Consider the following 45548-nt stretch of genomic DNA (forward strand, 5'->3'; position numbering starts at 1 on the left):
CTTGAACCGCAAGAATCCGAAACATGATCCAAGGGTTCTGCTAAACCATGTCAGACGATACTGACAAAGAGAGCAAAACCGAGGAAGCAACTGAGAAGAAAATCAGTGATGCGGTCGAGAAGGGTAATCTTCCCGTTTCGCGCGAGGCGCCCATCCTTGCTTCCATCGTCGCCTTCCTCGTCATCATGGTCTTCGTTGCCGTTCCAAGCGGCTCCAAACTGGTTTCATTCCTCTCGGCGCTTCTCGACAAACCGGAAGAATGGCTCCTGAACAGCGCGCAGGATGCCCGGCAATTGTTCAGCATTGTCGGCATAGCTGTTGGCGCTGCCCTGCTCCCTGTGTTCATCATCATTCCCACAGCCGGCATTCTCGCATCGGTTTTGCAGAATGCACCGCGACTGGTCTTTGACCGTATCCAGCCGCAGTTCTCACGCGTATCGATTGTGAAAGGCTGGTCACGTATTTTCGGCGCTGCCGGGCGGGTGGAGTTCCTGAAGTCGGTGTTTAAATTCGCGGCGGCCAGCATCATCGTTTTCATGATGTTCTTTCGCAGCAGCCATTTCTTTGTCGATACCATCATCACCGAACCAAGCCAGCTGCCGGAACTTATCCGCTCCAATATCACCCACCTTCTGGCTTCTGTGACTATTGCCGTCACCGCGCTTGCAGCCTTCGATCTTGCCTGGTCGCGCATTCACTGGCGCAATGAACTGCGCATGACCAAGCAGGAAATCAAGGACGAGCACAAACAGGCCGAAGGTGATCCGCTGCTCAAAGCGCGGCTGCGGTCACTCGGTCGCGACCGGGCGCGCCAGCGTATGATTGCATCGGTTCCAACAGCCACGCTGATCGTCGCAAATCCGACACACTTCTCCATTGCTCTGCGCTACAGTCCGGCGAAAGATCCAGCCCCTATTGTTGTCGCCAAGGGGCAGGATCTGATTGCTTTGAAGATCAGGGAGATCGCGGAAGCCAATGACATACCGGTTTTCGAGAATGTGCAACTAGCGCGTGCATTGTACAAGCAAGTACAAGTTAACAATGCAATTGCACCGGAGTTTTACAAAGCAGTGGCAGAATTGATCCAATTTGTTAATGTACGTCGTAAATAAAAATTCGTTTCCAATCGGATAAGCAGCAGATGAAGAGAACGCAATATTCGGTTGCCCGGGTCGATATCATTTCAAGACATCTGACGGAGGTCATTGATGACCTTCGTCTTGTCGATGTTGCTGACTATATTGCCTTTATACGATGTGAGCTGTTCGGCAACATTGCTGATATTGTCAACTCGGCGACGGAGCTGACATTCTATCCGGATACGCTGACGTTTGGTCTTGGCGGAGAATATGCGCTGGACTGGGATGCGCCACCGCGCGTGATGCTCGACCTTGAATTCAGCAATATGGGGGTCAATGCCTACTTCCGGCTGACGCTGTCTTCCGAAAGCGCTGATATCGACCTGCACCATGTGCGATTTGCCGAAACGGGCCATACCCCTGCACAGAATACGGCATTGCTGGCCCAAGCATTTGAAAACGCACGCCTGCCGCAGCTATCAGCCTCGGCACAGGCATAGCAGTCGCTTAAAGATAGGCTTTGGCAACTGTCGGTATATCGATGACGCCAAGGGCAAGCGCCGTTGCCACGGTCGACGTCCTGTTGGAGCAACCAAGCTTGTTCTTGGCGTTCTGCAGATAGGTTACCACCGTCCAACGCGCGATATTGAGAATCTCACCGATCTCGCCATCGGTCTTGCCGTTTGCCGCCCAGAACAGACAGTCAATCTCACGCCTGGTCAAAAGGTTGGCGATGATCGCCGCCAGCGATGGATTACGCGTGCCGTGCAGCGCATTGTGAATGCGCGCCGACGCCGCAGCCAATTGCTTGCGCTTGCGATCGATGAATGAGGCCTGCTCTGCCTCTTCCACGTCAAAGGTCAGGAGCGTGATCCCGCGAAACCCGAAAGCATTTGTCGCACAGATGGCCAGATGGAGATTGCCCAGCCCGCGCCGTTCGGCATCCTTGAAATAGCGCCTTACGGGCAGCGGCAAGGTTGTATCGGCGGTCAGATTGCGGATTGTGCCCGGTGCATCGGCGCGCGGCTGAAACAGGCTCATACCCTGCATGATAGGATCGATCTTGAGAAAGTCCTTGGCAAAATAGCGCAGCAACCAGCTGATCGGATAGGTCATGAGAAGCGGTACATTCTCATCAACCACATCACTGCCCGGCCGTGGCTCGGAATGACCGACATGGGTAATATAGCGGCAGCCAATCTGCTGCTTGACCTCAAGAAGCATCGCAAGCGTGTCCGTAGCGACTGCGTCCTTGAACAAACCTTTTTGGAAATCGGGAAAATGAGCCAGTTCGAGCGACATCGGATACAAGTCATTCCTCTTTGCCTGCAGATTGCTGGCTTGCGCAACGGTATTCTTCTGGATTTCAGATAGCTTTTAATTACAGCGAATTAAACAGCGTGTTCATGCTCGCACGAGACTGGCGGTCAGACAAGATCATGAACAATTGTATTTGCACTTTTTCACATATTTGCTGAAAAAAACAATTTTTAGTTGTCCCATCGAGGCTCAATCCTGCCCGCAATCTGTGATTACCCCCATCAACAGCAACAAATTGCGCGCTAAACATCGCTGCTCAAAGTAAATTAATTCAAATTTCGGTCATTTTACCTCAGAAACCAGTCACACCTGTGAGTCGCAGAGATCGCTCCGCGTGGGAACACAACCTGCGCGCGCATGACCTCTCATGCACACGTTCCTGTGAGGCTTATTCACTCTCCCGTCGCCTCAATCGGGGCAATGTGCTAATTCCTTTGCATGGGTGCCAATTCAAACGACGGCTTCTTTGATACACTTCCGGTCTTCGTTGAGTTCGAAGGCGTAGCGGATGCGCATAATTATAAGCCGCTTCCCGATGACTGGCTGCTGGCTGTCGCGGATATTGTCGGCTCGACCAAGGCTATCGAAGAAGGGCGCTACAAGGCGGTGAACATGGCTGGCGCCAGTGTCATCTCTGCCCTGCTCAATGCACTGGGCAAAAGGGATTACCCCTTTGTTTTCGGCGGCGATGGCGCGCTGGTGGCAATTCCCGCTTCCGCCGCTGGGCAGGCACGTCAGGCCCTCGCCTCCGTCCAGGCCTGGGTGAAGGATGATCTGCAGCTGACTTTGCGCACAGCGCTTGTGCCGATGACTGACATCAAAGCCCAGGGGCTTGAGGTGCGCGTTGCGCGCTTCAGCGCCAGTACAGATGTCTTCTACGCCATGTTTACAGGCGGTGGCAGCAGCTGGGCCGAAGCGCAAATGAAAGCCGGCAAATATGCCGTCGAAGCGGCCCCATCAGGCGCCCGGCCTGATCTGACTGGCCTCTCCTGCCGCTGGAACCCAATTCAGGCGCGTAACGGCGAAATCCTGTCGATTATTGCCATTCCGGGCGATGCGGGCGCAACCGCGCCGTTCCAGCGCCTTGTGGCAGAAATTATTGCCATTGCTGCGGAACAAAGTCGCGGTTCCCACCCGCTGCCGGAAGAAGGACCGCCCATCGCGTTCAATACAAGCGGTCTTGAAACTGAAGCACGCGCCACCGCCCCCAAGGGAAAGCGCTTCCTGCGCAAGATTGCAATCCTCGCCCAGATCGCCCTCACCGTAAGCCTTGACCGGCTCGGCCTGACATTCGGGAATTTTGATCCCAGACAATATAAGCGCGACGTGGCGCAGAATTCGGATTTCCGCAAATTCGACGATGGCCTGAAAATGACCATCGATATTGATGCTGCAAGATTACAGCGCATTGAAACGCTTCTGGAGAAAGCCGCGCAATCGGGCATCGCGCGTTTTGGCCTGCACAAACAGGATTCCGCATTGATGACCTGTTTTGTGCCGACGCCCATGTCACGCAACCATGTGCATTTCATCGACGGCGCATCGGGCGGCTATGCCATGGCCGCAAGCAATCTCAAGGCAAAGCTGTCCTGAGTATTCCCGTAGCTTTATCTCGCCCGCCACACTTGCGTCAGAGGCGAAAGTGATTCGTTTTTGATAGCCAATCGCGCCGTCATTTTGCGCGCAATGAAGATTGCAATTTTGTGTGCTCTCAACCCTCGGATGCGCCAAACGAGATTAGCCTCTTCTCCTTACCCTAAAGTCTTACGGAAAATACAAAATTTTGTACAATTTCAAAGCCTTATAGGTGGCATTGCTGATTTGATTCCACCTATATCTGACTCATAAAGCCTTGGACCCGTGGGCATCATTAAATGCCATCCAAACTGCGTGGTCACTGGCGGAGTGACCCGTTGAGCAGAACAAAGATCATTATCTCGATCCTCACCGCGGCGGCTATTGGCTGGTCAGGACCGGCTTATGCGGACCCGAAACCAAAATCTAAGCAGAGTTTCTTGGGGAAATTCATCAATGGTTATGAAATTGAAAAGAAAGGTGGTGCAAAAGCAGGCTCGGGACCGAGTATCGATAAGCCCACGCCCAATGCCGATAAAAAGATCGATATCGAGGATGAATGGGGGCTGATCAGGGCGTATGACGACGGGCCGATCTTGTTGGATCACCCTGATGAGGATACCACGTCGCATGCCGGTAGTGTGGATATTAAGCTAACGATCACCAATGACTGCATCGTCAATAATGCTGACAGTACCAAAGTGGGTAATGCCATGCTGGATTTCGGCTCCCGAATGAGTGTGACGAAATTGATTGAAACGAACACGAGTACAAATGTCAGTGCTATTCAGATCACATGCACCAGAGGGACAGCATTCAATATCGCCCTCGGTAAAGGTCTGTACCATGACGGCACGTCACGCAGAATGGGTGGCGGCACTGGCTCTTATATCAGCTACGATCTGTATCGTAGTGCGAGTGACACGGTTCCTTGGGGCACAACCAAGGGCACAGATACCTTGGCTGTGACAACGGTGAAGGACGACGAACCTCAGCCATTGACGATCTATGGCCGTGTTCCAGCGTCGACAACCAAGCCAGCACCTGGCGTCTATAAAGACACGGTCGCCATCAGCGTCGTTTTCTAACCTCTCGCCCAAGGACGTAACGCCATGCGCTCATATCTCGCGCGTCTGGCGGTCGTCTCAGGGTTGATAATCGCGCAGGAAGGGCGGGCGGCATCCGGATCAACCGCAATTTCAGCCTCCGCCGCGATCTGGTCACCCTCCGGTTCCCAGCCTGTCGGGCACGTCATCCGTGCCCTCGACACTTGATCTTTACCTGAACAGCATCAAAGTTTTCTCGGGCGAAGTCCCCGCCGCACCCTTCGATGTGACAAATCTTCCCCTCATGGACGGTGGCGACGATGCCCGCATTGTCATGAAGGATGCGCTTGGGCTTCTATGCCATGGCCGCAAGCAATCTCAAGGCAAAGCTGTCCTGAGCATTCCCCTAGCTTTATCCAGCCCGCCACACCTTCGTTAGAGGTGAAAGTGATTCGCTTTTATAGCCAATCGAGGCGCCATTTTGCGCCCAATGAAGATTGCAATTGTCTTTGCTCTCAACCCCAAGATGAGCCAACCGAAATAAACTCTTGCTTGTCACTCTAAAGTCTTACGAAAAAGATAAATTTTCCTACAATTTCAAAGAGTTATAGGTGATGTTACTGATTTCATTCCGGGTATATTTGACTCATAAAACCCCGGACCCGTGAGCATTCACAAAATACCATCCAAACAGCGGGTCCCCGACCGTACGATCCATTGAACAATATGAAGCAATTGAGAACCAAACAATTTTTGAAAGAGAAGAGACAATGAACAGAACGAAAATCATTATCCCGATCCTCGCCGCGGCTGCGATTGGCTGGTCAGGGGCGGCTTATGCGGGGACCGACCCAGCAGCAACGAAGAACGACACAGCAACGAAGGAGCCACTACCACCAACGAAGGCCGGTAATTTGGATGTTCAGTTAACGATCACCAATGACTGCATCGTCAATAATGCTGACAGTACCAAAGTGGGTAATGCCATGCTGGATTTCGGCTCCCGAATGAGTCTGACGAAATTGATTGAAACGAACACAAGCACAAATGTCAGTGCTATTCAGATCACATGCACCAGAGGGACAGCATTCAATATCGCCCTCGGTAAAGGTCTGTACCATGACGGCACGTCACGCAGAATGGGCGGCGGCACTGGCTCGTTTATCCACTATGATCTGTATCGTAGTGCGGGTGACACGGTTCCTTGGGGTACCGACAAGACAAAGGATACCTTGGCTGTGACAACGGCGAAGGACGACGAACCTCAGCCATTGACGATCTACGGCCGTGTTCCAGCGTCGACGGCAGCCAAGCCAGCACCTGGCGTCTATAAAGACACGGTCGCCATCAGCGTCGTTTTCTAACCTCTCTCCCAAGGATGTAACGCCATGCGCTCATATCTCGCGTTTCTGGCGGTCGTCTCCGGGTTGATAATCGCGCAGGAAGGGCGGGCGGCATCCCTACAGGTGTCGCCCATCTCTGTCGACCTGACTGCGCCAGCTCGAGCCTCGTCCGTCAATCTCCGCAACACGGGTAGCCGCCCTGTCAACGTGCAGGTTCGCGTGTTCAAATGGACCCAGATTGGCGGGAAGGACCAATTGGTTCCCGCTCAGGATGTGGTCGCCAGTCCACCTGCTGCCTCGTTGCAGCCAGACGCCGCCTATACGATCAGGATTGCCCGCAACGGCGGCGCACCGCTTGCCGCTGGCGAGGGCGCATACCGGCTGCTCATCGACGAACTTCCCGAGGTGAACCTTCGCCGGTCGAACACAGGCGTCGGTTTTGTCGTGCAATATTCCATTCCGGTGTTCTTCGGCACCCGGTCCGCCAGCGCGGAGCTGCATTGGAATATCAGCCGCGACAAAGGCAATCTTGTGCTTGAGGTCACCAATACAGGCAACCGCCACGCCAAAATTGCCAATCTGAAGGTCGCATCATCCGTGGGACCGCTGTCGTTTGGCGATGGTCTGAACGGGTATGTCCTGCCCGGCAGCACCATGCGCTGGACCGCTCCGGTCGGCGCACGTCGCATCCAGTCCGGCACCAGCGTCAACATCACGGCGAGCGGAGATGATTATGCTGTTAACGAGTCAGCGACCGTCACAGGCCACTAAGGCGTATCTTGCCACATGCATGATCCTCGCGGTTGGGTTGATTGGTGAAACACAGGCTATGGCTCAGGATGTCTCGCTTACCAGTCAGGATATTCTGCTCAGTCAGGACATACTGTCCGGCCAGAAAATGCAGCCCAGTCAGGACCTGCTGCTTGGCGTCACTGTCAATGATTATCCAACCGGTGCACTGGTCACATTCAAAAGGCTTCCCGGCGGCAAGCTCGCCGCGAAGCCGGAAGATTTGCGCGCTGCCGGTATCAAACCGGATCGTGGCATCATCGGTGCCGATGGGTTGATCCCGCTCGACAATCTGCGGCCAGTCACATGGATTTATGACGAACCCCGGCAAATCGTTATCTTCACCGCACCTGATGATGCCCGCGTGCCCGCCAGCGTCGATGTGGGGTCCAGCCGCAGTCCGGTGGACCTGTCGGCGGTTCGCTCTGATTTTGGTTCAGTGCTCAACTATACGCTTTACGGCACCTATGGCGCGCCTTGGCGTCATTGGAACAAGCAGCGCAATACCGGCTCATTGAGCGGCAGGTTTGAATCACGGATACTGACGCCGTTTGGTACCTTCACCAATACGGCCCTTGCCCGGATGAATGCCTTTACCACCTTCAACCATCCCGACAATGGCTTTACCCGCCTCGACAGCAACTGGCGCTACACGGACCCGAAACATTCGCTGGTCTATCAAGTCGGCGACTCCATCTCCAGCGCGTCATCATCAGGCTCGTCCTATCGCTTCGGCGGCATCCAGATCAACCGCAATTTCAGCCTCCGCCGGGATCTGGTCACCAGCCCGGTTCCCAGCCTGTCGGGCACATCCTCCGTGCCCTCGACGCTTGATCTTTACCTGAACAATATCAAAGTCTTCTCCGGCGAAGTCCCCGCCGGTCCCTTCGATGTGACAAATCTTCCCGTCATGGGCGGCGGCGGCGATGCCCGCATTGTCATGAAGGATGCGCTTGGGCGGGACGTTGTCACGCAGCAATCCTATTTTTTCGCCCCCGGCATGCTGGGTCCGGGCTATGTCGATTTCTCAGCCGAACTCGGTTTCCCCCGCATCGGATATGGCAATGACACTTTCAGTTATGATCGCCATCTCGCCGGTTCCGCCAGCGTGCGTTACGGCCTGACCAACTGGCTGACGCTGGAAGGTCATGGCGAAAGCACGCGCGGCCTGATCAATGGCAGCGCTGGATTTGTCACCAGTCTCGGTCCCTTTGGCTCCATCAATGCCTCCTATTCCGGCAGCAAATATGGCGACGAGACCGGTGGCAAGGCATCAGCCTTCTATCAGGTCTCGCACAGGGGCTATTCCTTCTATATGGGCGCGGATCGCTCGTTTGGCAGTTACAACGATGTCAGTCTCGTGGTTGATCGCAGCCGCAGCGCATATGTGCCGCTGGCTTCCCGCGCCAGAGAAGTCGACCGGATCGGCATATCCTTTCCGCTCGGCTTTGATCCATCGTCGCTCAGCCTTGGCTATTCCCGCATTGGCGGCGCTGGCAAGGACGGCGATTCCAGCATTCTCACCGCGTCCTGGTCGCGAACCGTGTTTGATAAAGCCTCTGTCTATCTCTCCGCCTATGCCGATTTGAGCAGCAGCAGCAAATCCGGCATTTATGGCGGCATTTCCTTTCCGCTGGGTGATAACATGCACGCATCAGCCAATCTCTCGCGGAGCGGTGACCACATCGGCATTGACACCAGCCTGTCGAAATCGGCGTCGCAAACGGAAGGTTCGGTTGGCTGGTCGCTGCATGATCATGAGACACCCGGTGGCACCGGCAGCCGCTCCGCCTCTGGCAGTTACCGCACCCGAACAGCCAATCTTTCCGGCTCGCTCGACCAGTCGGGCGATCAGGGCCGCATCACCGGCACCGTCGAAGGTTCGATTGTTGCGGCAGGCGGCGATATCTTCTTCGCCAACCGCATCGATGATGCTTTTGCCGTGGTCAAGGCTGGCGGCCCCGATGTTGATGTTTCCGTCAACAACCGCCGCGTCGGCACCACCAATTCGCACGGCCGCGCGCTTGTCCCCTATCTCAGATCCTATGATAACAATACTGTCGCCATCGACCCGACCAATCTTCCCCTCGATCTGCAGCCGGAGTCAACGCAAGTCGTGGTTGTCCCGGCTGATCGCTCCGGCACCGTGGTTGATTTTGGCGTGAAGAAGACAGACGCCGCCCTCGTCAGCCTGACCGGACCCGATGGCCAGCCGCTGAAACTCGGCGCTGCGGTTCAGCTTGATGGCACCGACCAGACGACAATTGCCGGTTATGAGGGGCTGACATGGCTCACCGGCCTCTCGCACCACAACAGCCTCACCGTGACCTTGCCCGAAGCCGCGGGCACCTGCCACGCCAGTTTTGACTATGAATCGGTAGCGGGCACACAACCAACGATTGGTCCTGTTCCATGCCGATAAGACAGGGTGTTCCTGAAGCCTCCCGAATAATTGGGTCTCTCTTGACCACATGCCCCGTAACCACGCGGCAACCTCCGCGTCGCACCTTTTAATCGATGAGATTAGCCATGAAGATCAAAATTGCGCTGAGTTTATTGTTTTCCCTCATCCCCGCTCTGGTGTTTCCACTCATGCTTACTTTGGGGACGTTCAGCTTTGTCCAACCGTCATTTGCAAAGAATTGCTACTTAACGTCGCCGGCTGGCATCAGCACGAGCATAGATGTATTCGAGGGCAGTCTAAAGCCTATAGTCATTCCAGATATGGAATTTAAATGCGAACGTGATATACCAACAAAACAGTGGAAGGATGACTTCGTATACTTTTGTTTTCGTATTGAGCCTAGTGCCACTCAAAGACGAGATAACCACAGCTTCAATCTAGTGATGAAAGACAACACTTTCGTCGAGCTTGGCTTCCAATTACAAAATCGTTATCGTGAAGACGAATATATATCGACAAATGACACCTCGCTCAAAACCTACGGTATTGCGCCCGGCTTAAAAAACTTCTTAGGTGGTTTTTTTCCTGAGGAGGCGGCAGCAAAAGCTCACTTGAGCAACATTGAACTAAAACCTCTTTTAAAGGGCAGTCAGTTTTTGAATCAAGCGGGCACCTTCGCTGGATATAGTTTAAATGACAATCAGACTTTGCTTCAAGCGGGCACCTACGCTGGCAGCTATAGACTCTGGGTATATCAGCTGGACGATATTTATTTTTCGAATAGCGCTAGACCGCATGGTTGCGAAACCTTAAATTTTACCAGTAGGAGCATGCTCGGTACGATAGATATCTCGATTACTGTCAAAAAGAACTGCCTGCTTGAGAACAAAACAGATATCAATTTTGGAGCCATGGCATCGTCTGTCGCGATGAACCAACCGGAGGCCGAGGGGAGTATAATCGATCCGCTGCACCGTCGGGACACCCTATTCTATCGCCTTTAACCAAGGCCAATACAGTGTGGATGGAAAACGCCAGATGAAGAGCGCCGACGGGAAGAATTTTGTTCCCTACGAGCTATGCAGCGACCGAGGCTGTAAGACTGTCTGGACGACCCCCCCGATCCAGATTGCTCAGGGCAAGCCAACGCATGACGCCGTGACTACCCCAATTTATGCCAAAATCCCAAAACTTGCTGCCGCGCCACCAGCCGGTGTCTACAGGGACACTGTTATTTATACAGTTACTTATTAAGGCTCCAGCCGCGCCTTTCTTGCGGCTGTCAAACCAACCCCGCTGATGCTCAACACGTTACGGTGGAGATACGCTTCTACGACTTCACAATATGCTCGGCGCTCAGGCCCAGCAAAAATATTGCGGGTGTCGACAAATCAGCGGGACCGTTTCCCCACGCTCCAATTCCCGCGCAGCCTCTCCCAGTTGATGAGAACACTGATGAAGATCAAAATTGCGCTAAGTTTATTGTTTTCGCTCATACCCGCTCTGGTGTTTCCACTCATCCTTGCTCTGGGAATGTTCAGCTTTGTCCAACCGTCATTTGCAAAGAATTGCCACCTCACGTCGCCGCTTGGCATCAGTACCAGTATAGATTTATTCGCGAGCCCTCCAACGCCTGTAACCATTCCCAAAACGTATTGGACATGCGAGCGTGATATACCGCTAAAACAGTGGACTTCGGGCCGCACAAATGTTTGTTATCGTATTGAGCCTGTTGGCTCTCAAATAAGAGATAATTACAGCTTCAATCTAACGATGAAAGATAAGCCCAATGTCGTGCTTGGCTTCAAATTATCTAACAGTGATTATGGTTTTACTGACTATGTATCGACAAATAACCCCTCGCTCGACACCTTCGGTTATGGGATTTTAAGAGACTTATCCCAAAGTCTTATACTTAACGATGAGGCATCACGCCATCACATACCCGACCTTCAAGTGAAGCTTCTTTTGGATGGCAGTCAGGATTTGATTCAAGCAGGCACCTACGCTGGCAGCTATAGAGTCTGGATATATCAGGAGGACAATTATCAATCGAATACAGGACCTAGTTGCATCAACAGGTCGCTTGTCAGTAAGAGCATGCTTGGTATGATGGACATCTCGATTACTGTCGAAAAGAACTGCCTGCTTGGGAACCAGACAGATATCAATTTCGGTACCATAGCATCGTCTGTCGCGATGAAACGACCGGAGGCCGAGGGGAATATATCAATCCGCTGCACCACCGGGACACCGTATTCTATCGCCCTTGACCAAGGCCGGTACAGTGTGGACGGGAAACAACGCCAGATGAAGAGCGCCGACGGGAAGAGTTTTGTTGCCTATGAACTATGTGCCGACCGTGGCTGCAACACTCCCTGGACAAGCACCCCGATCCAGATTGGTCAGGGCGAGCCAATGAGCACAACCAAAACCACGCCGATTTACGCCAGACTGCCGAAACTGCCCGCCGCGCCGCCAGCCGGTGTCTACAGGGACACCGTTGTCTACACGGTCACGTTTTGAAACCGCAACTGCTTTTCGAAGGTCCGTCACACGACTGCCCTCTGGCAACACCTCGCAGAAATACGCTTCTACGACTTCACAATATGCTCGGCGCTTAGTCCCAGCTTGGCAAAAATATTGCGGGTGTCGACAATCAGCGGTGACCATTTGGCCAGGGCCGCATAGTCGACGCCATCATGATCAGTTGAAACCAGAATGGCATCGTAGGATTTCACTGTCTTCTCATCCAGCGGCACGGAGGCAAGGCCCTTCAGCGCTATATATTCGCGGGTTGAGGGTATCTCGGCAACGAACGGATCATGATAATCCGCATGGCCGCCGCGTTCCTTGATGATCTCGATCAGCCGCAGCGACGGGCTTTCGCGGATATCAGGCACGTTCTTCTTATAGGCGAGGCCAAGCACCAGCACGCGTGAGCGGCTGAGTGCCTTGCCGAGCCTGACATCCAGCGCTTCGGCAAGCTTGCCGACGACATAGCGCGGCATAGCCGAATTGATCTCGCCCGCCAGCTCGATAAAGCGGGTCGGCAGCTCATATTCCCGTGATTTCCATGTGAGATAAAACGGGTCAATCGGGATACAGTGGCCGCCAAGCCCGGGACCCGGATAAAACGGCATATAGCCAAACGGCTTTGTCTTTGCCGCTTCGATCACTTCCCAGATATCGATGCCCATCGCCGCATAAACGGTCTTCAACTCGTTCACCAGCGCGATATTGACGGCGCGGAAAATGTTCTCCGTCAGCTTCACCGCTTCCGCCGTTGCATTGGAGGAAACAGGCACGACTGTTTTAACCGCAGCGCCGTAGAAAGCCTGCATCAACAGGCTGGCTTCCTCACCATCACCGGCGACGATTTTCGGGATGGTCGAGGTCTGGAAATCGCGATTGCCGGGGTCTTCCCTTTCTGGCGAAAAGCCAAGGAAGAAATCCACACCTGACTTGAGACCAGTCTTTTCCAGAATGGTTTTGACCACATCATCAGTGGTGCCGGGATAGGTGGTCGATTCAAGCACGATCAACTGCCCCGGCCGCAATGTCCTGGCGATGGCGTGCGAGGTTGCTTCGACATAGGACAGATCAGGATCGCGATGCTTGGTCAGTGGTGTCGGCACGCAGATGATGATCACATCACACCCGGCAAGCCCGGCAAAATCAGTTGTCGAGCGAAACCTGTTCTTCGATGTTTCCGCGCCAAGAGCCGCATCCGAAACCGCTTCAATATAGGAGCGGCCCGCATCCAGAGCGGTGATTTTGTTCGGATCAATGTCAAAACCCGTCACGGAAAACCCGCTATGGGCAAGGGTGATTGCCAAAGGCAGCCCGACATAGCCAAGCCCGATCACACCCGCATGGGCACCACGCGCATCGATCTTGCTGGAAAGGTCGGTGAAGGGAGAGGAGGAAACGGCCAAGGCGATCTCTTCTTTGCGGGAGTTGTGGGCACATGGGAGGCCCGGAATTCTTGCCGTTTAGATGGCGGCTATGCACGCGGCTGTCAAGCAAGGGGCGGCGCGCCGTAGCTGTCACAAACAGTTGATGACGCCGAAACCCTCCATCGCACCAATGCTGACAGGAGGTTGTCAGGAGACCAGCCTTTATCCATGGGATATCCCGTGCTTCTCTATTGTTTCAGATACGTGACATGCCCATTTCAATGGGAGAACGAGAATCAAAATTGATAGAGGACCACCCGCCAGCATCCGTTTGAGCCGCACCGGACAGGCAATTGAGGCTGGAGCCTCTGCTGTCGGCGTTGACACCAATGCCCGGTTCGCTCATCCTGTTCCCGTATCTGCTTGTTTTGGGTATGATTTTCATTCCCGGTCGATCGCGGAACAGTGTCTGGAAGCTGGGCGTGGTCCGCAAGGACAGGGACGAGTGATGAGCACGCAAACTGACGTATCCGCCATACTTCTCGAAAAAGTCGCTGACTGGCTCACACGTTCTTCTCTTGCCGGCGAGAATCTTGAGACAATTGTACGAGGGTTTTGTGAACGTATCGCCGCAGCTGGCCTGCCGATCGCACGCGTCCACCTGACATTCTCCATGCTGCATCCGCTCTATGACGCGCTCGGTTTTACCTGGCAGCGTTCAAGCGGTCTTGTGGTGGAAGGTTACAGACACACGCCGGGCGAAAAGCCTGAAAGGTTTTTGCTGAGCCCCTATTACTATCTTCTGTGCAACAATCTTGAGCATGTGCGCCGCCGCCTCGTTGCCGATAGCCCCAATGAGTTTCCGATATTCGAAGAGCTGAAAAAGGAAGGCATAACTGACTATCTTGCCTTCGTGCAGCCGTTCAGCGGCGAGTCGGCACAGGGCATGATGGGCTCGTGGTCGACGGATAGCAGCGCCGGTTTCAGCGAAAGCATGATCGGCGCCCTACTGAAACTGCAGAATCATTTGGCTGTTGCCGCCAAAATGGCAGTTCTCGGCAAGCTCGCCGATAATATGCTGTCCACCTATCTCGGCGGCAATGCGGGCAAGCGCGTTCTCAACGGCCAGATTCGCCGCGGTGATGGCGAAACAATCCGCGCTGCACTGGTGATGGGTGATATGCGCCAGTCGACCATGCTGGCCGAAAAAGAAGGTCGTCAGGCCTATATCGATACGCTCAACCATTTCTTTGACGCGATTGCCGCGCCATTCAACCGTGGCGGCGGTGAAATCCTTAGTTTCATGGGCGATGGTTTCCTCGCCGTTTATCCCTGCGGGCGGCACAAGGACCCATCCAAGGTTGCCTGTCAGGCCGCGCTGTCAGCTGTCTTCAAGGCGCAGACCCGTGTGGCAGAGCTTAACCGCGAACGGCGCAAAGATGGCCTCAGCGATATCCGCTATGGCATCGGCCTGCATGTCGGCAATGTCATGTTCGGCAATGTTGGCCTGAAAGACCGCCTGACCTTTTCCGCCTTCGGGTCTGCGGTCAACGAAGTCCAGCGGCTGCAGGGCCTGACCAAGAAATATTCGCGCGAAGTTGTCGCCAGCCAGGCATTTGCCACCTATTGTGGCGGCGAATGGACGACATTGGGTGAAGAAAAACTGCGCGGCGTCGGGCAAAAAGTCACTGTTCTTCTACCAAAACAATCGGCTACAGTTGCCCCTGAAGATGCATTCGACGAAGTAGCCTATGATGGGCTGTCAGAGGCAGAACAGGTCATGCTGTTGCATCGCGACGCAAAAATTCAGGATCAGAGGCCCCTTCTGGAGAAGTTCATGCAATGAAGCGAAAGACCGTCCTGATGGCTGCCCTGGTTGCGAGTGTGAACCTATCATCCCATGCCAGCGCAGAGCCAAAGAGCGATGTGCTCGTGGACGGCTTTGACGGCAAGGATTTTTCGCCGACAGGCGGGCTCTATTACCGCAAAAATTTTGAACAGAGTGCAGGGACCGTCGAATTTCAATCGGAAGTGACGCGAAATGGCGGCGGCGCGCTGAAGCTCAGCGTCAAACCCTTATGTCCGGGTACAAAGCACAATTGCAGCGAGCGCGCGGAGATCTGGGAAAAGACCGACAAGCGCGTGCCTTATAATCAGGGCGTCTGGTACGGTTTTGCGGTCAAGTTTGCCGATCCCATTCCGACAGATGATCACCGCTATCTTATTGCTCAATGGAAACGTGAAATCGGCCCGAAGGCCGTTGGTGATTTCAGTCCTTTTCTGGCTTTGCGCCTCAACAAAGGCAAATTGTTTGCCACCATTGAGACCAATTATATTGCACCGGCAAAGGCACAGGGCACGACGACTGTCAGCGCCTGCGGCGAGGGACAGACGCCGGTCTGGTTGCGCCCTGATACCAATCAGATGCGCGCATTGGTGGCCGCAGATTCAAGCTGGACACCGCAGGATGGCAAGCAGTTCAACACCTGCACCAATGCTATTACACTGACGGATCGCGGCAATAAACTGCCGACACCCGATTCAGGCTGGATCGATTTTGCCATCTATACCAAGCCGGGACCTGACGGGTCCGGCCATGTCGAGATATTTGCCAACAACAAATGGATCGTAACGATCAAGGGCCATATCGGCCATGCCGACAAGGGGCTCGGCAAGAATCAGTATTTCAAGTTCGGTCCCTATCGCGCCGCAGACGACAAGGAATGGGCACTCTATTACGATGATTTCCGCCGGTCGCCCCGGTGTGAAGACGTGATGGATGCGCAGTTCTGCCCGGTTTTGTAAGCTTCAAGTGACACAAAATATCCCTGAAACGCTAGCACGATGTCATCGTGATGTGACCCAACTAGACTCACTGTTTGTCGTGCGATAGTCTGGCCTGAATGGGCGACAATAAAAACGCTTTGGGGAATAAAAAACTGGCATGACGTCGGGGTCTGATCTTTTACGAATCGAGAATCTCGGCATATCGTTTTCGATGCTGGGCGGGCGTATGCATGTCGTGAAGGGCGCGAATCTGCGCATCCTTCCGGGCAAGGTGACCGCGCTGGTGGGTGAATCCGGTTCGGGAAAATCCGTTATCAGCCAATCGGTTATGGGTATCCTGCCCAATACTGCCGCTGTGACGGGTAAAATCCTGTTCACTGATCCGGTTGACGGCAAAACCACAGACATTTTACAGCTGGAGCGCGATGGCCCTGAGATAAGAGCCCTGCGCGGCAGTCGTATGGCCAAGATATTTCAGGAGCCTATGACCTCTTTGTCGCCGCTGCACACGGTTGGCAATCAGATCAGCGAAGTTCTGGCCATTCATACGCAGGCGACCAAATCCGAGCGCCGTACCCAGACCGAGGAAATGCTTGGGCTGGTCGGGTTTTCCAATCCGAAGCGCACCTATGACATGTACCCGTTTGAGTTGTCAGGCGGTATGCGGCAGCGCGCAATGATTGCGATGGCCCTGATCTGCCGCCCCGCCTTGCTCATCGCTGACGAGCCGACAACAGCCCTTGATGTGACCATTCAGGCGCAAATTCTCGAATTGCTGCGCAATCTCCAGCACAAGCTCAATATGGCCATGCTGCTGATCACCCACGATCTGGGCGTGGTTGCCAATATGGCTGACGAGGTCGTTGTCATCTATCACGGCGAGATTATGGAAGCTGGGCCTGTCGATGCGATTTTCCGCAACCCGCAGCACACCTATCTCAAGGGTCTGATGGCGGCCATACCGCATTTTGACATGAAACCGGGCGAGCGTCTGAAGGCGCTGCGCGAAGTTCCTGTCAATTCCGGCGTCCTGTGGGGCAAGAAAAAGCAAGAGGAAGCCGCCCCCGAGGTGCTTCTCTCGGTGCGAAATCTCGTAAAAACCTACGGAATTCGAAAATCCGGGCTTTTCGGCAAACAGGATCAAACCCGTATCCGCGCTGTCGATGGTGTCAGTTTCGATATCCGGCGCGGCGAATGCCTCGGCCTTGTCGGCGAAAGTGGTTCAGGCAAGACCACGGTCAGCAAGATATTAATGCGGGCCATCACCCCCGACAGTGGCTCCATCACCTTTGACGATGGCAAGGGCAAGCTGGATGTTCTCGCAGCACAGGGGCCAAAGCTTCTGGAATTGCGCACCAAAATCCAGATGGTTTTTCAAGATCCTGTTTCATCGCTGTCGCCGCGCATGACAGTGCAGAACATTCTGAGCGAGCCGCTGGAAATTCACGGACGCGGTGACAGGGCGTCGCGCCTTGAGAAAGTGCGCGCGCTGATGCAGGCCATTGGTCTCGACCAGCGATACCTTAATCGTTATCCGCATAGTTTCTCAGGCGGGCAACGCCAGCGCATCGGCATTGCGCGGGCTCTGGCGCTCGGGCCGCAATTGCTGATCTGCGACGAGCCCGTCTCGGCGCTCGATGTTTCTGTTCAGGCGCAGATTCTCAATCTTCTGAAAGATTTGCAGAAGGAACTCGGCCTGACATATCTGTTCATTTCACACAACCTTGCGGTCGTTGACTACATGGCAGACCGCATCGCCGTGATGTGTGCCGGACGGATCGTCGAAATAGCGCCACGCGAAATCATCCTGCGTGATCCTGTTCATCCCTATACAAAGGCGCTTCTGGCGGCGATACCCTTTCCGGATCTCGACCGCCCGCTTGATTTCAAGACGCTCAGGGCCAGCGGTGCGTCCGACCAGCGGCTTTGGGGACCGCAATTCTCCAGCGGAGAGGAAGAAGACCCGCTTTCACCAGCCGATCTTGGCAATGGTCATCTGGTGCTGGCACGGCGCAATGTCGATGTTAAGGAACTACGCTCTTGGTAACGCGGCGGACTGTATTGGGTGCACTTGCCTCTGCGATGGTTCCGGTCACGGCCAAAGCAGCCGATCGTGAACGCGAGCCGGAATTTCTGGAAGACCGGCTGCGTGCCACAAGCCTGCCTCCCCTTGCCCAGCGCATACCAAAGCGGCCAAGGATCATCAATCTGAAAGCAATGGGGCGTGTACCCGGACAATATGGCGGCACGCTGCGTACCATTATCGGTAGCCAGAAAGACATCCGGTTCATGACCATCTATGGCTATGCCCGGCTGGTCGGATATGACGAACATCTCGTCCTGCAACCGGATGTGCTGGAGTCTTTCCAGTCGGAAAATGATACTGTTTTCACTTTCACGATCCGCGAGGGTCACAAATGGTCAGATGGGTCGCTGCTGACAGCTGACGATTTCAGCTATTGGTGGAACGACGTTCTTCTGAATGCCGACCTGACGCCCGGCGGGGGTGCTCTGGAACTGCGCATCGATGGCAAGCTGCCGCGCTTCGAGGTTCTCGATCCATTGACGGTCCGCTATTCGTGGGAGTCTCCTAATCCGTTTTTTCTGCCAAGCCTTGCAGCCCCGCAAGCGCTGGCCATTGTCGGCCCATCGGTCTACCTGAAGAAATTCCACAAGGATTATCAGGACAAATTCCGGCTAGCCGCACTGATGAAGGAAAACCGGGTCAAGAAGTGGGCTGATCTTCACATCAAGATGGCGCGGCAATATCGCCCTGAGAATCCGGAATTGCCGGTGCTTGATCCCTGGCGGAACATGACAGCGCCACCCGCCGAACAGTTCGTTTTCGAGCGCAATCCCTTCTTCCATCGGGTTGACGAGAATGGCAGGCAGTTGCCTTATGTCGACCGTTTCATCCTGAATGTCAGTTCGCCAACAATTATTCCCGCAAAAACCGGTGCGGGCGAAAGCGATTTGCAGGCCACCGGTGTTGATTTTGCAGATTATACCTTCCTTAAGGAGGCAGAAAAACGTTATCCGATCAAAGTCGACCTATGGAAGACGATCCGTGGCTCGCGCATTGCCATACTTCCCAATCTGAACTGCCTGGATGATAGTTGGCGGGCGCTGTTTCGCGAGGTGCGATTCCGTCGTGCACTTTCTCTGGCAATCGACAGGCATGAGATCAATATGGCCGTATTCTATGGCCTTGGGACACCAAGCGCGGACACGGTCCTGCCGGAAAGTCCGCTTTATAAGCCGGAATATGCAAAAGCCTGGATTGATTTTGACCCCGCCAAAGCCAATGCGTTGCTCGACGAAGTGGGCATGCAAAACCGTAACGATGATGGCATCCGTCTTTTACCCGATGGTCGCCCCGCGGAAATCACAGTCGAGACACCGGGCGAGAGCACGCTGGATGTCGATGTGCTCGAACTTGTAACCGACCACTGGCGCAAGGTTGGGCTTGCGCTTTATACCCGAACCTCCCAGCGCGATATTTTCCGCAGCCGCGCTCAGGGAGGCCGTATCATGATGTCGATCGGGCTTGGCATTCCCAATGGGGTGGCGACCGCTGACATGAATCCGGGGCAATTGGCCCCGACAGCCGATGATCAGTACCAATGGCCCGTATGGGGCAGGCATTACCTCTCCGTCGGACAGAATGGACAGGCGCCCGATCTGCCCGAAGCACAGGAGCTTCTTGACCTACAGAACAGCTGGCGTAAATCGGCCCATATGCCTGAAAGAACTGAGATATGGCACAAGATGCTGTCTCTCTACACGGATCAGGTGTTTTCCATAGGGCTGGTCAACGGCACATTGCAGCCTATCTTGCGCTCGTCGCGCTTGCAAAATGTTCCTGATAAAGGGCTCTACGGTTTTGATCCCACCTGCTACCTCGGAATATACATGCCTGACACCTTCTGGCTCAGCGGGGAGAAATAGCCATGTTGCGATATATTCTTTGGCGTATCGCGGCAATGGTCCCCACCTTGCTGATCATTTCAGCGCTGGTGTTCGTCATCATTGAACTACCGCCGGGCAATTTCCTTGAAAGCCAGATCGCCGAAATGCAGGCGCAAGGCGAAACCGTCAATCTTCAGGATATGGAAGAGTTGCGTCACCAATACGGTTTCGACCAACCTCCGGTTTTGCGTTATTTCCATTGGCTCGGGGGCATGCTGCAGGGAGATTTCGGTTACTCGTTCGAATATCAACTCCCCGTCAGTGATGTGGTAGGTGATCGGCTGTGGCTGACAGTGCTGGTGTCCTTCGTTACCATTCTCTTCACGTGGCTGCTTGCCTTTCCCATCGGCATGTACTCGGCGACCCACCAATATAGCTGGAGCGACTACGGTCTGACGCTGTTCGGCCTGTTGGGAATAGCCATTCCTAACTTCATGCTGGCACTGATCCTGATGTATTTTGCCAATATCTGGTTTGGCACATCTATCGGCCATCTCATGGACCAGAAATATCTGAGCGAACCTATGAGCTGGGAGAAAACACGATCAATCCTCTCCCATCTGTGGATTCCGGTCATCATCGTCGGCACGGCGGGCACGGCGGGGATGATCCGACGCTTGCGCGCCAATCTGCTCGATGAATTGCAGAAGCAATATGTCATGACAGCAAGGGCCAAGGGGCTGCACCCCTTCCGAACATTGGTCAAATACCCATTGCGTATGGCACTGAACTTCTTCGTCGCTGATATCGGCTCGATCCTGCCAGCCATTATATCGGGCGCTGAAATCACAGCAATTGTACTTTCGTTGGAGACAACCGGGCCAATGCTGATCAAAGCATTGCAAAGTCAGGATATGTATCTGGCCGGATCGTTCCTGATGTTTCTGGCGTTTCTGACGGTTATTGGCGTGCTCATATCCGATATTGCACTGGCCTTCCTTGATCCGCGTATCCGCTTGCAGGGCAGGAGCACAAAGTGACATCTCAGCTCCCCCTACCCGGCGCACCCTTGCAGCACTACGTCTCGACGGCGCCGTTCGATCCCATGTCGGTCGAGGCTATGACTGATGCTCAGGCCAAGGTTCATCTTGCCTCGCAAACGCGGCTCATGTGGTGGAAGTTCAAACGCCACCGGCTTGCGCTCGCCTCGGGGATTTTTCTGCTCGCGCTCTACAGCATGATCATCATTGCTGAGTTTCTGGCGCCCTATAACCTGCATACACGAAATGTTGATTTCATTCACTCCCCGCCACAGCGGGTCCGGCTGTTTCATGACGGAAAGTTAATTGGACCATACGTGTATGGTCGTGAAATGAAATTGGATATGGAATCGCTGAAACGCGTATACACCGACAACAGAAACGATGTGCAGCCCCTGCGCTTTTTCTGCCGTGGCGATGATTACCGTTTCTGGGGCGTCGTGGCGACGAATGTTCATCTGGTCTGTCCGGCCAAGGGTGGACAGATGTTCCTGCTGGGAACCGACCGGCTGGGACGCGATGTGCTCTCACGTATTATCTATGGTGCGCGTATTTCGCTGACCATTGGCCTTATCGGCATAACCATCAGTTTCGTTCTCGGCATCATTATCGGCGGACTTGCAGGCTATCATGGTGGCTGGTTCGATCTGCTGGTTCAACGCGTCATCGAAGTGTTGCAATCGCTGCCTAGTCTGCCGTTGTGGATGGCACTGGCCGCCATCATGCCCGTGACGTGGAGTCCCATCCTCATCTACTTTGGTATAACCATCATTCTCGGCATGCTGGATTGGACCGGTCTTGCCCGCGCTGTGCGTTCGAAGATTCTAGCGCTGCGTGAAGAGGATTATGTTCTCGCTGCCCAGTTGATGGGAGCAAAAAGCGGACGTATTATTGGCCGTCATCTGGTTCCTGGCTTCATGTCACATCTGATTGCCACGGCGACCATATCCATTCCGGGCATGATTCTGGGTGAGACAGCACTGAGCTTTCTTGGCCTTGGTCTTCGCCCGCCGATCACCAGTTGGGGAATTCTTTTGACTGAAGCCCGCAGTGTCAGTGTGATCGCATTCTATCCGTGGCTTTTATTTCCAATGATTCCAGTCATTCTGGTTATTTTGGCGTTCAATTTTCTGGGAGATGGGTTGCGCGATGCCGCCGACCCCTACAGATAGAGGAAAGTTGACAGACCAATGAATGTGCATTCTCCCAGCCGTCCCGAATGTGCTGCGCAGGTGAAACTGCCGCAGCAATTCGTCTCCAAGAGGTTTTGACCATGATGCGGCGTTTCGAAGATGCTCGGATCTTGATGTATAGCCATGACACGTTTGGCCTCGGCCATCTCAGACGTTGCAGGACCATCGCCCACTCGCTCGTTGAGGATTATCGCGGGCTCAACATTCTCATCATCTCCGGTGCAACCATCGCCGGGGCGTTTGACTATCGCGCACGGGTTGATTTCGTAAAAGTGCCAAGCGTGATCAAGCTGCGCAATGGCGAATATACTTCGCTCGCCCGCCACATCGATCTGCACGAAACGCTAAAAATGCGCCAGTCGATCATCAGGCATACCGCTGAAACGTTTCAACCGGATATTTTCATCGTCGACAAGGAGCCGATGGGGCTGAAAGGCGAGGTCGAAGAGACCTTGGCCTATCTCAAGTCACGCGGCACTACGCTTGTGCTTGGCCTGCGCGAAGTCATGGATGCGCCGCATCTGCTCGAAGCCGAGTGGAAAAAGGCCAATGTGATGCAGAAGATCGATCAGTATTACGACAATGTGTGGGTCTATGGCCCGCCGGATTTCTATGACCCTCTGGTCGATCTCGATGTGCCTGCCGGTGTGCGCAACAAGATGGAATTTGTCGGATTTCTTCAGCGCAGCCTGTCCCATGACAAGGCCTCTGTGCATGTGCCTGAAGGTGACTACATTCTGGTGACGACGGGCGGTGGCGGCGATGGTGCAGACCTCGTCCACAACGTCATCCATGCCTATCAGCAGGATCCGACACTGACGCACAAGGCCTTTATTGTGCTTGGACCCTATATGCCCGCCAAACAGCGGGCCAAGCTAGTGAAAAAAGGCAGTAAAATCCCTTATATCGAAGTCATCGAATTCGATAACCGCATGGAAGAACTGATTGCCGGGGCAAAGGCTGTGGTGGCCATGGGCGGCTACAACACCTATTGCGAGATATTGTCGTTCGACAAGCCTGCGCTGATTGTTCCGCGCATCCAACCGCGTGAAGAGCAGCTGATCCGCGCGCAACGTGCTTCAGAGCTTGGGCTTGTCGACATGCTCCTGCCTGAAGAAGCCGAAGACCCCTTGCGGCTTGCCGAAGCACTCAAGCGTCTGCCGGATCGTGCACCACCATCCAAGAGCGGCGAAGACATGCGTCTGGAAGGCCTCGTTCATATTTCGAAGATCGTCGGCGACTGGCTGGATGAGCGCCAGCAGCAGCAACCGCTGGCCGTTGCCGAATAAAGAGATCACTTTGCCCATACGCCGTAAAACACTGGTGGTGCTGAAGGGTTATCCACGCCTGTCGGAAACCTTTATTGCGCAGGAACTGCTTGGGCTGGAGCGTGCAGGGTTCGACCTGACGCTCATCTCCATGCGCAAACCGACCGACAAGAAGCGGCATCCGATCCACGATGAGATCAAGGCGCGGGTGGTCTATCTGCCTGAATATCTGCACGACGAGCCGCTACGGGTGCTGCGCGCGCTGTTTGCAGGCTGGTCAAAGCCGGGTTTCAAACCGCTCCTGCGCCGGTTCTGGGCTGATTTGCGCCGTGACCTCACCCGCAACAGGTTCCGTCGCCTCGGGCAGGCGCTTGTGCTTGCGCATGAATGGCCCGATGCCGGTGAATGGCTGCATGCGCATTTCATCCACACGCCTGCCTCGGTGACCGCCTATACAAGCATCATGACCGGCGTGCCGTGGACCTGTTCTGCCCATGCCAAGGACATCTGGACCTCGCCGGACTGGGAACTGACGGAGAAACTGGCCGAGGCCCGCTGGAGCGTCACCTGCACGCGCAGCGGCTTTGACCATATGCGCGAGCTGACGGACCGCAAGGATGAAGTGCATCTGAGCTATCATGGCCTTGATCTGGCGCGGTTCGGACATTTCAACGAAGCGCGATCCAACCGGAATGGTTCCGGTATCGCCGATCCCGTACAGATTTTGAGTGTTGGCCGGGCCGTGGAAAAGAAGGGCTACGATGTCCTGCTGCGCGCTTTCGCCTTGCTGCCTGCTGACCTCAACTGGAGGTTCGTGCATATTGGCGGTGGCGACCAGCTGGCGAAATTGAAGCCTCTGGCGCAAGAACTTGGCATTGCCGATCGCATCATCTGGAAAGGCGCACTTGCGCAGGAAGAAGTGCTGCAACACTATCGCAACGCCGATATATTCGCGCTGGCGTGCCGGATTGCGGCGGATGGTGACCGCGATGGTCTGCCGAACGTTCTCGTCGAAGCCTCAAGTCAAAACCTCGTCTGTATCTCGACCAACATATCAGGTGTTCCAGAACTGTTGACGGACGGGCAGAATGGCCTTGTTGTGCCGCCGGAGGACCCGCAATCCCTTGCCAATGCGCTGGAGGAGGCAATTCGCCGACCGGAACTGCGCCATCGTCTGGGTAAAGCCGCCGAACAAAGAGTGCGCGAACACTTCGATCACAATTCCAGCATCCGGCAATTGACCAGCCTGTTTGAAACCGAGTGGCAGAAGACCAGATGAGCGCACCCCGCGTCTTCTTTTATGTTCAACATCTTCTCGGTATCGGTCATCTCGCCCGCGCCAGCCGCATTGCTTCGGCTCTGGCCAAGGACGGGTTTGAAGTGACTGTTGTTACTGGTGGACTGCCCGTCCCGGGCTTTCCCGGTCCTGATGTTAAATCAGTCGCCCTCCCCGCCGTGGTGGCAAGCAATGCTGGCTTCTCCGGACTGGCAGACGAGCATGGCAAGCCTGTTGACGAGGATTTTCTGCACCAGCGCCGTGATTTGTTGCTGCAGGCATTCCATACGGCCCGGCCTGATATTGTCATCGTCGAAGCCTTTCCATTCGGTCGCCGCCAAATGCGCTTTGAACTGCTGCCCTTGCTCGATGCCATAGCAACCGCGTCGCCCCGGCCCAAACTGCTCACATCCGTGCGGGATATCCTGCAGGAACGCACCAAACCCGGTCGCGACGAGGAAACCGTAGGGCTGATCAAGACGCATTTCGATCATGTGCTTGTGCATGGCGACCCGGATTTCGTCACCTTGCCGAAAACATTTCCGCTGGCTGCCGAAATTGCCGACAAGATCATTTACACTGGCTTGGTTGCAGCACCTGTTCCGGCTTCGCCAACGGACGTTTTCGATATTGTTGTTTCGGCTGGCGGGGGTGCCGTCGGCCTCGATCTCGTGCGCTCGGCGCTTGAAGCAGCCAGAGCCTCAAGCGACCGGGGTCGTTGGTGCCTGATCACCGGGCCAAATCTGCCGGAAGAGGATTTTGCCGGTCTCTCGAACCAGACAGCTGAGAATGTCACTCTCGTGCGGTTTCGCAAGGATTTTCCGTCTCTGCTTCGCGGTGCAGAGCTTTCCATATCGCAAGCGGGATATAATACCGTCTGCGACGTACTCCAAGCGCAATGCCGTTCCATTCTGGTGCCCTTCACCGCAGGAGGGGAAACCGAGCAGACTGTGCGTGCAATGCGCCTTGAAGAACTTGGACTGGCTGTAGCCCTGCCGGAAAGCGGTTTGAATGCCGCCGTTCTGGGCGATGCCATAGAGCTTTCACTCTCCCGGCCCAAACCCGGCGGTCACACGCTTGACCTTAATGGCGCGAAACGCACAGCTGAGATATTGCGGTCTCTGCTTTAAAGACGACTTGCCATTGGAACAGAAACCGCACTCCATCGTTTCAGACGATTGTGGGAGTATTCGCCATGGCGCCGCATACTTTTTGGAAGGGCTATCTGAAGTTGTCACTGGTGACATGTCCTGTGATCATGACACCGGCTACAACGGACAATGAGAAAGTGCGCTTCCACACCCTGAACCGGGCAACCGGCAATCGCGTCGTCAGCGAATACATCGATTCAGTCAGCGGAAAACCCGTTGACCATGACGATCAGGTCAAGGGGTACGAACGCGGCGAAGACGAATATATCATGCTCGAAGATGACGAGTTGCAGGCCGTTGCTCTGGAAAGCACGCGTACCATCGACATCAATGTATTCGTTCCACACGATAGCATTGAATGGATCTGGTATGACAAACCCCATTATCTCCTGCCGGATGATCCTGTCGGTGAAGAAGCTTTCTCCGTCATAAGGGATGCCATGGCGGCTACGAAGACTGTCGGGATTGCGCGTCTTGTGCTCTATCGCCGGGAACGCGCTGTCATGCTGGAAGCACGGGATAAGGGGATTATTGTGTGGACCCTTCGCTATGGCGACGAAGTACGCAACGAAAATGAGTATTTCGCCGACATCAAAACCGCAAAACCCGAAGCAAAATCACTTGATCTTATGACTGACCTGATCAAGGAGCGCACCAAGCCTTGGGATACATCCATGCTTGGTGATCCGGTGCAGGAGCGCCTGCTGGATATTATCAGCGCGCGGAAGAAGGGCCGCAAGAAGCCCCCAAAAGCCGAAGCACAGCCCGAACGTCCAAGCAATGTCGTCAACATTATGGATGCGCTGAAGAAAAGTCTTGCCGCCGAAGGCAAGGGCTCGAAGAAGCGCTGAAGAATCCATCATCCCTTCTTGCTTGCTGACTTCGTCGACGGCAGTGGCTTCGCCGCTTTGCGGAAATCCTGCCAGGGATCGCTTGCCAATGCGTCTATGCGTGTCATCGCATTGCTGACAGTGAAGTAGGCTGGGCCGATGGAAAGATCGAGTTCATCCCAGGCGAGCGGCATGGAAACAGGTGCACCTGAACGCGCGCGGGTCGAATAAGGCGCAACGGCCGTCGAACCCCTTTGATTACGCAGATAATCGATCAGGATTTTTCCCTGCCGCTTCGACTTGGTCACCGTCGCGACATAGCGGTCCGGATCATCAGCAGCCATGGCGTCGGCAATCGCTTTGGTGAATGCTTTGACAGCTGGCCATGTGGCCTTCGGCTGCAGCGGCGCGACCACATGCAGTCCCTTTCCGCCCGATGTCTTGACGAAAGACTCCAAGCCGACCTGTTTCAGCCTGTCCCGGGTTTCCAGTGCCGCATCAATAACGGCCTGCCATCCCACATCAGGGCCCGGATCAAGATCCATGATGATCATATCAGGGCGTTCCCAATCCTTGAGTGTCGAGCCCCACGGATGGATTTCCAGCACAGCCGATTGAACGAGCGCCATGAGCCCATCAAGATCATTGATGCTGATCAGTGGTTCGCCCGCCTTGTCTTGCGGGTCGCTGACAAGATCGATATTCGCGTTCAAGCCTTTCCATGTATGCTTCTGGAAAAACAGCTGACCATCAATGCCGGAAGGACCGCGTAACAATGCCAGTGGCCTGCCTACGATAAATGGTTCGATATAGCGCCATATCTCCGTGTAGTAATCGGCAAGGCCCTCCTTCGTGACACCTGCATCCGGCCAGTAGATTCGATCGGGATGCGTGAGTTGAACCGTCCGTTTCGGTTGTTTGGGTGTGGCAGACATTTTGCGCGTTTCCCTGACGACTTCCGTTGCTACCTTGTCTTCCCGTAATCCGCGAAATGAGGCATGGCGCAGGCTTCCGTCAGCCGTCCATCCGCGAAACTCAACTTCGGCCACAAGCTCTGGCCTGATATACCGAATGTTCCTGCTCTCGACGGCATTCAGCTTTTCAGCAAATGGACTTTCCTGAATGCGCAGCCCACTGAGTTTATGAAACAGCTCTTCCGCCGAACTTGCGGTAAAACCGGTTCCAACGCGTCCCACATGTTGGAGCTTACCCTTTGCATAGACGCCAAGAACCAGCGAGCCGATTGCCTTGCGCGATGTGGATGACGGCATGTAAGCGGCAATGACGAATTCCTGCCGCAACGAGCACTTTGATTTGATCCACGTCTTGCCCCGGCCTGATCGGTAGGGCGCATCACGTTGTTTGGATACGATACCTTCCAGCCCAAGACGGCAGGAATGGGACAGGACAAGGTTACCGTCCTCTTCAAAGTGATCGCTATACCTGATCAAGCCTCCGTCTGATCCGATAACCCGCTGCAAAAGCGATTTTCGTTCAATCAACGGTGTGGCTCTCAGATCATAGCCATCAAGATAAAGCAGATCGAACGCATAGAAACGAAAACGGCTGGTGTCATTCGCGCTCAGCGCTTCCTGCAAGGCAGAAAAATCCGAGGCGCCGGATGCGGTTTCGACAATGAGTTCACCATCGACAAGCCCATTTCCAATCGGCAGCGCCTGAAATGCTGAAGCCAGTTCCTTGCCGAACTTTGCCGTCCAATCCAGACCGGTTCGGGTAAAAAGCTTGATCTTTCCCGCCTGTATATGCGCCTGCAGCCTGTAACCATCAAATTTGATCTCGTGGATCCACTGTTCACCGGCAGGTGGCTTGGGTGACAGGGTTGCCAAGGTTGGCTCAATGAAGCGCGGCAGTGGCCCTTTTGTCACCCCTTTCAGCTTCGAAGGCTCCAGATCAATATCGGTCTTTGCAGCTGACGCTTTCGGCGATGCTGGATTTCGCTTTTTCTTGGTAATCTTGCCCGTTTTTGACGACCAACCCGGCTCTTCCCCGGCAACGTCATCGATCACCCGGCCGGTTTTGACGGATTCCGGGCGCTCCTCCAAAATGTCAGGCGCGCCCGCCTCGCGCGCCACATCATCTTCGGACTTGATGAGCAACCAATTCTCGCGCTTTTCCCGCGGTTTGCGCTGCATACGCACAAGGTGCCAGAGGCCGTGGAGCTTTTCACCGTGCAGTTCGAACTCAAGATGGCCTTTTTGATATCCCTTCGCCGCATCGCCGACAGGCGTCCAGTATCCCCGGTCCCAGATTATAACGGTGCCGCCGCCATATTCGCCTTTGGGAATGGTCCCCTCAAAAGCGTTGTACTCGATCGGGTGGTCTTCCACATGAACGGCCAGACGCTTCTCAGTCGGGACAAGACTTGGACCCCGCGTAACAGCCCAGCTTTTCATCACGCCATCCATCTCGAGCCGCAAGTCGTAGTGCAGTCGGGTGGCATCATGCTTCTGGATGACAAAACTGTTTCCAGACTTTTTTCCCTTGGACCCCTTCGGTTCACGCGTCTTCGCAAAATCGCGCTTCTGGCGGTATGTTTCCAACACCGCCATGGATCAGCCAGCCTTCTTTTGTGTGGAGGCTGCGGGTTTCTTCACCGGTTTCTTTTTATCCCCGGCGCCGGTTTTCTTGTCCTTGATACCTGCGCTCTCGCGAAGCGCCTGCATCAGATCAACAACTTTTTCGTCACTTGCACGTTTTGGCGCCTTGATCGTCTTGCCCTCTATTTTGGCTTTGACCAGATCCGCAAGCGCCGCCTCATAGCGATCATCGTATTTCTCAGGATCGAAAGTGCCCTGCTTTGTACCGATGATGTGCTTGGCCAAGTCAAGCATTTCACCGCTGATTTTCATATCGGGGATGCTGTTGAACGCGTCTTTTGCGGGACGCACTTCATAGTCGAAATTGAGCGTGGTCGCGATCAGTCCATTCGCATGCGCCTGAATGAGCACTGTGCGCATGCGCCGGAATAAAACCGTACGCGCCAAGGCCGCAGACTGCGTGGATTTCATCCCTTCGCGCAGAAGATCATACACTTCATTGCCCGACGATTCCGATGGGGACAGGTAGTAGGGCTTATCCATATAAACGTCGTCTATGGCATCGGTTTTGACAAAAGCTTCAATCGACAATGTCTTGTCACTCGTTGGAACGGCCGAAGCCACTTCATCGGGCTCCAACACAACATAGTCGTCACTGCCTACTTCATAGCCTTTGACCTGATCGTCGGACTCGACAGGTTTTCCGGTTTCACTATCGACATATTGCCTGCGGACACGATGCCCCGTTGCCCGGTTCAACGTGTGAAAGGCGATACGATCCGAGGTGGAGGCGGCAGTATAAAGGGCAACCGGGCAGCTAAGCTCGGCAATCTTCAGGAACCCCTTCCAATTGGCACGCGGCACAGGAATACTCCTTCACTCATACTGCAGAATGCCTTTGCAGCGATTTTGTTCCCATATGCGTTTCTGATGTATTCGCCTAACCCGGCGCAGAATTCATAGCGGTACAAGCACTGTGAGACAGAACACCAAGCTTTTCCGTCCGCTACCACGATTATTGCTGCATTTCCGGATCATTACCACTTGTTATCCGGCCTGCGATATAGTTGCCAAACTATATTGAAGGCGGGGTCACGCGAATGTCAGTATTACGGCCGTCTAAATGGAAAATTGCGCCGCAAATTACTCTGGTCGTGATTCTTGTCTTCTTGGGCTGCTGGGCTGGATCGTGGATTGGAAGGCTCGTCATTATCCGCAGTGACCGCGGACACATGCTGGCTTTATCAAATCAGCTATTGAAACGGGCAGAGAAGGTTTTCAATGAAGCGGACCTTGTCTTGTCCAGAACCAACGGGTCTGAACACCCCTTTTGTTCAGAGGAGGAGGTCGACTACCTCCGCAATATGCTGTTCGAGACAAAATATCTGAAGGATATTGGACGTGTCAAAGACGGGGCATTCCATTGCTCCGCGGTATACGGGCCAGCAAAGGCGCCCAGTCCGCTCGCCAAGCCAGATCTCGAAACGGATGATGGGATACTCGTCTATGCGAATACGCCACTGGCAATATCAAGCGCAACAGCGCCGATCATCGGCAACAAAAACGCCAATGTCGTACTGGACCCAACAGCTTTCGATGCCCTTAATGATCCAATCTATTCCTTTGGAATCATGTTCAATCCTTCTGGCAATCAAAACCCGCTTGGAATATTCGGCACGCTGAATCTCGGATTACAACTGGAGAAACTATCGGAAGGCGCCGGACGAGACGGTGATATCGTCTTTCGCAATGTCTGCAACGCCAGGTCCTGCGTTACCTTGCATGCTAAGGTGAGAGATCTTGAAGATTCTGCCTTTCCAATTGAAGCCAGTATTATCGGGCTTGGCGGTGCTCTCGGGGGTGCTGTTGGGGTGATTATGCTGCTGTTGCAGCAAAAGCGCCTATCCATCGGAGCCCGATTGACTGAAGCTTTGGATCGGCAATCGCTGACTGTCGAATACCAGCCCATCATCGACATCCAATCCAACGAGCCACGCAGCGCAGAGGCGCTTGTGCGCTGGATCGACAATGGCGAGGCCATCTCTCCGGACATTTTCATCCCGGTCGCTGAAGAAGAGGGCCTCATCGGGCGCGTGACACTGTATGTCATAGATCGGGTTTTTGCCGATATGGGTCCATTTCTCCAAAAGGATCGGCGTTTCCGTATCAACGTCAACATATCCGCCAGCGATCTTATCGATCCGGAATTTGTCCCGACGCTTGCGAACCGCCTGAAACGAGCGAATATCCAGACCGAACAATTGGGGCTTGAGATCACAGAGCGATCAACGGCAAATGCGGCTGCGGCAGTGGATGCCATTCACCTGCTTCGCAGTCGCGGTCACAGGATTTACATTGATGATTTTGGTACCGGCTATTCAAGTCTGGCCTATCTGGGTGAGCTGAATGTCGATGGTATCAAGATGGATAAATCCTTCACACAGACAGTCGGTACGGGCTCGGTGACGGTCTCTATTGTGCCTCAGATCATTGAAATGGCGCGCGTCCTTGGACTGAGTATCATTGTCGAGGGGATCGAGACGGCGATGCAGCGGGACTATTTCGCCGGCTTAAAAACTGAAATTGGTGGCCAGGGATGGTTCTACGGAAGACCGGTTAATGCCATGGCCATGCAGAAATTGATCCAAGCAAGCTCTATCTAGGCGACCAGAACGGCAGCGTACGCTTGTATGCCAGCCATCGGCTGTTCAGGCGTTTCAGTGCAACCGTCTGAAGGTGTCCCTGCCAGCCGATCACTGCGCCCATGGCCCGATTTGCCTGCGGAGAAAGCGTATCGTGTTCAAGCGCTGCCAGAAGTTCATGGGTGGTCTTGATGTCATTGGCCTCCCCCAGAAGCTCCTGCAACTGCGACAATCGCTTCAGATATTTCGTCGTCGATGCCCGGCGGGAATATAGTGGCAGAAAAAACTCGGTGGCATATCGCAGCTTCTTCAAGCCCAGCCGCACTTTGTGACGCTCATCCGGGTGAAGATGGCGGAAGCCCCGGCCACGTTTGCGCACCTGATGTTCGATTCTGTCCAGAACACGCGTTGCAAATAGCCCCAATGGCTCGGTGAGTATTTTCAGCTCTTCGCTGGAAATGTCGTTTCGCCAGCTTTTCTGTTCAATGATGAGCCCGAACGACAGGAGGAAGCGATTGGTCCGGGGTGCTGCCAGAACGTTTCGGGCATTGTGATAGGCCTGATCGTGCGAGAACTTACATGCCGCCCGCAATGCAGACATATCGATATGCGGAATAGTGGCTTCTTCAATCCCGGAAAGCGTTGACCCGATGAAAACATCCCAATTGCGGGCTGGACCAAGCGCCTGTCCGAAAAGCTTGGCCTCAGTATCAAGGCCCTCCAGGACAGGAGACTTCAAATGGTGGCAAAGGAAATGCAACGCCACACGCAGCCGGCGCAGTGCCACACGCAATTGGTGGATACCTTCCGGTTCACGTCCATCCTGAGTGGCCGATAAATTCGCAATGATCTGTTCATGGCAACTGGACAAAAGCTTGGCAATGCCTTCATCAACGGTATCGCTCCGGTCAAGATTGGATGAGGCAGCTTTGACAGCCCGGGGGGTGTTACCCTGCGCCAAGGCATAACCACGCGCGGATTTGGTCTGTGTCTCCAGACATAGGGGAACAACATCCATCAGAGCGAGGCCGAACTGGTACAATGAAGCCACTTTCCCCTGCTTCAACTCAAGCTCGACTTCGCATAGCGGCAGGCTGTGAGGCCCAAACACAATATCACCCTCGTCAAGCGCCAGCTCGATCTGCGTGTCCTGTTGATCAAGCATCAGGATGTGGCGTCTGACCCGGGTGATAAAGATCGGTATGAGCCCGGCTTCAACCATCCCGTACAGTGGTCCGCCAATTTCAGCCATCGGCAACGCGGCGAGGTCAAGAGCCATGCCCGCCACAGGCACTTCCCATTCGTCGCGGTGCAACGAACCTGATGATGCTACCCGTTTGACCGTTTGTATGTAACGGCGGCCCTCACGACGGACACGCAGGGACAATCCGGCCTTAAACAGCTGATGATCCGGCGTGTCGTAATAGGTCGCCTCAAGACGCCTGATGACACCCTTGTTGCGGACAAACTGCCTGATGACCGATGATTGCCGAATTTCATCCAGCTTCCCGGCGGGTGCGCGCAGCTTCAGTTCAATTTCAACGGGCGTAACCGGTAGCGCGGGAACAGCATCGGTGCCGGTCCCCTCTTCAGTCCCATGAACCAAAGCTACCATCAAAAAGCCCCTGCCTTTAGCCGTTACGCAGATGCATATTAGCGCCTGCGCGTCATCTTGGTAGAGCAGAATACCAGCAAAATGAGTTTACAAAAGAGTGGCTTGCACGGGTAACGCGTTGTGATGGCCTGTCATGTCAGTATTACATTGCGGTTCTAAACCTGAGTAGAAAGGTCTCTTTGAACGATTCCAGGGCAGCACGCACCTTCCGAAAATCGAACCCGGGGCCGCCCTTCGCAACAATCTTTCAAAGGATATTTTCATGCGTCCCTCGCGTTCAATCCTGTCGAGACTGCTCGGCACCATTCTTTTAACATTTGTGGCAGCGATACCGGCGACGGCCTTTGCCGATAATTCCATCACGGTTGGCACTGCAACCCTTGTCAACAAGGGTCTGGTTGGTGTGGGGAGAATTCCAGCCAGCCAGCGCGACAAGTTCGGTGAAACCTTTGGCTCCGGCTCCGGTATGGCAATGGACCCGGCAGCCTGGAGCCGCGATGGAGCCACATACAAGGGCACAATGCTGCTTCTGCCGGATCGCGGTTATAATTCGGTCGGCACCACCGATTACCGCCCGCGCCTCAATACGCTTTCCATCCAGTTCACACCGGTTGCTCCCGGAGCAACCCCATCCGCTGACAGGCAGCAATCCGCTGTAGAGGCCAAGCTCACCGATACGATATTGCTGGTCGATGACAAGGGCGGCGATACCACCGGCCTCGATCCCGAGACTGATGTTCGCGCCGCAGCGGGAGATTTTCCTGTCCTGCCACAGGCCAAGAACGGCAAGATCGCACTGGATAATGAAGCAATCATCCGGCTGGCGGATGGCTCCATGTTCATCAGTGACGAATACGGGCCGAACATCTATCGCTTCTCGGCCGATGGCCGTCTGCTTTCCGCAACCCAGCCGCCAGCAGCCCTTGTACCCATACGCCACGGCAAGCCAAATTTCGCCTCCAACAATCCCGGCCCCGGTGCGCAGGCCCCTGACCCCAAAGATCCCGATACCGGACGCCAGAACAATCAGGGCCTTGAGGGCATGGCTCTGACACCTGATGGCAAGTTTCTGATTGCCGTTCTTCAGTCTGCAACCAGACAGGATGGCGGTGATTCCAGCTCGACACGTCAGAACACACGTGCGCTTGTTTATGACGCAGCTGATCCGTCTCATCTCAAACTGGTGCATGAATATGTCGTGCCGCTTCCGGTTTTCACCAATGCGAAGGGCAAGAAAGCCGTTGCTGCGCAAAGCGAGATCGTGGCGCTTTCAGACAAGACGTTTCTGATGCTGGCGCGTGATAGCGGCAATGGCTACGGCATGGAAGGCGACACGTCACTCTATCGCAATATCACTCTAGTCGACACATCGGCAGCCACTGACATTGCCGGTAGTGCTTTCGACGCCGACAAGGCTGTAGCGCCGAAGGGTGTGCTTGATCCGTCAGTAACAGCGGCAACCCTGACACCTTTTATCGATATCAATGACAGCGCATCTTTAGCACGCTTTGCCCTGCACAACGGCGCACCAAATGATCGGAACAATCTGTCTGAGAAATGGGAAGCCATGGCGCTTGTGAGCGTCCTTGATCCCAAACTTCCGGATGATTATTTCCTGTTCGTCGCCAACGACAATGATTTCCTGACGCAGGACGGATTTCAAGTCGGGGCAAGTTATAAGGGAGACGGTGGCGCGGATGTCGACACGATGTTTCAGGTCTTTCAGGTAACTCTGCCAGGTCTGTCCAAGTAGGACTATCTGACAAACAGCGGGTGTGCGCGCCGCATCCGCTGTTATCAGCCTCTTCCGATGCTATTCGTGTTATATGATCCGCTGATATGACCGCAATGGAACACACCGATGCTCCGACTGATGCTTCTCCGTCATGCCAAATCAGACTGGCCAGATGGTATTGATGACCATGACCGTCCGCTTGCAGAGCGTGGAAGGCAAGCGAGCCCGTTGATGGCGGAATATATGGCGCAGGAAGGACTGCTGCCTGATCTTGCCATTGTTTCCACGGCCCGTCGAACAATGGAAACGTGGGAACTGGTACGTCCTGCCCTAGCGCATGAGATTGACTGGCGCGAGGAGGCCCGCATTTACGAGGCTCCTGCCCGCGTCATTGTGGATATTGTCAGATCAACAGAACCTGCAATCCAGTCCCTGCTGATAATCGGCCATAATCCGGGACTGCACGACGTCGCCCTTCAACTTATCGGCAATGGCAAAGAGGCCGATCTTGCCCGGCTCCGGCTGAAATATCCAACCGCAGGTCTTGTCGTGATCGACTTCAAAGCGAAAAGCTGGTCCGACCTGCCGGAACAATCCGGAAAGCTGGATCGGTTTGTGACACCAAAGACCATTGCTGCTGTTTAGAGCAACCCTATAAAACCCCAGATTGTATTGAGCTTTTATTCGCCGAATTCGGCACAATAGAGCCGTCACTTCAGCTTTCGGTAGTTGATTATGACAATAATTTTTCGAATATGTGACGGTACCATTCATTTCAAATCGCGATTGGACGTCCGTATGCGCCTTAGAGAGCTTCAGGAAATCAGGTACGAAGAAGAAACAGCCAATCTCAAGTTTTCAGGACTCAATCCTTTCAACGAGCCAAAGAGCGTCAACATTTCCATCGACAATCCCGAGGCGTTCCTCAATGCCATCAAAACTGCAATAGCAGATCGCGAAGGCAAGCCGGTCAAATTTGGCAAGGGCAAATAGGCGACCGAACACCCCGCATAAAAAGAAGTCGGTGAAGGCAAGATAATGCTTGCCTCCTCATCACTTATTCCGTTCATTCTCCATGGATACTATCCAGAGGCAGCGCACGCATCGCATCGTGTTCCCCAAGTGTTGAACCAAAGGAGATCTCATGTACGAACCGATCTGGAACAGTTTGACAATGGTCCGGTGCTCCTGTGACTGAACCCGCCATAGCCCCTGCCCCACCCGTCACTCTGGTCATCTTCGGCGCAACCGGTGACCTGACGCGGCGGCTGCTCGTTCCCACCATCCTCAACATGACGCAAAGCGGCCTGGTCAATGACAGCCTGCAAATCCTCGGCATCGGCCTTGATCCTGGTGATGATGAAATGTTGCGGGCCAAGCTTGAGGCATTTCTGGCGACCTCGAACATCAAAGCAAACTATAGTGACGAGACATGGCAGCAGTTGCGGTCCCGCATTTTCTACCTGCAGGGCGACTTCACACAGGATGCCATTTACACGCAGATAGTCAGTCGGCTCAGAGAACAGACGGGGCGCAATGCAGCTTATTACCTCGCTGTGCCACCGCTTTTCTTCGGCGATATCGTCGACAAACTGGCCGATAATGGCCTTCTGAAAGAAGATGGCTCCTTCCGCCGCCTCGTTATTGAAAAGCCTTTTGGAACCGATCTCGCCTCCGCCAAGGCACTCAATGCCCGGATATTGAATCGGGTTCCCGAAAGTCAGGTCTATCGCGTCGACCATTTTCTCGGGAAAGAGACCGTCCAGAACATCATGACGGCCCGCTTTGCCAACATGATGATCGAATCCATCTGGAGCAATAATTTTATCGACCATGTTCAGATAACAGCAGCGGAACTCGTCGATGTTGGCACGCGCGGCAAGTTCTACGATGCCACGGGCGCACTCAGGGATATGGTTCCAAACCACCTGTTCCAGCTTCTGGCCATGGTTGCCATGGAGCCGCCCAATAGCTTTGACGCCGAAGCCATCCGCGACGAGAAGGGCAAGGTGCTGAAAGCTCTACGGATTTATTCACCCGAAGAAGCAGAACAGAACTCGGCGCGCGGAGCCTATACGGCAGGTGTCTCCAACGGAAACACCATACCCGCTTACACGGATATTGCCGATGTTGCCCGCGACAGTGCAACAGAGACTTTCGTTGCACTGAAGCTCTACATCGATACCTGGCGCTGGGCAGGTGTTCCGTTTTATCTGAGGACAGGAAAGGCTATGACCGCCCGCGACACGGAGATTATCGTTACTTTCCGTCAGGTCCCCTTTGCTCAATTTAAGGGAATGGCTCCTCAGCGCCTTACACCAAACCGCCTCATCATTCAGGTACAGCCGGACGAAGGTCTGCATATCGAGATATCGATCAAATCCCCCGGCCTTTCCGTGGAACCCATGCCGATATCACTTGATTTCAACTATGCGGACTTCTTTGATATCGGCAAACTGACAGGCTATGAATCCCTGCTTTATGATCTGTTTGACGGTGACCAGACGCTGTTTCAACGCGCTGACAGCATTGAAGCGGGATGGGCGGCGGTGCAGCCCTTTCTCGACCTTTGGTCGAAATCGAAAGAAAGACCGGATACATATCCGGCGGGGAGCATGGGACCTCAATCTGCCGAAGCGCTCATTGAGCGGGATGGGCGCAAATGGCATCAGCCGGATGTGGCGCACAGGGTGAAAGCCAAGGTCTCGTAGCGGGACCAAACGATGATATCGAGAGGGACGGATATGACCGAGACATTCGTAATTGCACAGGGTGGTGGTCCGACAGCAGTAATTAACCAGACACTGGCTGGTGCTGTGCTTGAAGTGCGCAAGCGTTATCCGGGTGCCCGTGTGCTTGGCGCGCGCCATGGCGTGCGGGGCATTCGTGATGGCAATTTCGTTGAACTCTCGGCGCTATCGGACCAGCAATTGCACCTCATCGCCGGAACACCCAGCGCCGCCCTGGGCAGTACGCGTGACAAGCCGGACGCCGCTTATTGTGAAACAATCCTGAAAAGCCTGCGACAAGTCGGGGCCACCGCATTCATCAATATCGGGGGCAATGATACAGCCGGCACGCAGCAAATCCTTGTTGAAGCCGCGAACAATGACATTGCCTTCGTCCATGCACCCAAGACGATCGACAATGATCTCGTCGAAAGCGACCACACGCCCGGCTTCATCTCCGCTGCCGAGTTCATTGCCGGTGCCTTTGTCAGTATTGATCTCGATTTTCGCGCCCTGCCCGGCATTTATGTGGGGATTGTCATGGGAAGGCATGCGGGCTTCCTGACCACCGCCGCAGCCGCCTGGCAGCGGGATGATAGCAGTGCACCCCACCTCGTCTATGTGCCGGAGCGGGCCTTCTCGGCAAAGCGGTTCATTGAGGACGTGCGTGAAGCCCAAAGCCGTCACGGACGATGCATCGTGGCCATGTCCGAAGGTGTCACCAGTGAAGATGGCCGTGCTGTGGTGGAAAACCTTGTTCCCGCTGACCGGCTCGAACGCGACGCCCATGGCAATATCCGGCTTTCGGGTGGAGAGTTGGGTATGGCCATCGAACAACTCCTGCGGGAAGGCTTGCCGGGCGCACGCGCACGGGTTGACACATTCGGCTATCTGCCGCGTGGCAATATCAGCACCATCAATACGACAGACGCCAAAGAAGCCTTTGAAGCGGGTGCATTTGCGGTTGAGGCGGCGGCGCGCGGTGGCGGATCAGTCGCCTTGCAATACGCCAATGGAGCTACAAGTCCGCAACTGGTTCCTCTCGCCAATGTCGCCGGAAAAACGCAACATTTGCCGGATAATTTTCTCCTTGATGACGCCAACCAGATTTCGGCCGCATGCCATTCTTATTTCGAGCGATTGCTGCCCAAGCGTTTCACACTTGCCGAGCCGCTATAGCAGTCGCGGCTACAACCCATATTGCAGGGTTGTAGCCTTGAATATTGTGGTCTGTTTGAGCTTTGATGACTGTCTCTCCGGGCTCTGCAACAAATCGCTTGCGTTGGAACGGACACTTCTCTATAAGTGAGTATGTACTCACTCAAGGAATTGTCCAGTGGCTCGTCCGCTCAGCGAAGACAAACGAAACGCCATTCTTATGGCAGCGACTGAAAGCATCGCTGTCCTTGGCACAGGTGCATCCACGGCAAAGATCGCCAAGGATGCCGGCGTTGCGGAGGGTTCGCTGTTTACATATTTCCCCAGCAAGGACGAATTGCTGAACCAGCTCTACCTCGATATCAAATCGGATTTGCGCGCTGCAATTACGACTGGCTACCCTGCCAAGGCGAGCTTGAAGGAGCGCTGCGAACATTTGTGGAGCCGCTCGCTTGACTGGGCAGCGGCCAACCCCGCCAAACGCAAGACGATGCGGCAGCTCGGTATTTCAAACCGTATAACCGAGCAAAGCAAGAAGACAGGTTCGGAAGCCTTTCGCGATATCACCGCAATGCTGGAAGAAGGTTTCACAACGGGTGCCCTGAGACAACAGCCCACCGGGTTCATAGGCGGAATTATGGAATCGCTGTCGGAAATGACGCTCGATTTCATCGCCCGCGATCCCAAGAATGCAAGCACATACAAGAAATCCGGTTTCGACGCTTTCTGGGGCGCAATCTCCACCAGTTAAGCGCGTTCAAATTTAACACTTAAATGAGTGCTTATTCACTCATTATCATTGAAAGGCAATGCAATGTCAAAAGTCTGGTTGATTACAGGAAGTGCCAATGGTCTTGGGCGATCAATCGCCGAGGCTGTCCTTAACTCTGGGGCAAGCCTTGTTGCTACCGCCCGCAGTACTGCCACTCTGGCAGACCTCAAAGAGCGTTTTGGCGACAGGATACTGATTGTACCGCTTGATGTGACGAATGCAGATGCAGCGCATGCTGCCGTCAAACAGGCGGTCGATACATTTGGCCGGTTGGATGTCCTCGTGAACAATGCGGGATACGGGCAGGTCAGCCCTTTCGAACAGACAGATGAAAGGGACTTCTACGCACAGATCGATATCAATTTCTTCGGCGTGGTGAACTTGATACGGGCCGCACTGCCCGTGATGCGCGGCCAGCGTTCCGGCCATATCATCAATATTTCCTCCGTAGGCGGACGCACCGGCACCCCGGGTCTGAGTGCCTATCAATCGGCAAAATGGGCCGTCGGTGGCCTGACAGAAGTGCTCGCGCAGGAAGTTGCCCCCTTTGGCGTCAAGGTCATCGCCGTTGAGCCGGGTGGTATGCGCACCAATTGGGGCTCGACGGCAAGGAACAACATCCCCACCTTATTGCCCGAATACGAGGCAAGTGTTGGTGCACTGACGAAGATCTTGCGGGCCTATGTCGGCAATGAAGTGGGTGATCCCGAGAAGATATCCCAGGTGATTATCGACCTTGCCGAACAGGAAACGCTGCCCGCCCATTTGTTGCTTGGCAACGACGCCCTTTACGTATTCAACGAAGCGGAAATGCGGCGCACCAAGGCGGCAGCTGAATGGGAACACGTATCGCGCTCAACCGATTTCGACGACAGTAATCTGGACGCTCTGAAAGCCTTGAGATCTTAACCCGGAATCTTTGGCACTGTCCGTAAAGTCGATGGTTTTACGGGCAGCTGACCATGTGGAGATGAAATGACCAACACAGGCACTTGGGCTGACTTCGCTTACTTCTTCCGGACATGGCTTTCTGATCCATTGCGGGTTGCAGCTGTTGCCCCGTCGGGCAAAGCGCTGGCCCGGATCATGACCCAGGAAATCCGGCCGAACAACGGTCCGGTGCTGGAGCTTGGCCCCGGCACGGGCGCATTCACCAGAGCCCTTCTGGAGAAGGGTATCCAAGAGAGCGATCTGACGCTCATCGAATTCGGCTCGGAATTCCGGGAAATCCTCGGAAAGCGGTTCCCCCAATCCAGAGTGCTGTTGATGGATGCAGCAGAACTCGCACAGAACGGGATTTTTGAGGGCACGCCTGTATCAGCCGTTGTAAGCGGACTACCCCTGCTCTCGATGCCTGCGCAGAAAGTGACCGATATTCTCGCCGGTGCGTTTCATTATCTGCGCGAGGATGGAGCCTTTTATCAGTTCACCTACGGTCCGCGATGCCCTGTCCCGCAGCGTGTCCTCGATCGCCTTGATCTCAGAGCAACCCATATCGGCCGTGCCGTCTGCAATCTGCCGCCCGCAGCGGTCTACAGGATCACCCGCCTTTGACCAACCGCAGAACCATCTGCTGAATATTGCCGCCTTCACCCATTTCGACGCGGTCAAAGTCCCGGCCTTTCTGACGCTGTGCGAGAGATAGCTCAGAAAGGCGTTTGGTCATTTCAACCCTGATTTTGCGGCAATCGGGATCGTCGGGAACAGACAGACCGATGGTAGCCGCTTCAATGGCCTTGACCATGTCTTTGATGGTAACGCCATGCACGGCTTCATGGGTCTGAACACCAGCAATAAAGGTTTCCCAATTTGCCTGAACTGGCGCGGGAAGCCGCTCGGCAGGTTTTGGCAAGGTGTAAGTGATGATGAGTTTTGGCTTGGCGGAAACGAGTGTGCAGGCATTGCCCTGTCTTTCGTATTTCCGCTGCCACGTCAGTTTGAAATTGGTATGGGCAATAACGCGGGTCGAGCCGCCAATCAACGGGCCCCGCTGGCCGATCGAAGCATAGAGTTCCGCACCGGATTTACCTGTGATGGCATAGGTCTCTACCTTCTCGACAGCCTGCCACTCAGCTTGAGCAGACAGCGGCGCAAGGACGACGCAAGCCGCAAAAAATCCAATTCGAATCTCTGTTTTCACCCCGAAATTCCCCTCGCGTTCTCCTGTCGATCCGCAGAACGCGTTATTTATCGCACGAAGGCAGGCGGCGCATAATGTAAAGCGCCGCACTTTTCTGCCTTGAGGATCAGATTAGGATGCAGTTGCCCTATCCCTTACAGGCAACGTCCAGTTCGGCCTGACAAAATGACAGGTGTAGCCATTGGGATAACGCTCCAGATAATCCTGATGTTCTGGTTCCGCTTCCCAGAAATCGCCAACCGGGGCAAGCTCGGTCACAACCTTGCCGGGCCACAGGCCGGACGCATCAACATCGGCAATCGTATCTTCGGCAACCTGCTTTTGCTCGTCGCTGGTGTAGAAAATGGCCGAGCGATAGCTCAATCCCAGATCGTTACCCTGACGATTGAGCGTTGAGGGGTCATGAATCTGGAAGAAGAATTCCAGAATCTTCCGATAGCTGATGCGGTCAGGATCAAAAATGATCTCGATGGCTTCCGCATGGGTACCATGATTGCGATAGGTGGCATTTGGGACATCACCACCGGAATACCCGACGCGAGTGGATATTACTCCCTCATAACGCCGGATCAAATCCTGCATGCCCCAGAAGCAACCGCCAGCCAGAACTGCCCGTTCTTGTGCCATTCAGATATCCTCCACCTGATTCAGATAAGCGCCATAGCCCTCGGTTTCCATGTCATTACGATGAACGAACCGGAGCGAAGCCGAATTGATGCAATAGCGCAGACCGCCGCGATCCTGCGGACCATCAGGGAATACATGTCCCAGATGGCTGTCGCCGTGATTTGAGCGCACTTCAATGCGCACCATCCCATAGCTGTCATCGCGCAACTCATTCACATAAGCAGGTTCGATCGGCTTGGTAAAACTTGGCCAGCCACATCCCGATTCAAACTTGTCGGAAGACGCAAACAGCGGTTCGCCCGACACGATATCGACGTAGATGCCGGGCTCTTTATTGTCCAGATACTCACCCGTTCCCGGGCGTTCGGTGCCATTTTGCTGTGTGACGCGAAACTGTTCGGGAGACAGTTTGGAGATGGTGTCAGAATTCTTTTCGTATTTGTTCATTTTCTCTCTTCCATCAGGCGGTGCATCGATTTGCCGGGGTTTGAGCGCCAAGACTTATCCATCAACAATGTCTCTTGCTGAAAGTGAAGCTTACTCCGGGTCTCATCCGGTCGAAAAATAAAGGTGTGCCCTATATCTGTGTGTTGCACCGCCTTTTATCAAGGCTGTTCTCAAGATGTATTGCGTGTTGAGCTGGAGCAATCGAAGCATCAACCGCGCGCGCTACCCCGTTCATGGGTGAACCACCGGATACCGCCGACAACCGCCAGTGCAATCAGCGGCCATGGTGCCCAGAGCGTCCCTTCCCAGGAAAGAACGTTGATGCTGGCAAGCACAAGGCCAATCAGGGTCAGCATTGCAATAAAGCGGTCAATCCGCGTGGTTGTTCGTATCCAGATAAGGGCCGCAAAAACAGCAATGCCAAGAATAGGCCATGCTGCCCAGAAATCGCCTTCCCACGAGAGCACATTTATAGCGGCAATTCCTGCAGCTATTGCGCCCAGTATGCCAAAGCTCTTCCTGTGCGACGGGTCCCTCATTGAGCTGATCTCGGTGTGGGCACTGCTAACACGCTGATAGCCCTGCGGCTGTACCTGCTCTGGCGATGTCAGCCGTACAGGCATTACGGCGTCTTCGCCAATCCGGACGGAATAGCTCGAAATACCACCTTCGATATTCTTGAGTGAAAGCTGCCCAAGATACTCGAAGCCGACAGTCATCTTGTTGCGAACCTGCTCGTACACTGTGCTGGATATTACAATGCCGCCAGCGGACGCTGACGCCTGCAGCCGGGCGGCGACATTGACGCCATCGCCATAAATATCGTCTCCTTCAACAATGACATCACCAAGGTTGATGCCGATGCGAAAAAGCATACGCGACTCATTCGGACGCTTGGCATTGTGCCCTGCAAGGTCGTTCTGAACATCGACAGCCGCGCGCACCGCTTCGACGACACTGGAGAATTCAGCAATGAGCCCATCGCCCCAAGTATTGATGACCCGCCCGTCATGGGCTTCAATCAACAGCTTCATAGAGTCACGATATTGCTTGAGCGTGTCGAGCGTGGCCTCTTCATTTGCCTGCATCAAACGCGTGTAGTCCTGAACATCCGCCGAAAAGATCGTGGTCAGCTTGCGACGTGTTTCAGACATGGCGTTGTCTCCCTATCTCAACCGGTGCAACTTCGTATGACGAACGCAATCCCGGCACTTTAACGCCACACGCGGGAATCTGAAATAGCCCCATGTAAAATCGATCAGGTCCGGTGATCCAAGGGGGAACCAATAAATTTGGCGGGAGCCCGCCACCGCAGACTCCCGCCATTAAAACTATACCGTCTTACCAATCGCAGAGGCGAAGCAGCCGCAAAGGGCTTTGCCTGTGTCCGCTGGATTCAACCCTGCGGAAGCACCAGACGAGTCTCTACGCGGCGATTTTCCGGAGAGAAAGGATCGCTCACGCTTGGATGACGCTTGCCAAAGCCTTCTGCCTTCAGACGCTCGGGAGAAACACCGAGCTGGCTGAGATACGCAGAAACAGACTCCGCGCGGCGCATCGACAATGTGTCATTGTATTTGTCCGTACCGGTTGCATCCGTGTGACCCTCAACCTGGAACGTCGCCACCTGAAGGCGCTGGTCGTTGAGTGCCTTGGCAAACTCGCCAAGAGTCTGCTTTGCTTCTTCCGTCAAACGATCGGAATTCAGCTCGAATGTAACCTTCATGTTCAACGGCGAAGCAGTGGGGTTCACAATCTTCTTCGCACACTCCTGATCCGTCCCGACGCAAATTGCGCGTGACTTACCAAGATCCGCCGTGTTGACGAAATGTTTGACAATATCTTCCGACTTATAAGCCGGACCAGCCATTGCGGGCGAAGCAACGCCAATCAAAATGGCCGCAGAAAGAGAAAAAAGCTGGCGCATGATGTAACCTCTTCGAGAACGGTAAGTTAAGTTTAGATTAAATTAACCAATGGCCAATTTCAAGCTCAGACCATTACGTAAAAAACATCACACACATGCTTGTATTCGATGCCGGGCTAACCGGCAGAGTGAAGGAAGAAGCGAAGCGGACACAGGTCCGCCCCGCTTTCTCGTGTCTGTCTTACGCAGCCCGTGTTGTGGCGAGATCGTAAGAAGCAATCATTGGCGACTGCGGGCTCTGATTTGCGTCGTATGGTGTGTACTTCACTTCCAATTTGGTGAAGTTCAG

General features: G+C 54.4%; 40 protein-coding genes and 2 pseudogenes (1 of these 42 only partly in view). 31 read left to right on the plus strand and 11 right to left on the minus strand.

Going from position 1 to position 45548, the window contains the following annotated elements; all coding sequences use genetic code 11:
- The 3 genes in view from BLU05_RS22540 to BLU05_RS22550 are tightly spaced (at most 29 nt apart) and all read left to right on the plus strand, a layout consistent with a single transcriptional unit that may run on beyond the window.
- Positions 1-27, plus strand: partial view of a flagellar motor switch protein FliG gene (locus tag BLU05_RS22540; protein WP_091885146.1) — the final stretch only. It extends 1002 nt beyond the left edge of the window; the window shows 27 of its 1029 coding nt (coding positions 1003-1029); its start codon lies beyond the left edge, outside the window; the stop codon is at positions 25-27.
- Between the two features lie 20 nt (positions 28-47).
- A complete protein-coding gene (locus tag BLU05_RS22545; RefSeq protein ID WP_091885149.1) occupies positions 48-1112 on the plus strand; it encodes an EscU/YscU/HrcU family type III secretion system export apparatus switch protein in 1065 nt (354 codons plus the stop codon).
- Between the two features lie 29 nt (positions 1113-1141).
- Positions 1142-1579, plus strand: coding sequence for a hypothetical protein (locus BLU05_RS22550; protein ID WP_091885151.1), 438 nt, complete (start codon positions 1142-1144; stop codon positions 1577-1579).
- A 7-nt stretch (positions 1580-1586) separates the two neighbouring features.
- Here the strand turns inward: BLU05_RS22550 and BLU05_RS22555 are convergent, their stop codons facing one another.
- A complete protein-coding gene (locus BLU05_RS22555) occupies positions 1587-2381 on the minus strand; it encodes a helix-turn-helix transcriptional regulator (RefSeq protein WP_091885153.1) in 795 nt (264 codons plus the stop codon).
- Between the two features lie 456 nt (positions 2382-2837).
- Between BLU05_RS22555 and BLU05_RS22560 the strand changes: the two genes are divergently transcribed.
- The 9 genes from BLU05_RS22560 (at position 2838) to BLU05_RS22600 (ending at position 12082) form a co-directional block, all read left to right on the plus strand.
- Entirely contained in the window at positions 2838-3992 is a 1155-nt protein-coding gene (locus BLU05_RS22560) for a DUF3095 domain-containing protein (protein ID WP_091885155.1), read from the plus strand.
- Positions 3993-4312: 320 nt separating this feature from the next.
- On the plus strand, positions 4313-5062 hold the full coding sequence (locus BLU05_RS22565; protein WP_175540713.1) for a Csu type fimbrial protein: 750 nt from the start codon (positions 4313-4315) through the stop codon (positions 5060-5062).
- 24 nt (positions 5063-5086) lie between these two features.
- Entirely contained in the window at positions 5087-5248 is a 162-nt protein-coding gene (locus tag BLU05_RS26320) for a hypothetical protein (RefSeq protein WP_175540714.1), read from the plus strand.
- Positions 5232-5459: a hypothetical protein gene (locus tag BLU05_RS26325; RefSeq protein WP_091885158.1), complete on the plus strand. Its 228-nt coding sequence runs from the start codon at positions 5232-5234 to the stop codon at positions 5457-5459. The genes BLU05_RS26320 and BLU05_RS26325 overlap by 17 nt, the downstream gene beginning before the upstream one ends.
- 331 nt (positions 5460-5790) lie before the next feature.
- A complete protein-coding gene (locus BLU05_RS22575) occupies positions 5791-6384 on the plus strand; it encodes a Csu type fimbrial protein (protein WP_091885160.1) in 594 nt (197 codons plus the stop codon).
- A gap of 24 nt (positions 6385-6408) precedes the next feature.
- The gene (locus BLU05_RS22580; RefSeq protein ID WP_091885161.1) at positions 6409-7134 is read left to right on the plus strand and encodes a fimbrial biogenesis chaperone; all 726 of its coding nucleotides are present in this window, start codon (positions 6409-6411) and stop codon (positions 7132-7134) included.
- A complete protein-coding gene (locus tag BLU05_RS22585; protein ID WP_244518494.1) occupies positions 7097-9574 on the plus strand; it encodes a fimbria/pilus outer membrane usher protein in 2478 nt (825 codons plus the stop codon). Before BLU05_RS22580 ends, BLU05_RS22585 begins: the two co-directional genes overlap by 38 nt.
- Before the next feature lie 107 nt (positions 9575-9681).
- The gene (locus BLU05_RS22590) at positions 9682-10560 is read left to right on the plus strand and encodes a hypothetical protein (RefSeq protein WP_091885164.1); all 879 of its coding nucleotides are present in this window, start codon (positions 9682-9684) and stop codon (positions 10558-10560) included.
- 451 nt (positions 10561-11011) lie between these two features.
- Entirely contained in the window at positions 11012-12082 is a 1071-nt protein-coding gene (locus tag BLU05_RS22600) for a Csu type fimbrial protein (protein WP_175540715.1), read from the plus strand.
- A 68-nt stretch (positions 12083-12150) separates the two neighbouring features.
- Here BLU05_RS22600 and BLU05_RS22605 read toward each other — a convergent pair whose 3' ends face one another.
- Positions 12151-13494 (minus strand): nucleotide sugar dehydrogenase, encoded by a 1344-nt coding sequence (locus tag BLU05_RS22605; RefSeq protein WP_091885168.1) that lies wholly within the window; start codon positions 13492-13494, stop codon positions 12151-12153.
- 469 nt (positions 13495-13963) lie between these two features.
- Between BLU05_RS22605 and BLU05_RS22610 the strand changes: the two genes are divergently transcribed.
- The 10 genes from BLU05_RS22610 to BLU05_RS22655 all read left to right on the plus strand — a co-directional run bounded on the left by BLU05_RS22610 (position 13964) and on the right by BLU05_RS22655 (position 26930).
- Positions 13964-15301: an adenylate/guanylate cyclase domain-containing protein gene (locus BLU05_RS22610; RefSeq protein ID WP_091885179.1), complete on the plus strand. Its 1338-nt coding sequence runs from the start codon at positions 13964-13966 to the stop codon at positions 15299-15301.
- On the plus strand, positions 15298-16260 hold the full coding sequence (locus tag BLU05_RS22615) for a polysaccharide lyase (RefSeq protein ID WP_091885182.1): 963 nt from the start codon (positions 15298-15300) through the stop codon (positions 16258-16260). Before BLU05_RS22610 ends, BLU05_RS22615 begins: the two co-directional genes overlap by 4 nt.
- 139 nt (positions 16261-16399) lie before the next feature.
- Positions 16400-18289, plus strand: coding sequence for an ABC transporter ATP-binding protein (locus BLU05_RS22620; RefSeq protein ID WP_091885185.1), 1890 nt, complete (start codon positions 16400-16402; stop codon positions 18287-18289).
- Between the two features lie 35 nt (positions 18290-18324).
- Positions 18325-20190: an ABC transporter substrate-binding protein gene (locus BLU05_RS22625; protein ID WP_175540719.1), complete on the plus strand. Its 1866-nt coding sequence runs from the start codon at positions 18325-18327 to the stop codon at positions 20188-20190.
- Positions 20191-20192: 2 nt separating this feature from the next.
- Positions 20193-21191: an ABC transporter permease gene (locus BLU05_RS22630; RefSeq protein WP_091885190.1), complete on the plus strand. Its 999-nt coding sequence runs from the start codon at positions 20193-20195 to the stop codon at positions 21189-21191.
- Complete coding sequence (locus BLU05_RS22635) at positions 21188-22363, plus strand: ABC transporter permease (RefSeq protein ID WP_091885192.1); 1176 nt, start codon at positions 21188-21190, stop codon at positions 22361-22363. The genes BLU05_RS22630 and BLU05_RS22635 overlap by 4 nt, the downstream gene beginning before the upstream one ends.
- Positions 22364-22464: 101 nt before the next feature.
- Positions 22465-23673 carry a glycosyltransferase family protein gene (locus BLU05_RS22640; protein ID WP_091885277.1) on the plus strand — a complete coding sequence of 403 codons (1209 nt, stop codon included), beginning with the start codon at positions 22465-22467 and terminating at the stop codon, positions 23671-23673.
- A gap of 10 nt (positions 23674-23683) precedes the next feature.
- The gene (locus tag BLU05_RS22645) at positions 23684-24931 is read left to right on the plus strand and encodes a glycosyltransferase family 4 protein (RefSeq protein ID WP_175540716.1); all 1248 of its coding nucleotides are present in this window, start codon (positions 23684-23686) and stop codon (positions 24929-24931) included.
- The gene (locus BLU05_RS22650; protein WP_091885196.1) at positions 24928-26058 is read left to right on the plus strand and encodes a glycosyltransferase family protein; all 1131 of its coding nucleotides are present in this window, start codon (positions 24928-24930) and stop codon (positions 26056-26058) included. Before BLU05_RS22645 ends, BLU05_RS22650 begins: the two co-directional genes overlap by 4 nt.
- 65 nt (positions 26059-26123) lie before the next feature.
- Complete coding sequence (locus BLU05_RS22655) at positions 26124-26930, plus strand: non-homologous end joining protein Ku (protein WP_091885198.1); 807 nt, start codon at positions 26124-26126, stop codon at positions 26928-26930.
- Between the two features lie 8 nt (positions 26931-26938).
- On the opposite strand, the gene ligD is transcribed toward BLU05_RS22655, so the two are convergent.
- Both ligD and BLU05_RS22665 read right to left on the minus strand, forming a co-directional pair.
- Positions 26939-29479 carry a DNA ligase D gene (gene ligD, locus BLU05_RS22660; protein WP_091885200.1) on the minus strand — a complete coding sequence of 847 codons (2541 nt, stop codon included), beginning with the start codon at positions 29477-29479 and terminating at the stop codon, positions 26939-26941.
- Between the two features lie 3 nt (positions 29480-29482).
- Complete coding sequence (locus BLU05_RS22665) at positions 29483-30337, minus strand: non-homologous end joining protein Ku (RefSeq protein ID WP_091885202.1); 855 nt, start codon at positions 30335-30337, stop codon at positions 29483-29485.
- A gap of 197 nt (positions 30338-30534) precedes the next feature.
- Between BLU05_RS22665 and BLU05_RS22670 the strand changes: the two genes are divergently transcribed.
- Positions 30535-32130 (plus strand): EAL domain-containing protein, encoded by a 1596-nt coding sequence (locus tag BLU05_RS22670; protein ID WP_139210507.1) that lies wholly within the window; start codon positions 30535-30537, stop codon positions 32128-32130.
- Here BLU05_RS22670 and BLU05_RS22675 read toward each other — a convergent pair.
- Positions 32123-33724, minus strand: coding sequence for a CYTH and CHAD domain-containing protein (locus BLU05_RS22675; RefSeq protein ID WP_091885206.1), 1602 nt, complete (start codon positions 33722-33724; stop codon positions 32123-32125). The genes BLU05_RS22670 and BLU05_RS22675 overlap by 8 nt on opposite strands.
- Positions 33725-33986: 262 nt before the next feature.
- On the opposite strand from BLU05_RS22675, the gene BLU05_RS22680 reads away from it, so the two are divergent.
- The 8 genes and pseudogenes from BLU05_RS22680 to BLU05_RS22715 all read left to right on the plus strand — a co-directional run.
- Positions 33987-35477, plus strand: coding sequence for an esterase-like activity of phytase family protein (locus tag BLU05_RS22680; RefSeq protein WP_091885208.1), 1491 nt, complete (start codon positions 33987-33989; stop codon positions 35475-35477).
- Positions 35478-35585: 108 nt separating this feature from the next.
- Positions 35586-36104, plus strand: coding sequence for a SixA phosphatase family protein (locus BLU05_RS22685; protein ID WP_091885211.1), 519 nt, complete (start codon positions 35586-35588; stop codon positions 36102-36104).
- 153 nt (positions 36105-36257) lie between these two features.
- Entirely contained in the window at positions 36258-36452 is a 195-nt protein-coding gene (locus tag BLU05_RS22690; RefSeq protein ID WP_091885214.1) for a hypothetical protein, read from the plus strand.
- Positions 36453-36649: 197 nt separating this feature from the next.
- A complete protein-coding gene (gene zwf, locus BLU05_RS22695; protein WP_091885217.1) occupies positions 36650-38170 on the plus strand; it encodes a glucose-6-phosphate dehydrogenase in 1521 nt (506 codons plus the stop codon).
- A 33-nt stretch (positions 38171-38203) separates the two neighbouring features.
- Positions 38204-39367, plus strand: coding sequence for a diphosphate--fructose-6-phosphate 1-phosphotransferase (locus tag BLU05_RS22700; RefSeq protein ID WP_091885220.1), 1164 nt, complete (start codon positions 38204-38206; stop codon positions 39365-39367).
- Positions 39368-39524: 157 nt separating this feature from the next.
- Complete coding sequence (locus BLU05_RS22705; RefSeq protein ID WP_091885223.1) at positions 39525-40097, plus strand: TetR/AcrR family transcriptional regulator; 573 nt, start codon at positions 39525-39527, stop codon at positions 40095-40097.
- Positions 40098-40160: 63 nt separating this feature from the next.
- A complete protein-coding gene (locus BLU05_RS22710) occupies positions 40161-41027 on the plus strand; it encodes an oxidoreductase (protein ID WP_091885226.1) in 867 nt (288 codons plus the stop codon).
- A 66-nt stretch (positions 41028-41093) separates the two neighbouring features.
- Positions 41094-41666: pseudogene (locus BLU05_RS22715) on the plus strand (methyltransferase domain-containing protein); the annotation flags it as partial.
- Here the strand turns inward: BLU05_RS22715 and BLU05_RS22720 are convergent.
- From BLU05_RS22720 to BLU05_RS26630, 6 genes and pseudogenes are all read right to left on the minus strand, one after another.
- Positions 41659-42258 (minus strand): DUF922 domain-containing Zn-dependent protease, encoded by a 600-nt coding sequence (locus BLU05_RS22720; protein WP_091885228.1) that lies wholly within the window; start codon positions 42256-42258, stop codon positions 41659-41661. The pseudogene BLU05_RS22715 and the gene BLU05_RS22720 overlap by 8 nt on opposite strands.
- 111 nt (positions 42259-42369) lie before the next feature.
- A complete protein-coding gene (msrA, locus tag BLU05_RS22725) occupies positions 42370-42885 on the minus strand; it encodes a peptide-methionine (S)-S-oxide reductase MsrA (protein WP_091885230.1) in 516 nt (171 codons plus the stop codon).
- Positions 42886-43332, minus strand: a complete 447-nt coding sequence (msrB, locus tag BLU05_RS22730) for a peptide-methionine (R)-S-oxide reductase MsrB (protein ID WP_091885233.1) — start codon at positions 43330-43332, stop codon at positions 42886-42888.
- A 209-nt stretch (positions 43333-43541) separates the two neighbouring features.
- The gene (locus BLU05_RS22735; RefSeq protein ID WP_091885236.1) at positions 43542-44486 is read right to left on the minus strand and encodes an adenylate/guanylate cyclase domain-containing protein; all 945 of its coding nucleotides are present in this window, start codon (positions 44484-44486) and stop codon (positions 43542-43544) included.
- 242 nt (positions 44487-44728) lie between these two features.
- Positions 44729-45259, minus strand: coding sequence for an OmpA family protein (locus tag BLU05_RS22740; protein ID WP_091885238.1), 531 nt, complete (start codon positions 45257-45259; stop codon positions 44729-44731).
- 181 nt (positions 45260-45440) lie between these two features.
- Positions 45441-45548 (minus strand): annotated as a pseudogene (locus tag BLU05_RS26630) (Hcp1 family type VI secretion system effector); the annotation flags it as partial.

The sequence above is a fragment of the Phyllobacterium sp. OV277 genome (assembly GCF_900104355.1).
Taxonomy (GTDB): Bacteria; Pseudomonadota; Alphaproteobacteria; order Rhizobiales; family Rhizobiaceae; genus Phyllobacterium.

Excerpts from the sequence above, each read along its gene's own strand:
- ligD (WP_091885200.1), bottom strand. The coding sequence starts at position 29,479 with ATGGCGGTGTTGGAAACATACCGCCAGAAGCGCGATTTTGCGAAGACG.
- BLU05_RS22700 (WP_091885220.1), top strand. The coding sequence starts at position 38,204 with ATGACCGAGACATTCGTAATTGCACAGGGTGGTGGTCCGACAGCAGTA.
- BLU05_RS22585 (WP_244518494.1), top strand. The coding sequence starts at position 7,097 with ATGCTGTTAACGAGTCAGCGACCGTCACAGGCCACTAAGGCGTATCTT.
- BLU05_RS22545 (WP_091885149.1), top strand. The coding sequence starts at position 48 with ATGTCAGACGATACTGACAAAGAGAGCAAAACCGAGGAAGCAACTGAG.
- BLU05_RS22610 (WP_091885179.1), top strand. The coding sequence starts at position 13,964 with ATGAGCACGCAAACTGACGTATCCGCCATACTTCTCGAAAAAGTCGCT.
- BLU05_RS22640 (WP_091885277.1), top strand. The coding sequence starts at position 22,465 with ATGATGCGGCGTTTCGAAGATGCTCGGATCTTGATGTATAGCCATGAC.
- msrB (WP_091885233.1), bottom strand. The coding sequence starts at position 43,332 with ATGAACAAATACGAAAAGAATTCTGACACCATCTCCAAACTGTCTCCC.
- BLU05_RS22685 (WP_091885211.1), top strand. The coding sequence starts at position 35,586 with ATGCTCCGACTGATGCTTCTCCGTCATGCCAAATCAGACTGGCCAGAT.
- msrA (WP_091885230.1), bottom strand. The coding sequence starts at position 42,885 with ATGGCACAAGAACGGGCAGTTCTGGCTGGCGGTTGCTTCTGGGGCATG.
- BLU05_RS22740 (WP_091885238.1), bottom strand. The coding sequence starts at position 45,259 with ATGCGCCAGCTTTTTTCTCTTTCTGCGGCCATTTTGATTGGCGTTGCT.
- BLU05_RS22590 (WP_091885164.1), top strand. The coding sequence starts at position 9,682 with ATGAAGATCAAAATTGCGCTGAGTTTATTGTTTTCCCTCATCCCCGCT.
- BLU05_RS22630 (WP_091885190.1), top strand. The coding sequence starts at position 20,193 with ATGTTGCGATATATTCTTTGGCGTATCGCGGCAATGGTCCCCACCTTG.
- BLU05_RS22625 (WP_175540719.1), top strand. The coding sequence starts at position 18,325 with ATGGTTCCGGTCACGGCCAAAGCAGCCGATCGTGAACGCGAGCCGGAA.
- BLU05_RS22575 (WP_091885160.1), top strand. The coding sequence starts at position 5,791 with ATGAACAGAACGAAAATCATTATCCCGATCCTCGCCGCGGCTGCGATT.
- BLU05_RS22550 (WP_091885151.1), top strand. The coding sequence starts at position 1,142 with ATGAAGAGAACGCAATATTCGGTTGCCCGGGTCGATATCATTTCAAGA.
- BLU05_RS22680 (WP_091885208.1), top strand. The coding sequence starts at position 33,987 with ATGCGTCCCTCGCGTTCAATCCTGTCGAGACTGCTCGGCACCATTCTT.
- BLU05_RS22650 (WP_091885196.1), top strand. The coding sequence starts at position 24,928 with ATGAGCGCACCCCGCGTCTTCTTTTATGTTCAACATCTTCTCGGTATC.
- BLU05_RS22580 (WP_091885161.1), top strand. The coding sequence starts at position 6,409 with ATGCGCTCATATCTCGCGTTTCTGGCGGTCGTCTCCGGGTTGATAATC.
- BLU05_RS22655 (WP_091885198.1), top strand. The coding sequence starts at position 26,124 with ATGGCGCCGCATACTTTTTGGAAGGGCTATCTGAAGTTGTCACTGGTG.
- BLU05_RS22600 (WP_175540715.1), top strand. The coding sequence starts at position 11,012 with ATGAAGATCAAAATTGCGCTAAGTTTATTGTTTTCGCTCATACCCGCT.
- BLU05_RS22620 (WP_091885185.1), top strand. The coding sequence starts at position 16,400 with ATGACGTCGGGGTCTGATCTTTTACGAATCGAGAATCTCGGCATATCG.
- BLU05_RS26320 (WP_175540714.1), top strand. The coding sequence starts at position 5,087 with ATGCGCTCATATCTCGCGCGTCTGGCGGTCGTCTCAGGGTTGATAATC.
- BLU05_RS22675 (WP_091885206.1), bottom strand. The coding sequence starts at position 33,724 with ATGGTAGCTTTGGTTCATGGGACTGAAGAGGGGACCGGCACCGATGCT.
- BLU05_RS22690 (WP_091885214.1), top strand. The coding sequence starts at position 36,258 with ATGCGCCTTAGAGAGCTTCAGGAAATCAGGTACGAAGAAGAAACAGCC.
- BLU05_RS22735 (WP_091885236.1), bottom strand. The coding sequence starts at position 44,486 with ATGTCTGAAACACGTCGCAAGCTGACCACGATCTTTTCGGCGGATGTT.
- BLU05_RS22560 (WP_091885155.1), top strand. The coding sequence starts at position 2,838 with ATGGGTGCCAATTCAAACGACGGCTTCTTTGATACACTTCCGGTCTTC.
- BLU05_RS22710 (WP_091885226.1), top strand. The coding sequence starts at position 40,161 with ATGTCAAAAGTCTGGTTGATTACAGGAAGTGCCAATGGTCTTGGGCGA.
- BLU05_RS22555 (WP_091885153.1), bottom strand. The coding sequence starts at position 2,381 with ATGTCGCTCGAACTGGCTCATTTTCCCGATTTCCAAAAAGGTTTGTTC.
- BLU05_RS22615 (WP_091885182.1), top strand. The coding sequence starts at position 15,298 with ATGAAGCGAAAGACCGTCCTGATGGCTGCCCTGGTTGCGAGTGTGAAC.